Source organism: Williamsia limnetica, assembly GCF_003217475.1.
Classification (GTDB): domain Bacteria; phylum Actinomycetota; class Actinomycetes; order Mycobacteriales; family Mycobacteriaceae; genus Williamsia; species Williamsia limnetica.
In genome coordinates this window covers 115,344-170,557 of record NZ_QJSP01000005.1, presented here as the reverse complement: position 1 = coordinate 170,557, position 55,214 = coordinate 115,344, and the positions used below count along the sequence as shown (strand labels likewise).

Below are 55,214 nucleotides of genomic sequence, written 5' to 3'. Positions count from 1 at the left end.
CCTCTCGGCGGCCCGTCGGCGCGTGCGCCTCGTCCCGGGGGCACTCGGCGAGACGATCTGCGGTGTCCGGGCGTCAGACATCTGCTGTGCGTCGTCGAGATGCCTCGATCGTCGACCGGTGCCCACCTGTTCTCCGCCAGGCTCGGGATCGGACACCGGGTTGGGTTCGGACGCGGGTTGCCGGCGCGGCGAGGGCGCTGTGGACTCCCGGGCGGTTGCGACCGATCCACCTCTGCCGGACCCGTTGCGACTGACGGTGGTCTCCGGTTCGTACCGGGTTCCGAACGTGAGTGTGGACGAGGTGGGTACGAACCTGTGGGGTCCGCCGTGGTCGGCGAAGAGCGCACATGCGGAGTCGGCGCCGTCCGTACCGGGGCAGGGGGACAGCTCGATCAGGCGGTGGCCCGACACCTCGTCGACCCACTGCAGCCACGCCCGACGCCCGGTCACCGGCTTCGCACCGGCATCACTGCCATGGAGCCCGCGGTGACCCGACTCCAGCCGGCATCGCTGTACCCAGCCGTTGTCGGGCGCGTCGCCGAACGCTGCGTGGGTATCGGCGGCAGCAATCACCGTCGACCAACACGCATCGAATTCACCTGGCACGGGTACATCTTGTCCTGGCAGGGCTCCGGTGGCGAGTCGACACACGAGTGAGGAGTACTGATGATCGGTTTCGTGAATGCAATTGCACTTGACGGTCCGAATCCGGAGGAGTTGGCCCGTTTCTACCAGCAACTGCTCGGTGGAGAACTCGACACCAGTCAATCCGATTGGGTCGAGCTCGACTGCGGTCTGGGCAAGGCGAAACTGACGTTCCAACCCTCCACCAGTTACGTGCCACCGACGTTCCCGGATCCGCATGGCAGCCAGCAATTCCATCTCGATGTCCAGGTCTCCGATTTCGAGACCGCCGAACCCCAGGTGCTCGAGCTCGGCGCGACGAAGGTCGAAGGGCAGGAGCACGAGGAATTCCGCGTCTACCTCGATCCCGTCGGTCATCCCTTCTGCCTCGTCCTGAGCTGACCGCCCTGTCCTGACTGCGGCCCCCTGTCTGACTGCTGTCACCCCTAGCCAGGACGGGTAAGATGGTCGGCATGGTTGCAGTACTCGACGACAAGTTGGCTGATCTCGACCGCTGGGTCCCCGGCGATCGGTGTTCGATCGTGCGCGCACTCGACGTCGTGGGCACCAAGACGGCGATGCTGATCATGCGCGAGGCGATGTACGGCACCACGCGTTTCGACGGCTTTGCACGACGGGTCGGCGTCAGCGACGCCGTCGCCGCCGCAAGGCTCAAGGCCCTCGTCGCCGAGGGCTTGCTCGAGAAGTCGCCCTACCAGGAGCCCGGCCAGCGGACCCGCTTCGAGTATCGACTCACCGAGAAGGGTGCCGACCTGGTCCCGGTCCTGTTCGGGCTGATGCAGTGGGGTGACAAGTACTGCCAGCCCACGGGCAAGCCACTCGCCATGGTGTCCGACAAGACCGGCGCACCGGTCCAGGTGACGATGTCCACCCCCGACGGCGTCGAGGTGCCGCTCGACGAGCTACGGATATCACTGGTCAAACGCTGACCGATAGACTTTCCACCCATGGTTGCCGACGCCGCGCTGCGTGCTGATCTCGTGGTGGTCGGCGCCGGTGTCGCCGGACTCACCGCGGCGGTGAGGGCAGCCGAGGCCGGTATGTCCGTCGTCGTCCTCAACAAGGGACGCGGTTGGCGTCCGGACGACCTGGACCCTGGAACCGCGACGTACTTCGCCCAGGGCGGTATCGCGGTGGTCGAGCCCGACAACGACGAGGATTCGGTGGCGCTGCACACCCGCGACACCGTGGTCGCCGGCGCCGGACTGACCGACGAGGTGGCGACCGCCTCGATTCTCGGGGACGGTTTCGCAGCGGTCTCGACCCTCATCGACTGGGGTGCCCGGTTCGACCGCGGCTCCGATGGCCGGTTCCTGCGCACCCGAGAAGGCGGACACAGCGTCCGGCGGGTCATCCATGCAGGCGGAGATGCCACCGGCGCGCAAGTGCAACGCTCACTCGCCACCCGCGCACTCTCACACGCGCGGATCCGGGTGATCGACGAGTCCCATGCGCAGCAGGTGTTACTGTCCGCCGACGGCACCGCGGTGGGTGTACGCATCGGTTCCGGCGACGGTCACACCTCCGACATTCTCGCGCCGACGACCGTTCTCGCCACGGGCGGCGCCGGCCACATGTATCGGGCCACCACCAACCCCCTGGGGTCCACCGGGGACGGCATCGCGCTCGCTTACTCAGCCGGAGCGGCTGTGGCGGACATGGAATTCATCCAGTTCCATCCCACGATGCTCTACCGGTCAGGGGTTCGCGGGCGGCGCACCCTGATCACCGAGGCGCTGCGCGGCGAAGGGGCGATCCTCGTCGACGTCGACGGTCATTCGGTCACCGACGGCGTCCATCCGCTCGGCGACCTCGCTCCCCGTGACGTGGTCGCACACGCGGTGACCACCGCGATGGCCAGGACGGGCGCCGAGCATGTGTACCTCGACGCGCGGCACATCAGCGACTTCGCCCGCCGGTTCCCCACTGTCACCGCAGGTGTCGCCGTGATCGGTGTCGATCCGTCGACCGACCTCATCCCCGTGGTCCCCGGCGCCCACTATCTATGTGGCGGAATCGTCACCGATGCCGCGGGCGCCACGTCGATACCGGGTCTCTATGCCGCGGGTGAGGTGGCCCGCACCGGTCTGCACGGCGCGAATCGCCTGGCGTCCAACAGTTTGCTCGAGGGGTTGGTCATGGGCCGCCGCGTCGCCGACGCGGCGATCGGCCGGAAGGGCGGTGCGGCCCCCTCCAACGGACCCGTGGCAGCCACCGAACTGCCCATCGCGCCGCGTGGTGACCTGCAGAATCAGATGTCCGACCACGCCGCGCTCAGTCGCGACCACATCGGGTTGAGCAGCCTGGCCGAGTACCTGCAGTCGGCACCACGGCGTCGACCCCGCACGGCCACCGATCACGAAGACGCCGCACTCACCGTCACAGCACTGCTGGTGGTGCATGCGGCGTTGGCCCGCAAAGAATCTCGCGGCTGCCATCACCGGACGGATGAGCCGGGAGCCTAGACCGAGACCACGCGCACCTCGGTGCGGGTGTTCCGCTCGAACGCTGGTGCTGCAGTGTCGGAACGCATCTGGCAGACCGATGGGTTCATCTTCATCCGCCCGGCCAACATCGCCAGGCTCCGTGACGCCACGGTGCCCCACGCCAGCAGCAGCAGTACGTACAAGGACCCTGCGGTGACCTGCAACAGTCCGGAATCGGTCGCGAATGCAAGGGCTGCAGATCCGGTGACGCAGGTTCCCACCGGGAAGGTGAAGCTCCACCAGGCGGCGGTGAAACCCATTCCACGCCGGGCATTGTGCACAGTGATCGACACCGCCAGCAGGAAGACGAAGACGGCAAAACCCGACATCACGAGTCCGTAGCCGATCCCGAGAATGTGCAGTCCAGCGGCGATCGGCGCCTCCCGGCCCTCGAACACGAGCGCCGCATTGTTACCCAACAGCACTGCAGCGGTGATGGATTGGCCGATCATCCCGAGCATTATCCATACGGTCGGAGCCACGTTCACCGACGGCAGCCCCTGGTGAACCAGGCGTGAGTACACCATCCCGATGGTCAAGAACCCGACGATGAGGCTCAGACCGAACATGCCGTAACAGGTAGCCAGGACCCCGAGGCGCAGTTGCCCCGCCGAGATGTGTCCGATCAGGAGTGACCCGGTGGCCGCCGAGACCATTGGCGGGACCACCGGCATCAGCCAACTGGGCATCGCACCCGACTCCGCGCTCTGGGAGCCGGTGATCATGCGGAAGGGAATCCATACGGCGGTGAAGAGACCGACCGCGGTGCCGGCCAGCCAGAGCAGCCCGCCGACCCACACCGCGATGTGATCACCGAGGAACTGGGGACCGAGCTCGATGGTGCCGGCGCCGACTGTCAACAGCGCCATCGCAGGCGCCCCATAGAAGTGGGCCATTGTCGGGTCGCCTGCGTGCTCGGTGGGGCCTGCGCGCAGGAACAGGATCGTCGTGATCACCAATCCCACCGACGCGAGTAGCCAGAATCCGGTGGTGACAACCGACAGTCCCGGAAGGTCCGAGTGCAGGGCGACCCCGGAGGTGGCAACGATGCCCGTACCCATGATTGCGGCAAACCAGTTCGGCGTCATGAGATCCATCGTGCGGGCGACGACGTCCCGCCGGTAGACGACTTGTCCTTGTCATGTCACAAGCGCTACTTGTACCCTGCGCTGATGGTGTTGCCCGCACGCGTTCCCGACCTGTCCGCCCTCGACGTGGTGGTGTCGGTGGCCCGCAGCGGGAGTATGAGCGCCGCGGCCCGGGAGCAGAATCTGAGCCAGCAGGCGATCAGCTCCCGCGTCCACGCCACCGAACGCGAGCTCGGCGTCGTGCTCTTCCGCCGCTCACCCTCGGGTACAGAACTGACCACCGAGGGTGTCGCCGTGCTGGAGTGGGCCGCGGGCCTGCTCGATGCCGCCGAAAAATTCTCGGCCGGAATCGAGTCCCTACTCGGCAACAAACGGGCTTCACTCACCGTCGCGGCGTCCATGACGATCGCCGAGTACCTGATCCCGTCGTGGGCGCTGAACTTGCGCCGGCTGTATCCCGAGGCCCGGATCAGTGTGCGACCTATGAACTCCGCAGACGTGGCGCGCGAGGTCCTGGCCCGGACCGTCGACCTCGGTTTCATCGAGGGTCCCCACGTGGAGCCGCGGCTCGACAGCCTGACCATCGGCGGCGACGAGCTCGTGGTGGTCACCCGGCCCGAGCATCCCTGGGCCACCGGCACACGCGCCATCAGCGGCGACGAACTGGCGCGCACCCCGCTGGTGCAACGCGAACCGGGCTCGGGTACCCGGATCACGTTCGAAGACGCCTTCGGTGAGGTCGCCGATCCTCTCCTCGAATTGACCTCGGTCGCTGCGGTCAAGGCCGCCGTCCTCGGTTCCGACGCACCGGCGGTCCTGTCGAGCCTGTCCGTGATGCCCGAACTGGCGGACGGCAGGCTGGTGCGGATCTCGGTGACCGGCGTCCGGATGCCCCGCAGACTCCGCGCAGTGTGGGATCGCAGCGGTGGTCTACACGGTCCGGCAAGAGATCTGGTGCAGCTGGCCACCCAGGACGGACAGCAGCGATGAGCGGTGCGATTCGCCACTCGACCGTGCGCGGCGCCCGGCTCGCGTGGACCGAGTCCGGGTCGGGACCACCCGTCGTCTGGGCCCACGGCCTCACCGCCTGCGCGACCGGACGACAGCCTCCGGGTCCGTTCGACTGGTCCGCGCTCGACGTCGATCACCGCATCCTGCGCTATGACGCACGCGCACACGGCAATTCGACCGGGGATGCCGCACCCGAGCAGTACACCTGGCCCGAACTCGCCCTCGACCTGCTCGCACTCCTCGACGACATGACCGGCACTGAGCAGGTCTCCGGCATCGGGGCGTCCATGGGAACCGCGACCCTGCTGTACGCCGCGATCGCTCAACCGGACCGATTCCGGCGGCTGGTGCTCGCGACCCCGCCGACTGCAGGCCAGACGCGCGCCCGGCACGGCGCCGCCTATCAGGACGGAGCTGCACTGATCGAGCGCGAGGGCATGGCCGCGTTCGAGGCCACGGCCGGACCGCTGCCGTCGGTGTTGACGGGAATCGTGCAGTCGCCGTCTCCTCCGGCCGTCTCCGAGTCCCTGTTGCCGTCGGTGTTGCGCGGCGCGGCGCGCTCTGACCTGCCTTCTGCTGATGCCCTCGCCGCCATCGATGTGCCGGTGTTGGTGCTCGCGTGGTCCGGCGACCCCGGCCATCCGCTGTCGACGGCCAGGTCACTGGCGACAACCATTCCTGGTGCCCGACTCGAGACCGCAGACACACCTTCACAGTTGCGGCGCTGGCCCGAGGTCGTCGCCGCGTTTCTACGTGATTGATCCGTGTGTCTGAACTTGAAAGTTCGGGTAGCCGAACTCTAAGATGAGCAAATGCGAACAGCAGTTGTACGCAGCGGCGCGATCGTGCTGGTCGCTGTATGTGTACTGACGTTGAGCGCCTGCGTCGGCAAACGCGATCGCAACGACTCCCGACTGACCGTCCTTACCACCTTCACAGTGCTGCAAAACATCGTCGCCGCTGTCGCAGGCGACAAGGTCAGGGTCGAATCGGTGACGAAGGCCGGCGCGGAAATCCACGGATACGAGCCGACCCCCGGCGACCTTCGCCGCGCCGCCGACGCAGACCTCATCATCGACAACGGACTCAACCTCGAAGCATGGTTCAAACAGTTCGTCGATCGCCTCGACGCGGAGCACATCGTTGCCAGCGAAGGCGTCACCCCGATCCCGATCAGCGACGACGCCGGGGCGGGCAAGCCCAACCCCCACGCCTGGATGTCGCCTCTCAACGTTCAGATCTACGTCGACAACATCGAGGCCGCACTCAGTGAGCTCGATCCCGAACACGACCGGGAATACAGGAAGAACGCCGACACCTACAAGGCCGAGCTCCAGCAGGTGCACGATCGGATGGTCGCCGAACTCGCAGCCATCCCGCAGCAGCGGCGGGCGCTGGTCACCTGCGAGGGCGCGTTCTCCTATCTCACCCGCGACACCGGGATGAGCGAGAAGTTCATCTGGCCGGTGAACGCCGAGCAGCAAGGCACCTCGAGGCAACTGCAATCGACCATCGATTTCGTGCGCGCCAACAACATCCGGGCGGTGTTCTGCGAATCGACGGTCAGCGACGCCGTGATGAGGCAGGTCGAACGCGCGACCGACGCCGTGTTCGGCGGCACGTTGTACGTCGATTCACTCTCGGAGTCCGACGGACCCGTACCCACCTACCTCGACCTGATCCGGCACGATTCCGACACGATCGTCAAGGCGCTCACCGAAGGCGGAACCCAATGATCCTCACCGGAGGTGGACACCGATGAAGCCGTTGTCCAGCGCGTCGTCCGACCTGTCTCCACCGGCCATCTCGGTCAAGGACGTCAGCGTCTACTACGGCGACGTGCACGCCCTCGAACACGTGGACCTCGACATCGCGCCGGGCCGGATCTGCGGACTCATCGGCATGAACGGTTCGGGCAAATCCACGCTGTTCAAATCGATCATGGGCCTGGTCAAGCCGGACGCCGGCACGGTGTCCATCTCCGGCGGCACCCCCGCGCAGGCACGCAGCAACGGCCTCATCTCGTATGTCCCCCAATCCGAGGACGTCGACTGGACGTTCCCGATCTCGGTGCGCGAGGTCGCGATGACCGGCCGATACGGCCACCAGAACTTCATGCGACGGCCCCGCAAGGCGGACAAGGAAGCCGTCGCACACGCGCTCGAACAGGTCGAGCTGACCGATCTCGCGGACCGGCAGATCGGCAGGCTATCCGGCGGTCAGCGCAAACGGGCATTCGTCGCGCGAGGTATAGCCCAGGACGCGGACGTGCTGCTGCTCGACGAACCGTTCGCCGGCGTGGACAAGAAGTCGGAGGCGACCATCATCCGACTGCTGATTTCACTGGCGGCAGAAGGCAAGACCATCTTGATCTCCACCCACGATCTCGGTTCCCTCGGAACCTTCTGCGACGAGGCGGTCCTGCTGATGCGAACGGTTCTCATGCACGATCTCCCCGGAGAGGTGCTGCGTCCCCGAGTCCTCGCCCGAGCCTTCGGGATGGACGTGCTCGACGGACAGGTGGTCCCGTGATCCTCGACCGACAGGGCGTCTCATGATCCTCGACTGGTGGCTCGACCCTCTTGCCGAGGATTTCATGGTCAACATGCTCCTCGCGACGACCATTGCCGCGGCGGTCTGCGCGATGATCAGTTGCTGGATCGTGCTGATCGGCTGGTCGCTGATGGGCGACGCCGTCTCACATGCAGTGCTGCCGGGCGTCGTCCTCGCCTACATCTTCGGAGCGCCGTTCGCAGTGGGTGCGTTGATATTCGGGCTCGGTGCGGTGCTGCTGATCGGCGTTGTCCGCGACACCAGCCGCGTGAAAGAGGATGCCGCGATCGGGATCGTCTTCAGCACGCTGTTCGCCTTCGGTCTGGTGCTGATCTCGATCACGCCCAGCCAGACCGACCTCAACCACATCCTGTTCGGCAACGTCCTCGGCGTGTCCGAAGCCGACCTGTGGCAGATCATCATCCTGGCCGTGGTGGCAGTTGTCGTGCTGACCCTCAAACGTCGCGACCTGACCCTGTTCGCGTTCGACCCCACACATGCTCACGCGATCGGGTTGTCACCGCGCCGCCTCGGAGCCCTCCTGCTCGGTCTACTCGCACTGACTTGCGTTGTGGCGCTGCAGATCGTCGGTGTCGTACTCGTTGTCGCAATGCTGATCATCCCGGGCGCATCGGCGTACCTGCTCACCGATCGCTTCAACCGCATGCTCGTCATCGCGCCGATCCTGGCCTGTTCCTGCGCCGTCCTCGGCATCTACTATGCGTACTACCTGGACGTTGCGCCCGGCGCGATGGTGGTGCTCGCCCAGGGACTGGCCTTCGCGGTCATCTATTTGTTCGCGCCGCGCCAGGGTGTGTTGATCAAAGCGGTCAACCGGGCACAGCGACGACGCTCCACGGCCCTCGCTGCGTCGTAGAGTGCAGATGTCGCGAGAGGTGGCAGACGATGGTGTCGTACACGGAGGCTTTCAACCGCAGCGTCGATGATCCCGACGCCTTCTGGATGGAGGCTGCGGACGCCGTCGACTGGTATGTACCACCGACGATCGCGCTGGGTATCGGTGATGGTGGCTACCAGTGGTTTCCCGACGCCGAGCTCAACACCAGCCACAACGCTCTCGACCGCCACGTGCAGGCCGGGCACGGCGATCGGCCGGCGCTGATCTGGGATTCGGCGATGGTCGGAACCACCCGGACGTATACCTACTCCGAACTTCTCGGCGAGGTCGCCCGCTTTGCCGGTGTGCTGCGAGATCGCGGGATCGCGGCCGGAGACCGGGTCATCGTCTACATGCCGATGATCCCGGAGGCGGCCATCGCGATGCTTGCGTGCGCCCGGATAGGCGCCGTGCACTCGGTGGTGTTCGGCGGATTCGCCGGTCGCGAGCTGGCCACCCGTATCGACGATGCACAGCCCGTCGCCCTCGTGACCGCTTCGGGCGGACTGGAACCAGGTCGCACCGTGGAATATCTGCCGATGGTCGCGAAGGCACTGGAACTCTCCACCCACCCGCCGGCGACGGTCATCGTGAAGAACCGCGCCGAGGTCGCGGGCAGTTCCGCCGACCACGACGGCTGGTTCGACTGGGACGACCTGGCGACCGATGTCGTTGCCGCAGATCCCGTTCCGGTGGCCGCCACCGATCCGCTCTACATCCTCTACACATCGGGGACCACCGGTAAGCCGAAGGGGGTCGTCCGCGACAACGGCGGACACGCGGTCGCGCTGACGTGGTCGATGCGCAATCTGTACAACATCTCCGCGGGCGATGTCTGGTGGACCGCATCCGACGTCGGATGGGTCGTCGGGCATTCCTACATCGTTTATGGTCCCCTGCTCGCCGGCGCCACGACCGTGCTCTACGAAGGCAAACCGGTCGGCACACCGGACGCCGGGGCATTCTGGCGCGTGATCGCCGAACACCGGGTCCGGGCACTGTTCACCGCCCCCACCGCGATTCGGGCGATCCGCAAGAAGGACCCCGACGCCACGCTTCTCGCCGAGCACGACATCTCGTCGCTGCAGACCCTGTTCGCCGCCGGTGAGCGACTCGACCCCGATACGTACTCGTGGGCGACGAAGGTCCTCGGTGTGCCCGTGGTCGACCACTGGTGGCAGACCGAGACCGGCTGGGCGATCGCCGCCAATCTCCTGGGTCTCGAACCGATGCCACTCAAGCCCGGTTCCGCAACGGTTCCGGTTCCCGGCTTCCGGGTGCAGATCGTCGACGCTGCGGGCGAGCAGGTCGCGACAGGCGCCGAAGGCAACATCGTCATCAAGTTGCCCTTGCCACCCGGCACGCTCATCGGGCTCTGGAACGACGACGAGCGCTTCAAGGCCTCGTACCTGAAGACCTTTCCCGGCTACTACCTGACCGGCGACTCCGGCTACATCGACGATGACGGCTACGTGTTCGTGCTCGGCCGCTCCGACGATGTGATCAACGTTGCCGGTCATCGGCTTTCGACCGGCAGCATCGAGGCCGTGGTCGCGGCGCATCCCGCTGTCGCCGAATGTGCCGTGATCGGGATCCACGACGAGCTCAAGGGACAGCGACCGAGTGGGTATGTGGTCCTGAAGGAGGGCGTCGACATCGACCCGGACACGCTGCGGTCCGAGCTGGTGACCATGGTTCGCGACGAGATCGGCGCGGTGGCGACCTTCCGCGACGTCACTGTGGTCAACGGTCTGCCCAAGACCCGGTCGGGCAAGATCCTGCGTAAGACCATGCGGCAGATCGCCGACCACGAGGACTACACGGTGCCGTCGACGATCGAGGATGTTGCCGTTCTCGATGCCTTGAAGTCGCAGCTCGGCTGACCGATCTTGGTGGGTTCTGGCGAGAATAACCGCAGGTCGGGCCCGCCAGAACCCACCACTTCCGGAATTTGCAGGGGTGCAAGTTTGCATGACTGCAACTTTGCTATGGTGGGTGAGTGAAGGCACCTCCGGCAAAGTCCTCCCTGCGCGAGCGCAAGCGTGCCGCCACGTGGGCAGCGATCCACGAAGCGGCAGCCGCTGCCGCGCTGGAACACGACGACCTCTCCGGGGTGACGATCGAGGACATCGCCGAGCAAGCCGACATCTCGCCGCGTACCTTTTTCAACTACTTCCCCTCGAAAGAGGACGCGATCCTCGGCCTGCGGCCACCGTCGATCGACGATGACACCGCCTCGGGTTTCACGATCGGCACGGGCGACAACCTGATCGAGAAGGTTGCCCTGTTGCTGTTCGAGGTCTTCGACAAGACCGCTGGTGGGTCCGGGTCTCGCGAGCTCCGGATGACGTTGATGCATCGCCATCCCGAGCTGGCACGAATCCGTCTGGCCCACACAGAAAAACTCCACCACCTGGCGCGGGCGCTCATCGAGGCCCGCCTCACCGACACCGATCGTTGGCGCGGCCGTACCCACACCGTCGACATCCGCGCGTCAGCCCAGATACTCGTCGCCGCAGGGCAATCGGTCGTGCGCATCGCCGTCGACTGGATGCTCGCCGAACCCGAGGGCAGCCACCCACTCGACGAACTGGTGCATCGCGCCGCACAATCGTTCACCACCGTCCTGGATGAGGCCTGAATTGGCGATCGACACCCGCGCAATCGACGCGCCCGCGCCGCCCGCCCGCCGCGGCGTCCTCCTACTGTTCGCCGGCCTGCTGGTCGCCATGCTGCTGGCATCGCTGAACATGACGGTGATGAGTGCCGCGCTGCCGACCATCGTCGGTGAACTCGACGGCAACGACCAGATGTACTGGGTCATCACGTCGTACATTCTCGCCTCGACCATCGGGATGCCGATCTACGGGAAGCTGGGCGATCTCTTCGGCAGGAAGATGCTGCTGATCATCGCGATCTGCATCTTCACCGTCGGATCGGTACTCGGCGCGCTGTCGCCGAACATGTTGTGCCTCATCATTGCCCGGGTCATGCAGGGATTGGGCGCCGGCGGACTGATCATCCTGTCGCAGGCCACGATCGCCGACGTCGTGCCGGCTCGCGAACGCGGCCGATATGCCGGCATCATGGGCGCCGTCTTCGCCGTCTCGTCGGTCGCCGGTCCGCTGCTCGGCGGTTGGCTCACAGAGGGCCCCGGATGGCGCTGGGTATTCTGGATGAATCTCCCGCTCGGGGTGCTCGCCGTCGTCGCCGCCGTCGCATTCCTGCACCCGCCCAAGAAGATCCGCCTCCGACGCAAGATCGACATCCTCGGAATGATCGTCCTGGGGTTCGCCACCACAGGAATCGTCCTGATCGCCAGCTGGGGCGGTTCACAGTACGCATGGACTTCGCCCACCATCATCGGGATCGCGATCGGCACCGTCGTGGCCTGGTCGGTCTTCATCGCGGTCGAACGGCGCGCAGCCGAACCCGTGATGCCCATGTCGCTGTTTCGGCAGCGCAACTTCAATCTGACCACCGCCGGTGGGTTGTTCGCGAGCATCGGCATGTTCGGCGCCATCTCGTACATGCCGACGTATCTGCAGATGGCCCTCGGGGTCACGTCGAGCCACGCCGGCCTGCTGATGGTGCCGATGATGGGCACGATGCTCGTCTGCTCCATCACCGTCGGACGGCTCGTCTCCAGGACCGGACACTACAAGGCGATGCCGATCGTCGGGTCGCTCCTGCTCGCCCTGAGCCTGTTCCTGCTGTCTACGATCTCGCTCACCACCGCGACCTGGCTGATCTGTGTGTACCTCGGGATTCTCGGCGCCGGGCTGGGTATCTCCATCCAGATCTTGATCCTGATCGTGCAGAACACCTTTCCGTACAGCCTGGTGGGCACCGCGACAGCGGCGAACAACTACTTCCGGCAGATCGGCGCCTCCCTGGGTGCCGCTGCGGTCGGCAGCCTCTTCGCATCCCGTCTGGCCGACTTACTCGTCGGAAAAGTTCCCGGCGACACGGCAGACTCGACGAATGGTGCCAAGTCGCTGACGCCGGAGTTGGTTCGCGAATTCCCCGACCCGGTCCGGGATCCCATCATCGAGTCGTACAACGACGCCCTGATGCCGGTCTTCCTGTTCGTCAGCCCACTCGCCCTCCTCGGGGCGATCTTGCTGTGCTTCGTGATCGAAAAGCCGCTGGCGACAACGGTCGAACACGACGAGCCGCTGGAGAAGACCACCGAGGTCTTGCCCTAGCGGACACAAACCCAGGCACCTCAGGCAAACCCACGTGTTGCATCACGTGGGTTTGCCTGCACCGCCTGGGTTTACGAAGCGGGCGGTAGGGCTACTCCAGCAATTCGAAGCTCACCAGACCCATCCGCAGACCATTGACCTGCACCGCGAGTTCATGACCTCCGGGGTAGTACCGCCGCGTCGTGATCGGCGCGAAGGAATGCGTCTTCGCGATGTCGACGCGCTCACCCGGGCCGACCGTCTTCGCAGCCAGCTTGAACACCTTGTGGGCGACGGTGCCGTTCGCCTTACGAAATCCCACGCTGTAGTCGACCACCACCTTGACCGGCTCGTCCGAGGAATTGAGCAGGGTCGCCGAGATCCCGAGTTTCTCGCCGACGGAGACAGTGTCGTCAACCCGCAACTCGACAACGCTGACGCCGGTCGGTGCGGCGAAACCCAGCAGCGCCAACGCATTCGCGTCGCCCCGTTTGATCAACGTCCGCAACGCGTGCCGGACCAGCCTGTCGGTGTTGGCATCGGGCTCGGCCAGCCACCGGGTTGCGGTGTCCACCACGAGGTCCGGATGTTGGCGGCTCAGGTCATTGAGATGGTTGGCCACCGATCGCCGGACATAGTCGCTGGGGTCGCGGTACAGCGCGTCGATGATCGGCAGCGTGGCATCGGGCCGGGTGAGCAACCCCGGGACCCGCCGGGCCCAGGGCAGGTAGTGCCGCGTCCCCTCACTGGCGAGTCGCCGCACGTGCTCGTCCTTTGCGGTGGTCCACCGCCTGGCGGCAGCCAGGGTGCGATCCAGATCGGCGAGGAGCATCGTCCGCAACGCGAACTCCGCGGTGAGTCTGGGGGTCAGTTTCCTCAGCAGCCCGAGCCCGGTGTCGAACGCCTTGGCCGATCCGGCGCCGGCAGCGCGCGCCGCGACCGCCTCAGTGATCGGCCACACCATCCAGCCCGAACATTCCGGTTGCGTCACAAGCGCGTTGATGGCGGCAACGAACTCGCCGTACTCGTCCGGCAGATCCTCGAGCAAGGCGTCGCGCACCAGATCCGATCGTTCTTTCAGGGCCATCCCGTCGAAGACCTTCGCCGACCTCTTGGTGGCGGTGCATCGCTGTCCGGCAACGGTCAGGCAGGCAGCAAGCGCTTTGACCGCTGGGGCACCAAGGAGCTCGTCGGCGAATGGCATCCTGGCAGCCTACGCAGCGATCTGACTTGCCCATGCCGTAGTCAGCCCCTACTGTCTGACTATGCTCACTGCAAGCCAGCCGGCCGTAGCGCCCGATCACACCGACAGGTCGCGATGGATAGCGCTCGCCGCAGTCTGCTTCGGGATGATGCTCACCTTCCTCAACATCACCGCGACCATTTCGTCTGTCCCCTCGATCCAGTCCGATCTCGACGCGGACAGCGCGACGATGGTCTGGATCCCGAGCGTCTTCGCCCTGGTGGTGGCCAGCCTCGTGCTCTCCGCCGGAACACTCGGGGACGTGATCGGACGACGGACGGCGTTTGTCATCGGATCCGCGATCATGTCGGCAGGCAGCCTCACGTCCTTCCTCTCGCACACCAGTGGGTGGCTGCTGGCGGCTCAGGCCATCACAGGAGTCGGCGCGGCACTGGTGCTGCCGAACAGCCTGTCCATCATCAGCAACAGCTTCCGCGACCCCAAGGAACGCACCGAGGCGATCAGCATCTGGGCGGCCTGCTCGGGGCTGGGTCTGGCGATCGGCCCCCTCTCCGCCGGAGCCGTCCTGGGTGCCTTCTCCTGGAACGCCGTCTTCGGCGTGAACGCAATCGCCGCACTCGCCGTCACCCTCATCGCGCCGTTCGTGGTCCCGGCCAGCAAGGTGCCCGGCGCCAGGCTGGACCTGCCGGGTCTGCTGAGCGCGACCACCGTGATCGCCGCACTCACCTTCTGGGTCATAGATGGCTCACACAGCGGATTCGGTTCTGCCCGAGCGATAATGGCGATCGTCGTGTTCGTCGGCGCCCTGGCGGTCTTCATCGCGTTCGAGCGGGCAATCGATGCCCCGATGCTCGACATACGCCTGTTCCGGTCGCCCTCGTTCTCCACGGTCATGGTGGTCAGCGCGACGGTGCTGTTCGGTTTCACCGGCTTGGCGTTCATCTCCGTTCTCTTCTTCGAGAGAGTCGGACAACTCGACGCCTGGACGACCGGACTGCATATGCTGGCCCTGATGGGCACCTATGTCGTCGTCAGTGGCATCGCACCACGCCTGCTGCCCCGCATCGGTTTCAAGGTGATGCTGACGACGGGTCTGCTGATCACGGCAGTCGGCGCCCTGCTCCTGCTCCGGGTCCACCCGGAGCAGGGCTGGACCGATATGACTGTCGCACTGGTGGTCTTGGGCGTCGGATTCGGGTCGTTGATCGCCCCGGCCACCGCTGCGGCGATGAGCAGTGTCGAGCCCGCACGCGCCGGAATGGCCAGCGGCACAGTCAACATGTTCCGTCAGCTCGGCGGCGTACTCGGGACGAGTGTCCTCGGGTCCATCCTGACCTCGCAGATCGCTGCCGCCGCGCTCACCGAGTCGCCCGCAAAGGCCTTCGAGTCGGCCTTCCACCTCTGCGCCGTGGTCGCAGCCGTCGTATTCGCCGTCGTGGCCATTCCCACCGCACTCTTTGTCCACAGTCGACCCGCACACTGAAGGATCACGATGACGAGTATTGATCAAGCGCAGCCCGTATCAGGCGATGCCGTGGACACCGCCACCGCAGGTATCGATTGGGGCGAAGCCCGGCACCGCACCGTGACCTGGCACGACCCGGCGATACCCGCTCAAGTCGCCACCAAGCTGTCCGGCATCGACTACATGCACGCGCTCGCCGACGGACGGATCCCGGCACCGCCGATCGTCGGACTGATGGACGCACGCCTGACCTCGGTGACACCGGGCGCGGCCGAGTTCACATTGACGCCCAATGAATCCCATTTCAACCCGATCGGCGCCGTCCACGGAGGCATCATCTGCACGCTGCTCGACTCCGCAGCCGGGTGCGCGGTCCACACGACTCTTCCTCAGGGCGTCGGCTACACCTCCGTGGAGATCAAGGTCAACTTCATGCGAGGGACCACACTTGATTCCGGCGATCTGATCGCCAGGGGCTGGGTGAAGAAGTCGGGCAGACGGGTGGCGTTCGCCGAAGCGGAGATCACCGACTCACTCGGCAAGACCGTGGCCACCGCCTCCACCTCACTCCTGGTGTTCGAGGTGCCGGCGCCGGCCAAGGGCTGACCTCGACGGCGAAGCCGTCCGCGACACAAATCAGCGAACGCAAAACCTTGATGAACCTGCAGGTCAACGGGCTGACAGCTGCCCGGGCACCGAACCGGGGATGCGCCCCATCGGCCTGCCTGTTATTTTGCTGTTATCTTTTCTCGGGGCCACAGGTGGCCCCGAGGACTTCCCGGCTCGTTTCGGGCCATCTGAACACTGCATATGAAGGAAACTGATGCGCGCAAAGTTTGCCTGGCGGAAATTGGTCGCCGGCGCCGCTGCCGTGGTTGCGGGTGTGACCCTGTCGGTCGCTGCCGTACCTGCCACCGCCTCCGCTGAACCCCAGACCGTCCGCGTCTACTCGGCCTCGATGGGCAAGAGCATCCCGGTCAAGGTGCTCCCCTCCGCAGGCGGTGGCTCGGGCAACGCCACCCTGTATCTGCTCGACGGCCTGCGCGCCCCGAACAACAACAGCGGCTGGTTGCTCGAGACCGATGTGCAGCGCTTCTTCGCCGGCAAGAACGTCAACGTCGCCATCCCGTTCGGCGGCGGCGGCAGCTTCTACACCGACTGGCAGCAAGACGACCCCACTCTGGGTCGGCAGAAGTGGGAAACCTTCCTGACCCGCGAACTGCCCGCCTACATGAAAGCCAACTTCGGCAGCGACAACCGCCGCAACGCGATCGCCGGCCTGTCGATGAGCGGCACGTCCGCGCTCAACCTGGCGTCCAAGCACCCGAACTTCTACCAGGGCGTCGCCTCGTACAGCGGCTACCCGACCGTCAGCTCCCCCGGCTTCGCGCAGGGCATCGCAGCCTCGGTCCTGGAAATGGGCGGTAACCCCGTCAACATGTGGGGCGTCTGGCCCGCCGGTGCGTGGCTCGAGAACGACCCGTCGCTGCACACCGCAAACCTGCGTGGCAAGCGCGTCTACGTCTCGTCGGGTGCCGGATCTCCGAGCACCAATCCGGCCTTCAACCCGGCCAGCGCGTCGTTCGATCCGGTGAAGTTCTCGCAGATGGTTCCGCTCGAAGCAGCTGCGGGCATCAGCAGCCAGCTCTACGTCACCAGCTTGCGGGCCGCTGGCATCAACCCGCAGACCCACATCACGCCTGAAGGTGTGCACTGGTGGTCGTTCTGGCAGGACCGCCTGAAGGAATCCTGGTACGGAACCCTGGCGCCCGCTCTCGGGGTCTAGTCAGACCAGCAGTAACCACGCGTAATCACAGGCGGCCGCGATCCGAGCACTTCGGATCGCGGCCGTCTGTTTGCTCCCGGAGGCCTCAGGCCTCGAGATACTGGGTGTTCGCAGTCGGCCTGTACTTGCTGACGACGTAGCGGACGAATTGGGCAGTGAACATGTTGCGCACACCCACCACGAGGTTCCGAGAGAGTTTGAGGTTGTTCTCCAGAGCGGGTCGATCGAGTACCCGCTGCAGACTGGCCTCGAGCTCAGGGTTGTCCACGTCGCTCGCGCGCAGGTCCTCGAGATTCTCCACGAGGAACGGCCGCGCACTGGGCGGGAAGTGCAGGCGCTCGATCGACTTCGGCGACACCACGTGCGGCAGCGTTGCGCAGCGTTCCAGCCCACCGGCGAGATAGAGATTGAGCATGGTGCGCACGCACTTCTCACACTCCCCGCAGTTGTACTCGTTGCTGCCGTTCCACCAGCACACTCGGAGATTTCGCATGGCGGCATCGTTGTCGACGAACAACCTGATCTTCACCGGCCGACTGGCCTCGACCCCATCGTGGACGAAGCGGACGTCCGAACCCGACCAGTGTTGGTCGAGATCGGGATGGGTGCCCCACGGGTGTAGATCGTCGACGGTGAAACTCGAAGGCACATAGATCTTTCCCACCACCGTCGACAAGGCGTGCCCGACATGGGCAAGCAACGCGCCGTGGCTCTGGTAGCCCCACTGTAGGCCGTGGGAGTCCAGCCACCCCCGGAGGTCGGTGCGCACCTCGATCAATGTCTTGCCCAGGTCCGCCGCAGATTTGCGCAGTGCTGCCCTGGTCTGCTCCGCGAGATCCTCGTTGGTGAGGTCGATGTCGAAACCGTGGATGAAGATCAGGTGAGTGATCTCGTCCAGATGTTTGAGAGCCGTGTAGTACGAATCGACACCACCGGAGAAGAAGGCACCGACCCCGCGCGGGGCCACATCGCTGCTCGTGGTCGACATCGGCGCGTCGACCGCGACTTCACGCAGTTGATCAGGAAACCACTCGTGCAGTACCGATCTCGCCTGAGCAGCGGCCGCTACGGCCTCACTGTCGACGGAACCGTACACCACCACGTCACGGGCGAGGCGCATCCCGGCGAGCGTCGCCGGCGCGAGCCAGGCGGTCGAATCGAGCGCCAGCGGAACGTTCGCCGTGGTCGCCAGGCGGACGGTTCGATCACCAACGGTCGCAAGCGCACTGATCCTCCGTGCATCCGCGCTGTCGGGTGAGGGAACGACAGTCAGCGGGGCGTGGGTCTGGCCGGTCATCGACTTCCTTTCAGGTGTTCGTTCGCGGGTGGGCGGATCCGGCTGAACCAGAACCGAAAGAACTGTGGGGTGGCGATGTTCCGCAACCCTGTCGGGATCGTCCGAGCAGCATTGAGTTGGTTGCGGAACTCGGAACGATCGAGCGCCCGCTGCAGCGCTGCCTCCAACTCGGGGTCTTCGACCTCCGCCGCCTTCAGCTCTGCCAAGTTCTCCGCCACAAAGGTCTTCGCGGACTTGTTGAGATACAGATTGTCGATGGCCTGCACCGGGATCCGGTCCGGCAGCGTCGTGCAGCGCTCGAGTCCGCCGGCGATATAGAGATTGAGCATTGTCCGCACACACTTCTCACACGCACCACAGTTGTAGTCGTTCTTCCCGTTCCACCAGCACACGCGCAAGTGCCGCATCGCCGCATCACTGTCGACGAAGAGTTTGACCTTTGCCGCGCGTGTCGCCTCGAGGCCGTCGTGCACGAATGAGACGGCATCGCTCGACCAGCGCGGGTCCAGATCGGGATGGCTCCCGTTGGGCTTCTGGTCGGCTGAGGTATTGCTCGCCGGAATGTAGATTTTGGCGACAACATTCGACAACGCCAACCCCACATGCGCAAGAAGTGGGCCGAAACCCTCGGGCCCCCAATCGACACCGTTACCGTCGAGCCACACGCGAACATCGGTTCGTACTTCGATGAGTGGTCTGCCCAGATCGGCCGCCGACTTCCGCATCGCGACAAGGGTCCGCTCGGCGAGGTCCTCGTTCCACAGGTCGATGTCGAAGCCGTGGATGAAGATCAGATGTGTGATCTCGTCCAGGTGCTTGAGGGTCGTGTAATACGAATCGACACCACCGGAAAAGAACGCCCCGACCCCGCGTCCACCGGTATCGGTAGACGGTACGGACATCGGTGCTGTGATGTCGACGTCCACCATGCGCTCCGGGTACCAGCTTCTCAACAACGACATCGCACCGCTGCAGCCGTCCACCGCGTGTTCACTGACGTCGCCGTACACCACCGCATCCCGTCCGGTCCGCATCCCGACCAGCGCCGCCGGGGGCACCCACGGGGTGGAATCCTGTGCCAGCGGAACATTCGCGGTGGTCGCCAACCGCACCGTCTGGTCCCCCACGGACGCGATTGCGCTCAGACGTCGCGGATCTGCAGTGTCCGGTGAGGGAGCGATCGTGAGCGGAGCTCGCATCTCGATCCTTTCGGGTCGGTTCAGAGGCAATGCTGCCAGCCGGCGCTTGCCGGGACCAACCATCCCCACGTTCGGCGAAAGTTCATCCGATCAAGGGACCATCCGGCCGAACCGCACGTCGATCCCGCGCCCTCTACTGTGATTCCCCGTCCTCTGCCGCGGGTTCCCCGTCCTCTACCGTGCGATTGCCCGTCCTCTACCGTGGATCCATGGACAAGTTCTCAGCGTTGATGGCCCGGCAGGATGACGATCGAATCGTGACGGCGGTCGAAAGTCTCGACCCGGCACAGCTTCCTGACGGCGACGTGACCATCCGGGTTCTGTATTCGAGCGTGAATTTCAAAGATGCGCTGGCTCTGACGCCGAAGGGCGGGGTGGTACGCGATTATCCGATCGTCCCCGGCATCGATCTGACCGGCGAGGTGGTGGAGTCGCAGTCACCTGACTTCGCGGTCGGCGATCTGGTGCTGGCCCATGGCTACGAGATCGGCACCGGACGCCACGGCGGTTACGCCGAATACGCGCGGGTACCGGCCGGATGGGTGGTCGCACTCGGGGCCATCTCCCCGCACGATGGAGCTGCCATCGGCACCGCAGGGTTCACTGCCGCCATGAGCGTGCAGGCGCTGATCGAACGCGGCCTCACTCCCGGCGACGGGCCTGTCCTGGTGACGGGCGCGACCGGCGGCGTCGGTTCTGTCGCCATCGACCTGTTGGCGGGTGCAGGCTACGAGGTCGTCGCGTCCAGCGGAAAAGCTGAAGCCGTCGACCGTCTGCGCGCTCTGGGGGCTGCCGAGGTGATCGGGCGGCTACCGGAAGACCCCGATGCCAAGCCCCGACCTCTGGGCAAGACGCGATGGGCCGGGGCCGTCGACTGCGTCGGAGGCGCGACACTGGCGGACGTCCTCAGCTCGGTCAGGTACGGCGGAGCGGTGGCGGCCAGTGGGTTGACCGGCGGTCCGGGACTGTCGACGACGGTCTTGCCCTTCATCCTGCGTGGGGTGGCCCTCCTCGGGATGGACTCGGTGCAGATGCCCATCGAACCGCGGCGAGCGTTGTGGGAGAAGCTCGGGACCTCGCTCGTACCCCGCCACCTCGCCGATGTCACCACAGAGGTCGATGTGAAAGACGTCGTCGGGATCATCGACCAGGTGCGGGCAGGCAAGTTCTCCGGTCGCGCCGTCGTGAAGGTCGCAGGCGGCTTCTGATCAAGAAATGGTGATGACGACCTTGCTCGGATAGAACGCCAGGTGCCCGGCGATGTCCGAGACGGCGTCGTAGGGCTCTGCATACGTCCACGCTGCGTCCTCGATCACCCCGTCGGGTGTGATCAGGTCGTAGTAGGAGGCATTGCCCTTGTACGGACAGTAGGTTTCGGTGTCGCTGGGGCGGAGCAGCGCGGGATCTATCGCCGCCAGCGGGACATATGCCACCGGCGGGTAGGTCGATTCCTGCAGGACAAGCGACTTCGCGGTGTCGACGACGATGGTCTCGCCGGCCCGCACCCGGACCTGACCGGTGCTCGCTTCTACGGTGATCGGATGCGTGTCGTCGGGAATCAATCGGGCCTGTGCCATGTGATCCGCCTCTCTCGTGTCATCGACATAACCTCTGTCCCACCGCGGTCATTCCCTCTTCTCACGGCAAAAGTCGACGCAGATACTCCGCGGTCTTGTCGTCGGCCGGATAAAAACTCTCGACGCTGAGTTCGTCCACCGTCACATCCAGGGGCGTCCCGAAGGTGGTGACGGTGCTGAGGAACGACAACTCCTGGTCATCAGCGCGAAGCCGCATGTACACGGCAACATCACCCGACATCTGAGCGTCCTCTTCGTCCGTATCCGGCGCCGGGAACGCCTTGAGTTCGGCAAGCAGCGACGTCAACTGTGGATCCCCCGTCACCCGGATCTGCCGGTCGAGACGCTCGAACAGGTGCGTCCGCCACTGCCCGAGGTTGATGATCCGGCCGCCGAGACCTCGCGGATCGAGGCTGAACTTCAGGACGTTGAACGGCGACACCAGCAGGTCCTCAGGCGCATCTCGAGTGAACGCCGCAACCGCGGCGTTGGCGTCCACCAGATTCCAGTGCCGATCGACCGCGAGTGCCGGATACGGCTCGGTTGCGGCGAGGACCTGACGTAATGCACTCCTTACCATCGTCATCCGCTCACCCTCCAGCGATGATTCGCCGTATGTAGGTGCGAAACCCGCTGCCAGCAAGAGTTGGTTGCGTTCACGCAACGGCACGTCGAGATGGTCGGCGAGCTTGAGCACCATGGTGCGACTCGGCGCCGATCGACCCGTCTCCAAGAAACTGAGATGGCGCGCCGAGACGTCGGCCGCCGAGGCCAGTTCGAGCTGGGGCACCCGCCTCGACATCCGCCACTGACGCAGCAGATCACCGAAGAGATAGCGCTGTCGGTCGGTCATCGTTGTTCCCTCTCGCTCCTACCGGCATTATGTCCGCACGAGTTCCCCTGGCGCCTATGATCGGCCCCGAACCATCGAACGCCGGATCATCAACGCTGAGGAGCTGGACATGAGTGTGCTCGACCGTTTTCGGATCGACGACAAGGTGGTGATCGTCACCGGCGCCTCGTCCGGACTGGGCGTCGCCTTCGCCAAGGGTTTCGCCGAGGCAGGCGCCCGCGTCGTGCTGGCAGCACGCCGCCCCGACCGGCTCGAGCAGACCGCGTCCCTTGTCGAATCGGTCGGCGGCACTGCGCTTTCGGTGGTCACCGACATCTCCCAACCCGATCAGGCGACCGCACTCGTCGAAGCCGCGATGGCCGAGTTCGGGCAGGTGGACGTGCTCATCAACAACGCGGGCGTGGGCACCGCGGTTCCGGCGACCCGGGAAACACCGGACGAGTTCCGCGCGGTTGTCGACATCAACCTGAACGGCTCGTACTGGGCCGCACAGGCCGCCGGCCGGGTGATGCAACCGGGAAGCTCGATCATCAACATCTCGAGCATCCTCGGCATCACCACCGCGGGTCTCCCCCAGGCCGCCTACTCGGCCAGCAAGGCCGCCATCTCGGGCCTCACCCGCGATCTTGCCCAGCAGTGGGGTAGCCGTAAAGGCATCCGTGTCAACGCCATCGCTCCCGGGTTCTTCAAATCCGAGATGACAGACACCTACCCCGACGGCTACCTCCAGGCCATGGGTCCGCGGCTGGTGCTGAGCCGGACCGGCGACCCCGAGGAGCTCGCCGCCACCGCCATCTGGCTGGCTTCGCCGGCATCCGGATACGTCACCGGCCAGACGATCGTGGTCGATGGCGGCGTCAGCATCACCTAGCGCTTCGTCTCAGCCCGGCATCTTGTCGATGAACCCGTAGACGGCGGTGATCTTCTCGTCGTCGTCCACGACGGCGACGTCGAATCCGACCACCAACGGGTCGGCGCCCACCTCTGCCACCAGCTCCCAGGTGAACCTGGCGATGTTGTGGTGGGCGTCGAGTACGTCGCCGCGGACGAACAACAGACCGGCAAATTGCTTCTGCGCGCCTGCGATCACCTGATCGATGGCGTCTGCCCCGGTGACCGATGCCAACGGATCGGTGTAGACCCCGTCGGCTGCCCACAGGGCGCCGACCAACTCACGACGAACCTGTGGGTCTGTCTCGTTCCACGCGGTGAGGTACCTCTCGACCAGCGTGTCCACGGTGCTGAGTTCCGCTTGTGTCATCGTCATCTCCTGTTGTCTCGGTTGGTCAACCAATCGTGCTCGCCGGAGGCCCCCCGCGGCGATGACGTCAGAGGTAAGAGTTTGTAGCGAGGCGTGGACTGCGAGGGGCACGAGCGTCCGACTAGGATTGTCGACAAAATCCCCACCGGCGTCAGTGCCCTGACAGAGAGGACGAGATCGGCGTGGCCTTGGCTAGAGGATCGCTCGACGAACAGGGACTTCCGGTCAGCCTGGTCGACGTCGCCGGCCGCCGCGTGCGTGATGCGATTCTGTCGGGCTCGTTGAAACCCGGCGACAAGATCGTCGAAGAGCAGCTCTGCGCGAGTCTGGGCATCAGCCGGGCACCGCTGCGTGAGGCGCTGCGGCTCCTCGGCCAACAAGGCCTTGTCGAACACATACCCCGGCGCGGTTCCCGCGTCACCGAATGGTCACCGCAGGACATTCTGCAACTGTTCGAATTGCGCAGCATCCTCGAGCGGCACGCCATCGAGTCGGCTCTCCCGCTCGCCGACGTCGAGACCGCTCTCGATCCGGTCCGCCAGGCGCTCGATGACATGCGCACCGCGAGTGAGCGCGACGACGACCTGGAAAAGGACGACGCGCATCGTCGATTCCACGCGGCGGTCGTCGGTCTGGCCGGGAATCGTCAGCTGGACATCGCCATGGAGCCCGTGCTGCTCAAGTTGCAGCTGCCGATGGCGATCAATCTGCGCAACGAAGCCCGGGTCCATGACCCGAGCGACGGTATCCGCCGGCACCAGCGGATTCTCGAAGCACTGGAAACCAACGATTCGCGAATTGCGGTCGCTGCAGCCAAAAACCACGGACAACTGGCTTATCTCGGGCTGGAGAGCAACAGCTAACACAAACGACACACAGCCGTTCCGCGGTTGGCACGATTCTGTCGACAATCGACACTATGACTTTCGATGCAACGGCACCGGGCCCTCGATCGGCCCCTCGGTGGCGGAGATCCTGCAGTCCCATGCGAGCGGCAGCGGCTCCCCGACCAAGACTGCGGCTCGGGTGGCCGATGCAATCGCCGCGAGGGGCGACGACGGGACCTGGCTGTCAACGGTGCCGCGGGAGCAACTCCTCGCCGCGGCCGAGGCGATCGAACAACGACCGGGCGCCCGCACCCTCCCGCTCTACGGCATCCCCTTCGGAGTCAAGGACAGCATCGATGTCGCGGGCGTCCCGACCACGCTTTCCTGCCCCGACTACGCCTACATCCCTGAGGCGACTGCACCGGTGGTGCAGCGACTACTCGACGCCGGTGCCCTGTACGTCGGCAAGACCAACCTCGACCAATTCGCTACCGGTCTCAACGGGACCCGAACCCCGTACACGGTGCCGAGGAGCGTGTACGGCAACGAGATGATCTCTGGCGGTTCGAGTTCGGGCTCCGCACTGACCGTGGCCCTGGGACAGGTGCCCTTCGCTGTCGCCACCGACACCGCGGGTTCCGGCCGAGTTCCCGCCGCTCTCAACGGTGTCGTGGGTTTCAAACCTTCCCGCGGGCTGATCAGCACCGTCGGACTCGTCCCGGCGTGCAAATCACTCGATTGCATCACCGTGATGGCCGGGTCCATCGACGACACCGACCGGGTACTCGACGTGGTGGTCGCCCGCGACACCCGCGACTCCTGGTCCCGCGACCGTGGCCCCCGCCACGACGGCCGAACCATCCGGGTGGGCTTGCCCGCTTCCGATGAACTCGACTTCTTCGGCGACGACGAGATGCGAGCCGCCCATCTGGGTTTCCGCGATCGCATCCACCGCACGGAGACGATCGTCGATGCGCCGCTGGCTCCGTTCCTGGCCGCAGGCGCACTGCTCTACTCGGGACCGTGGGTCGCCGAGCGTCTCGTCGAGTTCGCCGACTTCCTTGCAGCAGAGCCTGATTCGATTTTTCCGGTGGTCCGCGACATCCTCCGCAGCGGCGAGGAGTACACCGCCGTCGACGCCTTTGCCGCACAGCAGAAGCTCCAGGACCTCAAGGCCGAGGTGACCCGGCTCTGGGAGGACATGGACGTGCTGGTGGTCCCGACGATAGGTACCACGTTCACCGTCGACGAGGTGCTCGCGCGGCCCATCGACTGCAACACGATGCTGGGGCATTACACGCACTTCGGAAACCTCCTCGACCTCACCGGGGTCGCAGTTCCGGTCGGTCATGCGGCCGACGGCCGACCGCTGAGCGTGATGATCCTCGGGCCGGCGCTGTCCGACGACACGGTGCTCACGCTCGCCGCGAGATTCCTCGACGAACCCCGCAATCCATCCCCGCTGCCCGCCGATGCGCAGCACCACCATCCGGCGTCAACCAACCTCACCCAGGAGCATTCATGACCGAATCCCCCACCGCACCATCCCCTGTCGAGGCAACACCTGGACCGTTCCCGCTGATCGCGGGCAAGACAGCACTCATCGTCATCGACATGCAGCGCGACTTCATCCTGCCGGGCGGTTTCGGTGAAAGCCTCGGCAACGACGTGAACATGCTCCTGAAGGTGGTACCTCCACTGACCGACCTCATCGCCGCCGCCCGCGCGGCCGGGATGCCGGTGATCCACACCAGGGAAGGCCACGTACCCGATCTATCCGACTGTCCACCAGCAAAACTCAGACGCGGCGCGCCATCCAAGCGGATCGGCGACCCGGGTGAATACGGCCGCATCCTGATCCGCGGCGAGTACGGCCACGACATCATCGACGAACTCGCACCCATCGACGGAGAGGTCGTCATCGACAAACCCGGGAAGGGGGCGTTCTACGCCACCGACCTGCAGCAGATCCTCACCGAGGCGGGCATCACGCAGCTGCTCGTCACCGGGGTCACAACGGAGGTGTGCGTGCACACCACCACCCGGGAGGCGAACGACCGCGGATACGAGTGCCTTGTGGTATCCGACTGTGTCGGTTCGTACTTCCCGGAGTTTCAGCGCATCGGCCTGGAAATGATCAGTGCGCAAGGTGGAATTTTCGGCTGGGTCGCCGATTCCGCGGCGGTCATCCCCGCCATTGCCGCTTTACCCGTCGACCCAGTCCCCGCCTCCCAGAGCTGACAGGAACACCTCCATGAGTACCGAAGTCAACGAAAAAGTCCCACTCCCGACACCCGAGCCCGTGAAGATCCCGTGGTGGACCCGCGGTGATACCAACGCTTTCTTCGGCCTGGGATTCAACATCCTGGTGAACGTCTTGACCCTCACCGGGTTGATGATCGGTGTGGTCAGCGTGTCTCCCGGCGACGTGCTGGGAACGGTGCTCCCCGCACTCGGTGTCGCATTGATTCTCGGCAATCTCTATTACACCTGGCTGGCACGACGCCTGGGGCAGAAAGAGAACCGGACCGACGTCACCGCACTGCCGTACGGCCCCAGCGTCCCGCACATGTTCATCGTGGTGTTCGTGGTGATGCTGCCGGTCTACCTGAACACCGACGACGCGATCGCCGCCTGGCAGGCGGGTCTTGCGTGGGCGTTCATGATCGGCGTCATCGTCATGATCGGCGCGTTCGTCGGACCGTACATCCGTAAGATCACCCCTCGCGCAGCAATGCTCGGCACCCTGGCCGGCATCTCGATCACGTTCATCTCGATGCGGCCCGCAGCCCAGATGTACGAGGCCGCCTGGATCGGCCTGCCGGTTCTCGCCATCATCTTGGTCGGCTTCTTCACCAATGTGCGCCTGCCGGGCAACATTCCCGTTGGATTGGCCGCCCTGCTCGTCGGCACGGCCATCGGCTGGGCCGGCGGCTTCATGGATGCCCCGGCTGTCGGCGACGCCGTCAGTGACATCGCGGTCGGCGTCCCGGATCAGCGCTTCGACATGCTGTTCGACGGATTGAAGGACCTCGCACCACTTCTCGGCACCGCGATCCCGCTGGGCGTCTACAACTTCACAGAAGCGATGAGCAACGTCGAGAGCGCCGCCGCGGCCGGCGACAACTACAACCTGCGCAGCGTGCTGCTGGCCGACGGTGCCGGCGCAATCGTCGGTGCCGGTTTCGGTTCGCCGTTCCCGCCTGCGGTGTACATCGGCCATCCCGGCTGGAAAGACGCCGGAGGCCGCGCGAGCTACTCACTCGCCAGCGGTGTCGCCATCGGACTGCTCTGCTTCTTAGGGCTTTTCGGTGTTCTCGACTCGATACTTCCGGTACCGGCGATCGTGCCGATCCTGCTGTACATAGGCCTGCTGATCGGTGCGCAGGCTTTTCAGGCGGTGCCACGGATCCACGCCATCGCGGTGGTCGCGGCGATCTTGCCGAACCTCGCGCAGTGGGCACACGGGCTCATCGACAACGCCCTCGCGGCCGCAGGTACCACTGCAAACGACGTCGGGATGGAGTCGCTCAACGGGGCCGGCGTCGTATACGAGGGTCTCAAGGTGTTCGGCGAGGGAGCGGTTCTGGTCGGACTCGTTCTCGGCACGATGGTCACCTTCATCATCGACAAGAAGTTCCTCTACGCAGCCATCGCGTCGGCCGTCGGGGCGGTGCTCTCGTTCATCGGTCTCATCCACGCGCCTGAGGTCGCGTGGAATGCGGCGCCCGAAGTGGCGCTGGGCTACCTGTTCTTCGGCATTGTCTGCCTGGGCTACTACTTTCTGCCCGGAGGGAAAGAGAGTGTCACGCACGATGATTCGGACGTGATGGCCGAGTAGGCCTCCATGTCGTACCAGGAGTGACAGTGCCCCGACCACGCGGTCGGGGCACTGTTGCTGGTCGCCGAACGATCAGTCAGAGCGCGCTCCCGGCGGTCCAGGTCTCCCAGGGCACGCCCCAGTCGCCGTTCTGCCACAGCTCCAGCGCGGGCCCGCCGGTGTTGCGGACTTCGACGACGTCGCCGGTGACCGCGAGGTCGTAGAACCACTTGGCGTTCTCGGGGTTCAGATTGAGGCATCCGGACGACATGTTGGTGTTGCCCTGCTGAGGAATGGTGTCTTCCAACTGATGTAGGTAGATACCGTCGTTGCTGATGCGGGTGGCCCAGTTGATGGTCTCGCGGTAACCCAGACGTGAGTTGACCGGCAGACCGTACGTGGAGGAATCCATGATCACCGGGTTGGCTTTGTCGAGCACGGTGTAGGTACCCGACTGGGTCCAGAAGTGGATGGTCTTCCCGTTGACCGTCTCGGTCCCGCCCCGGCCCATCGAGGTCGGCATCGTGCGCACCAATTCTCCATTGATGTAGACACCCACCTGCTTGGTGGTGTCGTCGGCGATGGAGACATGCGAATCGCCGATGGTGAACGAGCACATGGCGTCGTCCTGTCCGTAGAGGCCATCACCGAGATCGATGGCGTAGACCATCGCGCGCGCGGTGACCTTGGTGCCCGGTGTGAAGTACTCCCTCGGGCGCCAGTGCACATTCTGGTCGTCGACCCAGTTCCATTGACCTTCGACGGCAGGTTCGGTCTCCACCGACAGTGCTTTCTGTGCGGCCACGCGATCGGTGATCGGCTCGTCGAAGTGGACCACGGTGACCATCCCGACCCCGTAGGTCGCACCATCCCGCATCGCTCCCCCGCCGGTGGTGACGAACGAGGGCATCGTCAGGTTGTTCGGTTCGACGGTGCTGAACGTGCTCGTCACCGAGCGGGTACGACCGGCAGCGTCGCGCGTGGTCGCCTGCAACTGATAGGTCTTGGCGTAGCCCAGGGGGGTATCGGGCTTCCACGCCAATGTGTCGGGAGTCATCACACCGGGGATCACCCGACCCTCGTCGTTGGTCATGACCACGTCGACGAGCGTGCCGTCGACGACACTGACCAACACCGCCCCCACCGGGTCAAAACCGACGGTGGCGGCCGGTGGTTCGAAAGTCACCCGCGCCTCGGGCACCGGCGGCGGTGTCGACGACTTCTGCGTCGTGGACCCTCCGCTTGCGCACGCGGCCAGCGCTGCCGCCAGCGCGCCACCGCCTGCGATGAGCAACCCCCGCCGACTGATCTGACCATCTGAACTCCGATGGCGTTCGGACACCGGGCACGCTCCTCATTCACGACAACCAAGACGCTTTGTAGTTTACGGAAGGTTGACCGGTATGCCGGTTTCCGTGAGACCCGCCTACGGACCGGATAATGTCCGTAGTAACCTTTCCGTGTCCTCGCTGATACCAAAACGTTGCCTCTGACAAAAGGACCTACTTGTGGCTCGACACCGCCTGACAGCACCCGCCCCCTACCTTCAGGCGCCCGTCGCGGCCCCTGCGTCATCGAGCCGCCAGGTCATACCAGGCCTCACGCGCGCCCAGTTGGCCCCGTGGGAGCGTGGCATCTGTCTGACGGAGTCCGTCGCGGAACCAGGCAGCGCTCAACGCAGAGTACTGGTCCAGACCCCATCCGCAAGTCGTGGCGCACAGCATCGCGCCGCACGAACCGGCGTGGTCCCGACGACGGCCAAAGCGGGCGCTGTGGCCGCTGTCGCCGGAGTGATCGGATTGTCTGTGGGCGGGGCCGCGCAGGCTTCCGCCGACACCCCTGCCGCCCCTGTCAACGCCGGGATCCCGGGGCTGCCCGCTCTACCGGCACTTCCTCCGCTGCCCGCGCTGCCGCCGGAACTGACCCTGCCGTCCGACCTGACGCTGCCGGCCCCCCTCGACGACCTGGTGCAGGATCTGCTCCCGCCGGATCTGTCGACCCCCGGCGCACCCACCACGGCAGCTCCGACATCGGGCACGCTGACCTCGGGCTACGGCGCCCGCTGGGGCACCACCCACTACGGGCTGGACATCGCCAACGAGATCGGTACGCCGGTCTACGCGGTCACCGACGGAACAGTCCTCGAATCCGGGCCGGCCAGCGGCTTCGGGACGTGGGTCCGGGTCCTGCAGGACGACGGCACCATCGGCGTCTTCGGCCATGTCGACCAGAGCTTCGTGACCGCCGGACAGCAGGTCAAGGCCGGCGAGCAGATCGCCACCGTCGGTAACGAAGGCGAGTCGACCGGACCCCACCTGCATTACGAGGTGTGGGACACCGACGGCTCCAAGATCGATCCCCAGATCTGGCTGAACAACCGCGGCGTGACCGTTTAGTTTGGCGACGGTCCCGTCCGGGCACGCTGCACCAATGACCTTCCCGCATGAGAACGAAGAGCCCGTCGGCGAGACCGCTGAGAAAGACGAGGAGAAGGACGTCTACGAAGCGGCCCAGGAAGGTGCGGGCGGCGAACGCGATCACGCCGTCGGTGGCAGCGAAGGCACCACCGACGGACAGTGAACGTGCGTGGGCAGATTCAGCTCGGGCGCGGTGATTCACCCGTGACCAGTGGTAGCTCGGGATCAGCCGCCCAGGCGGTCATCGAACCGTCATAGACTGCGACGTCGTCGCGGCCGACGAGCGAGAGCGCCTGAGCCACACCGGTCGCCGCGATTCCCCCGCCGCAGTAGGTGACAATGGTCTTCTCGGTGTCGAGGAGGCCTGCGGCCTCGAACGTTTCGCGGAGTTCTGCGACAGACTTGAAACCACCTTTCTCCGCGTTGAGTACACCCGCAACCGGCACGTTGATGCTGCCGGGAATGTGACCGTTGCGTGCGTAGGTGGTGGTTTCGCCGCGGTAGGTCGGTTCGTCCAGAACGTTGACGAGGATGGTCGAGTCGTCGTCGAGGGCGGCGCGGATCTGCTCGGTCGACCGCAGCAGTTCCGGACGGCGTGCGGCTATGAACTCCCGCGGCGTCGCGGTCGACGGCGTATCGGTGACCGGTAGATCTGCCGCTTTCCATGCTGCGATCCCACCGTCGAGCACCGCGACTTCGTCAAAACCTTCGAGCCGCAGGTGCCACCACAGCCTGGTCGCCCAGAAGCCTGCGGACTGGTCGTAAACGACTACTTTCGCTCCCGGTCCGATACCCAGGGCGCCGGCCGCGTCAGCGAACCGCTCTGAGTTCGGTACAGTCCAGGCCTGCTCTGCGTCGGGGTCGGCGAAATCGGTCAGCAACTCCGCGAAGAGCGCCCCGGGGATGTGTTCGGCTTCGTACGTGGCACGTCCGGATTCGGGAACGTACGGGCCGTCCTTCGGGATCGGCAGGTGGGTGGTGGCGTCGACGACCACCACGTCGGCGTCGTCGAGATGGGACTGCAGCCAGGCGACATCGACCAGTGCGGGCAGAGACTTGTTACTCATGGGGCCTTCCGTGACGATTCGAGATTCGGACATTCCCCCCGCTCGCACGGTAGCGGCCGCCTCGCACTCCACAGGTGAGGGGGACACGGTGGACCCGATTCGACCCGGTTTGTGGCGTGGATTCCCGCGGATACTGCGGGTCCTACGCTTGTTGCTGAGTCGCCAGTCGATCTGTGGCGACCTGTTTCATCGCCGCGAAGGTCGGGCGATCCAGGTCCACGACGGCATCGTCGTCGAGGATCCCGCTGAGCCGGCGGAAGTACTCTCGTTCGCCGATGCCGAACTCGACGAGGATGTCTTCGGCGGTCCCGCCGCCGTACGGGTACCAGCGTCGGGCGAAGTCGAGAATCTCGGCATGCCCGGCCGGTAGGTCATTGCCTGTGATGGTCATACCTCAATTATCCAGCTGTCCAGAGAACTTCGCATCATTGATAGCCGTTTTCTGGTCACAGCGATCAAGCAGGTGAATGGGTGGTGAACTCCGGACTAACGTGATGTGAGCCGAAGCGTGGAGCGGCCACCGGTACTGTCATGTCCAGTTCGGTGAGCGCCGAACACCAGGGATCGCCAAGACGATGACGACACCCGGTCGCCAGAGACGAGGACGTGAGATGAGTACCGACACACGCGCGGTGATCGTGGGTATCGACGGGTCGGAGGCGGCGCTCGGCGCAGCACGCTGGGCCGCGGACTTCGCCGCCAAGAGCGGCTCACCCCTTGAGTTGCTGCACGCCATCCCTCGCCTCGAGTGGTACTTCGCCAATGCGATGGTGTTCAGTCCGGAGGCGCTTGCCGATGAGCTCGCCACGGACGGCGACAAGAAACTCGACGCCGCCGAAGCCGAGATCCGCGCGTCCCATCCCGATCTGCCGATGACGAGACGGATCGTCAACGAGGCGGCGGCCAAAGCGTTCGCGGTGGCATCGGACACCGCCCGGCTCATCGTCATCGGTTCTCATTGGTCAAGTGCAGCAAGTGATCTCATCCTCGGCGGTCACGTCATCCGCATCGTCAACCAGGCCACGTGCCCGGTACTCGTCTGGCGAGAGTCCGAAGCGACGCGTACGGGCAAGCCTCTCCCGGTCGTGGTGGGTGTCGATGAATCCGACAACTCCTTGCGCGCTTTGCGGGCCGCGTTCGCGACGGCCGAAGTTCTCGGAGCGCCACTGACCGTCGCACACATGTGGGAGACCGGCCCCGCCGTCGGCCTCGGTTACGGCGAAGGTCCTGTCGACTGGAATCTGCTGCACCTGCTGCAATCGACGCAGGAAGAGAAGCTGGACGAGATCGTCGCTCCGCTACGCAAGGAGTTCCCCGGCGCCCACGTCCACAAGGTCTACACCGACGTCGGGCCGGCCAAGGGCCTCAAGGATTTGTCGAAAGAAGCCCAGTTGGTGGTGGTCGGCAGCAAAGGCCACGGCAAACTCTCCGGCGCTATCCTCGGCTCGGTCAGCCAGAGCCTCATCCATCATGCGGAGTGCTCGGTCCTGGTGACCCCCTGACGTGAACGGTGTGGTCGACCGGCTCGAACGACACCAGGTAGCGGTCTATCTGATCTCCATCGTCGCCGGCGCCGCAGTAGGTTTGGCCGTCGCAGATTGGGCCGTCGCAGATTGGGCCGCAGTAGGCTGGGCGGCAGCTGATCTCGGCTCCGTCCTCGAGTACGCGATCAATCCGCTTCTCGGGGCGCTGTTGTACGTCACCTTTCTCCAGGTGCCGGTTGCCGACCTCGGCAAAGCACTGCGGGACACCAGATTTCTTTCAGCGCTGCTCGTGATCAATTTCGTGGCCGTGCCCTTGGTGGTGGCGGTGATGTTCGCACTGTTGCCTGCGCAGCAAGCCATTCAGGTCGGTGTGCTGCTGGTATTGCTGTCCCCGTGCGTTGATTACGTCATCGTGTTCTCGGGATTGGCCGGCGGTAGCAGCACCCGCTTGATCGCGGCCACCCCACTGTTGCTCGTTGCCCAGATGGCGTTGCTCCCAATGTTCCTGTGGCTTTTCCTCGGTGCAGAGCTGGCCGACGTCGTCGAGGTGCGGCCGTTCGTGGTGGCGTTCGTGGTTTTGATCGTGGTCCCGCTGGCATTGGCCTGGGCCACCCAATGGTGGGCGGCGCGCACACGGGCCGGCTCCCGCTTCACCGAGGCCGCGAACACCACGATGGTCCCCTTGATGGCAGCGGTGTTGTTCGTGGTCGTGGCCTCGCAGATCCCCGCACTCGACGGCAATCTCTCCGATGTCGCGTCCGTGGTGCCCTTTTACGTTGCGTTCCTGGTGGTGATGGCGCTGCTCGGATCCGCTCTGGCGACTGCCTTCCGTCTCGACACCGGAGGCCGGAGGGCGCTTGTCTTCAGCGGTGCCACCCGTAACTCACTGGTCGTGTTGCCGCTGGCGTTGGCCCTGCCTGCCGGTTTCGAGATCGCCGCAGTCGTCGTGGTCACCCAGACGCTCGTCGAGGTGATCGGCATGGTCGTCTATGTCCGCCTCATCCCACGATTGATCACCTGAGCACGGAAGTTCTACCCACGCAGCGCCTCCTGACCGGCGCCTGATTGAGGTAGCGCACTACGCGTGTGCCGGCACCCGTGCGACGGGCAGGGTTTGCTGCATGGACCTCACGCCCAGACGCCGCGCCAAGTTCAAAGAATGGATCCGCAGATACCTTCCTTGTGAAATTGCCGGAACAGTGGGCGAATTCGGCGGTGCCGCATTGGCGTACTGGACCACCGGTTCGCTGGCTGCCGCTGCAGTTGCCGGGACGGTCGGGGCATCGATCGGCTACTACGCCATCGCATTCGGTACGGCCACCCGGTGTTACCACCGGGCGGATTCCACCCGTCGGGGGGCAGCCCGCGGGCTGGTCTCAGTTGTGCTCGCCATGCGCAGTCTGCTGGTCGAGTTCGGCCCTGCGGAGGCGGTCGACTCACTCGCCGTCCGGCCGTTCGCCTTCTACGTCGGTCCGATAGTACTGGGCAGCACCATGGCCGGCTGGATTGCCGCAAAGTTCGTCGCCGACATCGTGTTCTACCTCTGCACCATCTTCAGTTACGAGCGATTCGGTGCGCTCATCGCCAGAAAACAGACCGACCCCGAGGAGGCACCCGATCGATCCGCTGTTTCGATCACGGTTGCGTGAGGACCTGGCGTCGCCGCGCGAGCTGCCGCGCAGTCAGCGTTCCGGGCTAGGGCAAGCACACGCTGCCAAAGCAATTCTGCTCTGGCGAATTGCGGCAATTGCTGAGAGATGGTCTATCTCCGAGTCGTGGTGCTCGACGAGGACCCGAGACGGGGCACCGAGCACCATCGTCGAGATCGTTACTGCGACAGCAGCTCAGAGTCCGGCCGCGACTGACCACGGAGGGCTGCGACGCGGGGAATGCCGCGCGCAGGCCGCGTGTGGGGTAGCGGCTTGGATGACGCAGGTGTCGCTGCAGCCGATGATGCCTGCCCACACGTTGGTCAGGGCCAGCGTGGTCGCCGGCGGTGTCTGCGCTTGGGAGATGGCGGTGCTGTCGCCGACCACCAGCAGCGCGCGATCGTCAGTGGTCAGCGCCGATAGCCAGGCCGCCGGGTGGGCGTCGTGGAATCCCCAGTGCACTAGTGAGGCTTCGTGGTCATCTTTGTGCGCGAGGTAGGTCAGCGTGATCGCGGACTCGTCGCTGAGGTCGAGAGCGAGGTGACTGGCGGTGGGCAACGGCGCGGCATCGTCGCTCCACCTGCTCACACACGCCAAACCCAGTCCGGCGGGATCAAACGGTCTGATCATGCGGTGATCGATGACCAGCGCTGCGGACGGCACCAGCGCTCCCGGTGCCCGGATCCACTGGCGACTGAAACTGAGTGCCCGATCGCGGCGAGATCCCACATTGTCGCCGGAGGGGCGGCGGGGGCTCGGGCTCATTGCTGCATCTTAGAGCGAGCGCAGCAACTTGCAGTAGCACCAGCGAGTCGCTGCCGGACGGGTGGTGGTCAGTCCATCCTGTGAGTCGGGCACATGAGCAGGGTCGGTAGACGTACGGTGGAGTCCAGAAGCACTCACCACCTGCGAGGACTGATGACTTTTCCTTTCGAAGATGCGGAACCGATCGGTGAGACCGAGGAACTCCGAAAGCAGCTCGCCGTGTACGAGGCGGGTGAGCACGGACACGAGATCAACCGCGGTCACGCACTCGGTGGAACCGAGGGTTCCACAGACGGACAGTAGTCGTTCGTGACCGGCAACTCATCGACAGGCAACCGTCCCGCGTCCCGACGAACCGATGGCCGCACCCTGGTCTTCGCCGAAGAGTTCGACGGCCCCGAGCTCGACCCGGGTATCTGGCTACCCCACTACCTGCCGGCCTGGAGTTCCCGCTCCGAGACCGCGGCGACGTACTCGATCAGCGATTCCTGTCTGCGCCTCAGCATCCCTGTGCACCAACGGAGATGGCTCGCCGACAGTCATGCGCCCCTGCGGGTCTCGGGTGTGCAGTCGGGCAACGGTTCCGGCCCTGTCGGCGGCACCGCGGGGCAGCAACCTCCGTACGAGGGCGCAGTCGTCCATGAGGCGCAGCCGGAGTTCGCGGGCTGGACCCCGTCGGGCGGCTACCTCGAGATGAGGATGCGCGCGACCATCTCCCCGAGGTCGATGTTCGCCTGGTGGATGGTCGGATTGGAAGACATCCCAGCCCGCAGCGGCGAGATCTGCGTCGCCGAAATCTTCGGGGACACGGTCACTTCGCAGCCATCGGCAGCGGTCGGTACAGGTCTGCATCCGTTTCGCGACCCGGACCTGCTCGACGACTTCGTCGCACAACCGCTTCCCATCGACGTGACCCAGTTCCATACGTATGCGGTCGACTGGACTCCGGAGTCCGTGAGCTTCTTCGTCGACGACGAGTTCATCCGACGCTGCCCCGACCCACCGACCTATCCGATGCAGATGATGCTCGCCGTGTTCGACTTCCCGGACCGGAGCAACGGGCAGGACGACCATCTCGTCCCCGAGTTGATCGTCGACCATCTCCGCGGCTACGTCTGACGATTCGGCCGCAGCAGCGCCAGCGACCGTACCGCGACACCGCCCACGATCAGTGTCGCCGCCGAGAAGAGCAGCCAAATCCAGGCGACCTCGCCCGGAGGGTGCGTCAGCGCCAGCCAGTGGATTCCGTACGTCGCGGCCGCAGCGGCCGTGAACGTGAACGACCAGAACCCCAGGGAGAAGGGAACTCTGCGGTACCGCGGCAGCAGCATCAACTGACTGCCGATGAGCAGCACCGCGATGCCCAGGAGCGCGATCTGAACCCTGTCGTCCGGGCTGTCCGGCGCCGTGATCGCAAACCATGCGTTGCCCCCGACCACGGGTGGGGCCGCGAAGATCGCCATCGTAGGTATCAGCGCATCGGGCAGGGGCGCGAAGAAGGCGTGCCTGGCCACGAGGGTTGCACCGACGAAGAACCAGGCCAGGACCGCTGCACCGAAGACCCCGATCGCCGTGTTCGGCGCTCCGATGGTCGCCAGCGACTGCGCGCCGACGAATCCGGCCGCGACGATCGGCAGGAGATGACCCGAGTGCAACTCTTCGATCGAACCCATTCCGAGCAGCACGTTGTGGATGAAGCCGAGCGCCAACACCACCGCCACGATGAAGCCCGCGATCACCACACCTCGCCCCACCCCCGGCAACTCCGCATACAGCCGGTCTCCCAACAACATTGCTGTGGCCGGCGCCAAGGAGACGAACGGCCCGGTGATCGGGTGCCGAAAATGTTCGACGTAGCGGACAGGGTTACCCGCGCGGACGCAGAACCTGACGAGGTTGACGACGAAGACGATCGTCGCGAGGATCCACAACGCGTCGGCCGCACCCACGGGCAACCCGGTGTGCGCGGCGGTGATCGTCCACGTGCCGGACAGCCCTGCCAGCCCGAAGCCGACCCCGAAGATGCCGGGAGACAATCCCTTCGGATGCGACACGGTAGCTGTCTCACTCATCGACGGATGCGGCTGCTCAGTGCCTCGACAATCGCGGCGGCGGCACCGGGCCGAGCCTCGCCGAAGGCGGTACCCGCCCAGTGGTTGGTCGCGTGGGGATCGCCCGCCTTCACCGCGGCTCGGCGCAACGGACCGGTGAGGTAGTGGATCTGGGGGTACGCCAGCGGCGCCGTCTTCTCGTGGTTCTCCATGAACCGATTCTTGAGCCCTCTGGCGTAGCGACCCGAGAACGACTTGGTGACAGCGGTTTCTGTGAACTGCTTATCCTGCAGCGCTGCTCGCGACACCGGGTTGGTGCCGGCCTCGTCGCTCAGCAGCAGTGCCGTTCCCACCTGCGCGGCCACCGCACCGAGACCCACGACCCGTTCGACGTCTTCGGGGGTGCCGATCCCACCTGCCGCGATCACCACGTCGGAGCGCTCGAGGACCGCCGCGAGCAGGACCTCGAGAGAGTCTGTCGCAGGTTCGGCCAGCGGGTCGAACGTGCCGCGATGACCTCCGGCGCCCGGCCCCTGAGCGACGAACGCGTCGACTCCGCGGGCCTTGGCCATCTCGGTTTCGTCCACAGTCGTGACCGTTGCCACCGTGGTGATCCCTGCGGCCCGCAACCGGCCGATGTCGTCGGCACTCGCGCAGCCGAAGGTGAAGGAGACGACATCGGGTCGGAGGTCGAGCAGCACGTCGATCTTCGCCGGGTAGTCGTCGTCGGTGTAGCGGGGCTCGCCGAGTTCTACCGCGAACTGGGAGGCCAACTCCGCGAGTTCTTCGGCATAGCCGGCGATCTCCTCTGGTCGCCCGGTGTCGAACTGCGGCACAAAGAGATTCACACCGATCGGGCCTGATGTGAGGTTCCTCGCGGTGGCAATGTCCGCGGCGAGTTTGTCCGCCCCCAGCAAGGCGCCGGCCAGGAACCCGAGCCCGCCCGCTCCACTGACCGCGGCGGCGAGCGCCGGTGTACTGGGACCGCCTGCCATCGGTGCGCCGACGATCGGGGCGTCGAGCTCGCGTAGGTCGAACATGGTCACCACGGCCTCCTTCATCTTGTCCTGAGGCGACGGTAGCCTTCTCGCCATGGCGGACGACAACGATGTGACCATTCCGGTCGAGATCTCGACGGACGGCGCATGCCTCGGCAATCCCGGACCCGGTGGCTGGGGCGCAGTTCTGCGGTACAAGAACCACGAGAAGCGGATCTCCGGACCCGAACCCGCGACCACCAACAACCGGATGGAACTGACGGCCGCGATCAAGGGACTGGAGGCCGTCACCAAGCGGTCGACGGTGATCCTCTACACCGACAGCACCTATGTCCGGAACGGCATCATGAAGTGGGCTGCGGGCTGGCAGGCCAACGGTTGGCAGACGAAGGACAAGAAGCCCGTCAAGAACAGTGAGTTGTGGCGTGAGCTGATCGCCCAGTGCGAGCGGCACGACGTCGAGTGGCGGTGGGTCAAGGGCCATGCCGGCGACAAGTACAACGAGATCGCCGATGAACTGGCGACCTCTGCCGCCCGCACCTTGAAGGAGCCTGTATGACTGCCGGCACGACATCCGGCGGACCGATACCGGTTGCCCTGCTCCCGGACAACGACCCGTACATCTCCGAAGCGGTTCTCACTGCCGGGGGCGAGTTGACGGACCTCGACGGCGCACGGGTGCTGGTGTGGACGGGGGACGTCGCCGGCTTTCCGGAGCCACTGCCCGATCACATCGAGTGGGTGCAATTGCGCCTGGCCGGGATCGAATCGTTCCTTGACGCCGGCTTGCTCGACGAGAAGAGGATCTGGACCAACGCGTCGGGCTTCTATGCGGAGAACGTCGCCGAACACGCACTCGCGCTCCTGTTGACCGGCCTTCGCCAGATCAACACCGCTGTGCTGCGGCACTGGGACAAAGAATCCATCGATACATCGGTGCGCTCCCTGCACGGATCGACGGTCGCCATCATCGGCGCGGGCGGCATCGCCCGTTCCTTGATCCCGAGGCTGGCCGCCTGCGGTGCCGCGGTGATCGCAGTGAACCGTTCCGGGAGGGACGTCGACGGCGCGATGGAGACGTTGTCGTTCGATCGGCTCGACGAGGTCTGGTCGCGGTGCGACCACGTCGTACTCGCGGCTCCGTCGACCGACGAGACCCGGCACCTGATCAACGCGCAGACGCTCGCGGCCATGCGCTCACACGCGTGGTTGATCAACGTCGCCCGCGGGCCACTCGTCGATGAAGACGCCCTGCGTCGGGCACTGATCGACGGCGAGATCGCGGGCGCCGCACTCGACGTCACCGACCCCGAACCGCCCGCCGCCGACAACCCGCTGTGGGATCTGCCCAACGTGATCATCACCCCGCACGTGGCGAATCCGTCGTCGGGACTGACCCGGACGCTGGCACCGTGGGTCGGGGAAAATCTGCGCCGCTTCGCTGCGGGTGGCGATGACATGCTCGCCCGGGTCGACCCGAACGCCAGCTACTGACGTTCGTTCGTCACCCCACAAACCCAGGCTGATCAGGCAGAACCAGTAGCTGCAGCAGCTGGGTTTGCCTGCATTGACTGGGTTTGCACGGGGTCAGTCCGACTCGTCGTCGTCGAGTTGCTCGAGTCGGGCTTCTTCGAGGTCGAGCAGATTCTGCGCGTGGGTCAACGACTGCGAGCTGTAGACACCGAGCTTTCTGGCTTTGAGCAGCGCCTCGCGTTCGGCGGCCAACACCAGCAGCCGCAGTGCGAAGTACTGCGCGCGGCCTCGCATGTTGTCGTCGGCGGCCTTCTCATCCGCGGCTTCGCGACTCGATCTGACCCGGCCGACGATGCTGTCGGCGCGCACCAGATCGATCACCACGTCCGGGATCGACTCACCCACCCCACCGAGCACCGCTGGGTCGGCCAGCGCCTGCGATGCGGCGTCCTGCAATTCGGTGACCAGCTGCGAGTACTCGTCGCGCAGCCGCTCCGGATCGTCCGGGGCCACCTTCGCCATCCTGATCACGCTCGGCAGAGTGAATCCCTGCAGCAGCAGGGTGGTCGCCGCGACGACAAAGGCGATCAGGATCAGCTGAGGCCGGTGTGGGGTGTCCTGGGGCAGGGTCTGCGCGGCTGCGACGGTGATCGCGCCCCGCATCCCGGCCCACCCGAGCACCACGCCGCCGCGCCATCCGAGCGTCTCGTTGAGGTGGAACGCCAGATCGGCGGAGACCCGGGCCATCCGCGTCTCCATGTAGTCGAGCCTGCGCTGGGTGAACCGCTCGTCGGGCTCTCGGGCGTCGAGGCGAGCCTGGATGTCGTCGAGCCGCGACACCGCGTCGGATGCACGCCTGGTGTCGCGGCGGAGCAATCCGACCAGGGGGCCGACAAAGGCGATGCGGAGCGCGATCACGATGGCGGAGGCGACGAGGCCGATCGCCACCGCGGTCCAGGTGCTGAACTCGCTCTCCTGCACTTGTTCGACGGCCTTCTTGAGTTCCATCCCCATGAACAGGAACACCGCGCCCTCGAGCAAGAACGCCAGCGTTCGCCAGTTGGTCGTCTCTGCGAGCCGGTCTTGCGCTCGCAGGTATCGCGATCCCAGGTGCCCGGTGATCAGGCCCGCGACCACAACCGCGAGTACACCCGAGGCGCCGACCTCCTCGGCGGGTATGTAGGCGATGAACGGTACGACCAACGAGATGGCGGTGGTCAGCACCGAGTCGTTCAGCAGACCACGGATTCGCACGTTCACGTAGCCGACGATCGCACCGACGACCACCGCCGCCAGGACCGCGAAGACGAAGTCGCCCGCGACCCCCCAGAGGGTGACCGTGCCACCCAGAGCGGCGACCGCCGAGCGGAGCAACACCAGCGCCGAGGCGTCGTTGACCAGGCCCTCACCCTCGAGCACCGCCACCACCCGGGAGGGCAGGCCGAGCTTCTTGCCGACCGACGTTGCAGCCACCGCGTCGGTAGGGCTGATCACCGCACCGAGCGCCAGGGCGGCCGGCCAGCCGATATCGGGGATGAGGGCGTGAAAGAACCAGCCGGTCCCGACGGTCGTGACCAGGACGAGAACGACAGCCAGTGCGCTGATCGGTTTGAAGTTGCGGCGAAAGTCCTGGGCGGGCATGTTCACCGCCGCCGAATAGAGCAGCGGGGGCAGCACCCCGGCGAGGATCAACTCGGGCTGGACCTCCAGGTCCGGGACCCCGGGGACGAAACTGAGGCCGACGCCGACGATCACCAGCAGCAGCGGGGCGGCCACACCGAGACGCCCGGCGAAGACCGCCACGGCGACGATCGCGATGATCGCGACCACTCCGACGAGCGTCAACTCCACGAGGCCATCTCCACCACTGGCGATTCTCCTCTTCTGCGAGACCGGTCCGCTATCGCTCCCCATCGTCCTGCATCGAATCCACCGGTGAGATGTGAACCCACCGTCAATTCGCTGTGAGAGGTGCCTTGCGCGGTTCGCGTACCGTTTCGGTGACGGTCGGAAACGGACATCCCCTACCTAAGGCGGCCATGCGAAACAAAACCGGACTGCTCATGTCGATAGCCGGAGCGACCCTCATAGCCGGGTGCGGCAGCGACTCCGGAAGCAGCCCGGTGACAACGTCTGGGACCCCGTACCCGCCGGGTTACTCGTCGTCCGCTGCCCCACCGGCGGTGCAGCGCGACGCGGTTCCCGAAGATCTCGTCACGGGACTCGACGCACCCTGGTCGATCGTCTTCGCCGATGACACTGCTCTGATCAGCGAACGAGACTCCGGCGACATCCTCGAGGTGACCGGCAACTCGACCCGTGTCGTCGGGGCGGTCGCAGACGTCGCCCCCGCCGGTGAGGGCGGTCTTCTCGGGCTGGCGGTGCAGGGCAGGGAGCTCTATGTGTACTTCACCAGCGCAGACGGTGACAATCGGGTTGTACGCTACGTCTTGACCGGATCTGCGGGCAGCCTCGGCCTCGGCGCACCCAAGGAGGTGATCGCGAGCATCCCCGGCGGCCGCACGCACAACGGGGGACGCATCGCCTTCGGCCCCGACGACAAGCTCTACATCACCACCGGCGACGCCCAGGACCGGCCGAGCGCACAGAATCTGAACAGTCTGTCCGGAAAGATCCTGCGGCTGAACCCGGACGGTTCGGTTCCGGCCGACAACCCTTTTACGAACAACCCCGTCTGGTCGTCGGGCCACCGCAACGTGCAAGGCCTGGCGTGGGCGGCAGACGGCACGATGTTCTCGTCCGAGTACGGCCAGGACACGTGGGACGAGTTGAACGTGATCACCCGCGGCGGAAATTACGGTTGGCCGGAGGTGGAGGGGATGAACGGAGACGTCAGCGGAGACAACATCTTCATCGACCCGGTCCAGCAGTGGAGTCCCGACGACGCCAGCCCGAGCGGGATGACGATCGCCGGGGAGACTATCTATATCGCCAACCTCAAGGGTGAACGCCTACGCGCAGTCCCGGTCAGCGACCCTGCTATCGGCGATGACCTCTATGCGGGCGAGTTCGGCCGGCTGCGCGACGTCGCCGTCGCGCCCGACGGGTCGTTGTGGTTCCTCACCAACAACACCGACGGGCGCGGCGATCCGACAGACGGCGACGACAGGATCAAGCGGGTCGAGCTCACGCGGCCGTAAGTAGCCTCGCGCACGGCTTGGCGCGTCGCGCACCGGATTGAACCGATGCGCGGCGCACCGGACGATGCGTGAGAGGTCGAAACTACTTCCAGGCAGCCAGGACGTCGTTTGCGCGCTCGGCGAGCACCAGCTGGAACAGCGGGCCGAAACTGACGCGCGCGACCCCGAGCGCAGCCAGGGCCGACTTCTCGTTGCTCACCGGGTGCCCGATGGCGTTGACGGGTAGGGGCAGCTCGTCGGTGAGTCGCTTCTGGACCTCATCAGTGTGGAAACCCACCGGGTAGAGGACGTCGGCGCCGGCCGCAGCAGCCAACTTCAGGCGCTCGATGGCCCGCTCGACGCGATCGGATTCGTCACCGATCTGCTTGACGAACAGATCGGTCCGGGCGTTGATGACCACGTGGACATCGGTCCCATCCGATGCCGCGCGCAGGGCACCGACGAAATCGGCGTGCTCCTGGGCCTCGCGGAGGCGGCCACCTTCACTGTGGACGGTGTCCTCGATGTTGAGGCCGACGGCGCCCGCGGTGATCAGGCCCTCGATGAGGCGCTTGGGGTCTTCGCCGTATCCCGCCTCGATGTCGACCGAGATCGGAACGTCGACAGCGTCGGTGATCTGCTTGATGCGGGTCGTCAGTTCGTCGAAGGTGATGCCTTCGTTGTCCGGCTTTCCGATCGAGTCGGACACCGGATGGCTGCCGACGGTCAGCGCAGTGAAGCCCGCGGAGACGGCGAGGTTTGCCGACCAGGCGTCCCACACCGTCGGCAGGATCACCGGGTTGCCTGGCTGATGGAGTTCGAGCAGCGTCTTTGCCTTGCTTGAGAGATCAGTCATGTCTCACACAACTACGCCGGATGGTCCGGACATTCCATGGTTTCGAACATCGCCCCGTGAATTCTTGTACTCGACTCAGGAACGGGATATGCGCGAGGGCGGTTCGCCGAACCGCCGACGATACGCCGCGGCGAACCGGCTCGGGCTCGAAAAACCCCATCGCGCAGAAACTTCCGCCACCGTTGTCGCACCACCTCGCATGGTGAGGTCGGCGTGTGCCCGGCTGAGCCGGATGTCTCGCAGCGTCGCGGTGGGGCTGGCCCCGACGTGTTCGGCGAATCCTTCTTGCAGTCGCCGCACGCTCGACCCACCCAACTCGGCCATGTCGGCCAGCGTCCATTCCCTGGCCGGATCGTCATGAAGCGCATCGAGAACTCTCTTGACCATTCGCGGCCGAAGGCCGGTTCCTGGTGTGTCGGGGGAGACCGCCACGATGAATGCCGTCGTGACTGCGCTGGCCAACTGCGGTCCCACCAGAGGATTCGCCAACAGGTCGGCGGGTTCGCGCAGCTGCGCTGTGAGCGCGCGGACAAGCGCAAACCAACTGCGTTCGTCGGGTCCGGTCAGATCCAGCTGATCGGGGAGCACCAATCGGGACCGCAGCGCCGTCGCCTGCACCCGGTCGGCTTCACGCTCGAGGTAATCGGCTTCGAACTTCACCCCGACCACCTGGCAATCCGCCGACCACCTGGTGATGGTCGACGGCCGCCCGGCGGTGAAGACGGTCGCCTGTCCCGGTTCGGACACTGTGCTCGCCGATCCTGACTGCGAGTCGAGGTGACCGGTGAGGGGGATGTTGATCTCGTACGCCCCCGGGTAGTCGCACGCGATCGAGACGTCGGTGCCCCAGTTCAGGCGTCCGATCGTCACCGGCCCGAGGTCGACGGTCCGCAAGTTCAGGGCCAACAGGTCGGGCGATGACAACGCCTCCAGTTCATGGGGGAAGTACACCTGTTCGACCGCCAGGTGCGCGGCTTCCCAATCACTGATGTGGGTGCTGCTCTGTCGGGACATCTGGGCTCTCGGTTCCATTCGTGCGTACCGGGGCTACGGCTGCATCTCCGATTGAACCCGCGATTCACAGCCCGTGCCAGCAGATGTGCGATGGAGATCACATTCGTCGCGCAATTTGTACCGACCTCGCGTATCGGGTGTCGCCCCGGCGGCTGTGCGGCCCCTACCGTCTCGTCACACCAGCTCCACCGAGCACCCTCCACATCAGCCAAGGAGACAGCGATGACCAGCACTTTGTCCTGGATAGACGACATCACGATGACCGAACTAGAGCGCAATCCCTACCCGGTCTACGAGCGGCTGCGCAGTGAGGCGCCATTGGCCTATCTGCCCGTCCTCGGGTCGTACGTGGCAACCACTGCGGAGATCTGCCGGTCGATAGCGACGAGCCCGGACTTCGAAGCCGTCATCACCAAGGCCGGTGGACGCACGTTCGGCCATCCCGCGGTCATCGGGGTGAACGGCCCGATCCACGACGATCTCCGGTCGATGGTCGATCCGGCCCTGCAGCCGCAGGAGGTGGACCGCTGGATCGACGACCTCGTCCGACCCATCGCTCGCCGGTACCTAGCCGGGATCGAGGACAACGGCCGTGCAGAGCTGGTGGCGGACTATTGCGAGCCGGTCAGCGTCCGCGCTCTCGGTGATCTCCTCGGGCTTCAGACGGTGAGCTCCGACAAACTCCGCGAGTGGTTCCACAAACTGTCGAACTCGTTCACCAACGCCGGTGTCGACGAGGACGGCGAGTTCACCAATCCAGAGGGGTTCGCTGAAGCCGACGATGCCAAACGCGAGATCCGGTCCATCGTCGACCCGCTGATCGACAACTGGATCGACAGCCCCGACGACAGCGCCATCTCTCACTGGCTCCACGACGGGATGCCGGCCGGCCAGACCCGCGACCGCGACTACATCTACCCGACGCTCTACGTCTACCTCCTCGGCGCGATGCAGGAACCCGGGCATGCGATGTCATCGACACTGGTCGGTTTGTTCACCAGGCCGGATCAACTCGAGCAGGTGGTCGACGAGCCAGGACTGATCCCACGGGCCATCGCTGAAGGAATGCGCTGGACCTCACCGATCTGGTCAGCAACCGCGCGTATCAGCACGCGCGACGTCGAGGTGGCCGGCATCGATCTTCCGGAAGGTTCGGTGGTCTTGATGTCCTACGGATCCGCCAATCACGACGCCACCGTCTACGATGCGCCTTCGGACTACGACCTCACCCGCCCGCCGTTGCCGCACTTGGCATTCGGGGCAGGCAACCACGCCTGTGCCGGCATCTACTTCGCGAATCACGTGTGCCGGATCGGTCTGGAGGAGCTGTTCGAGTCCATCCCCAATCTCGAACGAGACACCGACAGCGACGTCGAGTTCTGGGGCTGGGGTTTTCGCGGCCCGACGTCGCTGCACACCACCTGGGAGGTGTGAGATGTCGGAACGGCCATTTCGGATCGACGCCGGTGACACCTCTGTCGAGTGCGACCCCGACCAGAAGATGCTGGACGCCTTCCTGAGGGCCGGGGTGTGGATCCCCAACTCCTGCAACCAGGGCACCTGTGGAACCTGCAAGGTGCGGATCAGCACCGGTACGGTCGACACACCACCGCCGCTCGACACCGTGCTCTCGCATACCGAGCAGGAACAAGGATTTGTCCTCTCCTGCCAGTCGGTGCCGACCTCGAATCTGGAGATCGATTCTGTGACGGTCGATTCCAGCGCACGGCACCACGTGCTGCGCGACATCTCCGGGACTGTCGGTTCTATTCGTCAGGTGGCCGACGACACCCTCACGGTCACGGTCATGCTCGATGAGCCACTCGAGTTCACCGCGGGCCAGTACGTCGAGTTGTCGATTCCGGGTACCGGCGCCACCCGTCCGTACTCGATGGCGAACCCGCCCGGCCAGGACGGTGAACTGGAGTTCCACATCCGTCGGCAGCCCGGCGGGGCGGCCACGGACGGCTGGATCTTCGACGGCATGACCGTGGGCGAACCGGTGGCGATGACCGGGCCGTGGGGCGACTTCTGCTTCACCCCGGACGATCCGGACCTGGGATTGATTCTCTTGGCCGGCGGCACCGGACTGGCGCCACTCAAATCCATCGCCACCGCGGCGCTGGAACTCGATCCCGAGCGTGAGATCCACGTCTACCACGGGGTCCGGTTCGAGTCGGACCTCTACGACGTCGAGCACTGGCAGACCCTCGCAGCCAACCATCCGGGTGTGAACTACACACCCTGCCTCAGTCGCGGTCAGTGGTCCGGCCGCACCGGTTATGTCGGCGACGCCGTCATTGCCGACCTTCCCTCGTGCAAGGGCTTCTCGGCGTATCTGTGCGGCCCACCGGCGATGGTCGAAGCAGGCGTCAAAGCGCTCAAACGCCGGCGGATGTCACCACGTCGCATTCACCGGGAAAAGTACACACCCGCAATTCAGCTGAGCCCTGTCTGACGAGAGGTCGCCGCGGCTGGAGTCGAGCGACCGTCGATGCCGGTACCTCGGCCTATCGTCGTCGCATGACCGATGCCGCCACACCATCCGCGCCCAGCTCGACGATGACGATCGGTGCCGTCAATTTCGCGGCGGCCGATCCGGCGGCGCTTTCCGAGTTCTGGATCGCCGTGCTCGGCGGCGAGGCGGTGAGTGGCGACGGACACGACTACGTCTACGTCTCGGCAGCTCCGGGCGGGGTTCCGCTGTTCTTTCACCGACGCGACGATAACCCGTCCGCGCCGGGGCGCATCCATCTCGACCTGAGCACGGAACCCGGACGCCGTGAAGAGCAGGTCGGGCGGATGCTCGAGCTGGGCGCCACCCGGGAGTGGGACGTCCTCGACGAGGTCCCGTGGGTGGAGTGGACGACGATGGCCGATCCGGAGGGCAACCTGTTCTGTGTCAGCTGCCCCCGCACCTGACACCATGAACCAGTGACCGAGACCCCAGCCGCGCATGCTCTGTGGCGCTCGGGCATAGGTCTGTCATTGTGGTTCACCGGCGCCGACGGTGAACCGTGCGCCGGCCAGGTTCCCGACGGTCTGCCCGCACCCATCGCGGCAGCGGTCGGCACACGGGCGCTGCGCCGCACGATCGCGGTGGCCGGCCCCGGCTCCCTCCGTCGCGACATCGCCTCACTCACTCTCGGCCCCGCGGCCACCGTCGAACTGCTCCAGTCGATCGATGCGCCGGATGAGGTCGGCGGCGAACTGCGGTACTACCGATTCCTGGTCGATTCCACCGAACGCTTCGTGCGCTCTGGGGCCGTCGCGCCTTCGGTCAACTGGGTGGCCGGAGAGTGGTCGGTGCGCTGGGCCCCGTTGACCACCGCGAGCTGGCGCAATTGGCTGTCCACAGCCGTCGCGGCGGCGCCCCCGGTGATCCTCGACAACGGGGAATCGACCGCGATCATGGATTTCTGCGGAGCGATCACAGACCAGTTGTGCCGCAACAGCTGCACCGACGTCCGGCCGACGTCCGTGCGTTCGTCCTTCGTTCGCGCCCTGCTCCCCGATACCGATGCACCGGCGATGTCGGCGGACAAGGCCGCGTCGGCAGCATCGGCGTGGGCGCAGTGGGCCGACGGACTCCGGCAGGGTGAATCGTCGCTGGTCCTGCGACTGAACGAGCCGGGTGGAGAGGACGGGGAGGACGAGGAGCAGTTCGAGTACGACGACACGCGCTGGCGATTGCAGGTGTGCAGGCGCACCCTCGACCGGCCCGACGAACCCGTCGAACTCCGCCGTCTCGACACCCACGAGATCGACCAGATCACCACCGACGTCGCCCGCGCGGTACGCGCGTTCCCCGATCTGAAATCTGCACTGCACGATGATCATTCGTTGGACTTCCTGCTCACCACCGACGTCGTGCTGAGCCTGTTCGACACCGGCGTCGCGGCCCTGGCCGAGGCCGGCTTCGAGGTTCTCCTTCCCCGCTCGATCGCGCATGTACGCCCCACGCTCGCACTACGCGGAAAACCGGAAGGCGGTTCGCGGCAGCGCAACGTCATGGTCGGTCTCGGCGAGATACGGGACTTCCAGTGGCAACTGGCCCTCGGCGAGGACGTGCTGGACGCGTCCGAGCTCGATGCGCTGGCGCGGCAGAAGGGTGACCTGGTCAAGGTCCGGGGTAAGTGGATCCGTGCCGACAACTCCGCGCTCTCTCGGTCCGCGTCATTCATCCAGGCTCAACGCGCCCTTGCCGAATCGGGGCAGCCCGCGGACATGGGCGAGCTGTTCAACCTGGTCACCGACGGTGATGACCGGCTGCCGCTGCCGGTGACCCGGGTCGACGGATTGTCCTGGCTCGACGAGATCAAACGTCTCGGCCGAATGGCACCACCTGCCCTCGATCCCCCGACATCGCTGAAGGCCGAACTCCGCCCGTACCAGCAGCGCGGAATGGAGTGGCTGCACCATCTGAGCTCCCTCGGCATCGGAGCGGTCCTCGCCGACGACATGGGTCTGGGCAAGACGATCCAGGTGCTGGCACTGATGCGGACCGAAGCGGAAGCCGCCGATCCCGCCGACGCATCGGGCACCACGCTCTTGATCTGCCCGATGTCCGTGGTGGGCAACTGGGAACGGGAGATCGCCCGGTTCGCACCCGACACCTCCGTGCTGATCCACCACGGACCGGCCCGGTTACGTCACCCCCATTTCGGCCCGGCCGCGGCCAGAGCCGATGTCGTCATCACCACCTTCGCCATCGCCTCTCGGGATCGAAAGATGCTCAGCGCCATGACGTGGGATCGCCTGGTCGTCGACGAGGCGCAACACATCAAGAATGTCGCCACCGCACAGTCCAAGGCAGTGCGCGCGCTCACCGCCCGACACCGGGTCGCACTCACCGGCACGCCCGTCGAGAACCGGCTCGAGGATCTTCGGTCGGTCATCGACCTGGTCAATCCGGGGTTGCTCGGCACCGCGTCGACGTTCAAGTCGCGCTACGCCGAACCGATCGAGCGCGAGCGCGACAAAGCCGCGGTGCGTCGACTGAACGCTGTGACCTCGCCGTTCATCCTGCGCCGAGTCAAGACCGATCCCGCCGTCATCTCCGACCTTCCCGAAAAGACGGAGCTGACCGTGCGAGCGAACCTGACGGTCGAACAGGCTGCGCTCTACCGTGCGGTGATCGACGACCTGATGAACGCCCTGGGCAAGGGTGAGGACCCGCAGGGCGGGAGTGAGCGGCGCAGAACCGTGTTCGCGGCATTGACGCGCCTGAAGCAGATCTGCAATCACCCGGCGCACTACCTCGGGGACGGTTCGCCCATCATGCGCCGCAACGAGCACCGCTCAGGCAAGGTCGAGCTGCTGGCCGACATGCTCGAGAACATCGTCGCCGACGGCGAACGCGCTCTGGTCTTCACCCAGTTCACTGCCTTCGGTGACATGATGCAACCGTGGCTTGCCGATCGCATCGGCGCGGGAGTCTCATTCCTGCACGGAAGCCTCAGCCGGTCGGCGCGCGATCGGTTGGTGACCGAGTTCAGCGAGGCCGACGGCCCACCGGTCATGCTGGCCTCACTCAAGGCCGGCGGCACCGGCCTCAACCTCACCGCGGCCAATCATGTTGTGCATCTGGATCGTTGGTGGAACCCCGCCGTGGAGAACCAGGCCACCGACCGGGTGTACCGGATCGGGCAGCAGCGCCGGGTCGAGGTACGCAAGTTCGTCTGCGTCGGAACGCTGGAGGAACGGATCGACCAGCTCATCCGCGACAAGCGCGAGTTGTCCGACCTCACCGTGGCCACCGGCGAGAGCTGGCTCGCGGCATCGGACAACGACGAGTTGTACGAACTCATGCGCCTGGCCGACGAGGCGGTGAGCGAGTGAGCGCGAAGAAGAAGCCCGCACCCCGGGGCTACGGCCTGACGCCGTGGTCGAAGGGCTTTCTGCTGGCCGTCGAGGGCCCCGCGGAGTTACGCAAGATCACCAAGGCCCGTACGTACTTTCGTGACCGTAACGTCATCGACCTGGTCGTCAGGTCGGGCCGGGTGACGGGCCTGGTGCAAGGCAGTCAGCTGGACCCCTTCGAGGTCGAGATCGAAGCCGACCCAGCCGATCCGGCAACGGTGGTCGCCATGCTCCGCGAGCGGGGCAAAGCCGATGAACTCGTTTCGGTGACGCGCGGCAAGCAACCAGAGACGTTGGGGTCGCTGGTGATTCCTGCGGACTCGACGGACATACGCACCGAATGCACTTGCCCCGTCGACGATGACCGGTGCATTCACGTCCTGGCCGTCAGCTACGAATTGGCCGCGACCATCGACAAGGAGCCGGCGACCCTGTTGACCATCATGGGGGCGGACCTGCCGTTGTTGCTGGCGCACCTTCGGGACAACGCCGACCGTCTTGATGAGCGGACCACCGACTCGCCCGCACCAACAGAGGTCGATTTCTACGGCGACGGCCGCCAGTTACCCGGCCTGCCACACCCACCGCCCCTGGACGTGCTGTCCGAACTCGACACCACTGCACTGTCGGCGGCACTGCGACGATCAGGTGCCGCGGCGATGGATGTGGCTCAGGCCGTCGACGAACTGGCCGAGCTCTACGCGCGGATCACGCGATAGCGGTCTTGATGATGTCGGCCACCGGGGTCGACGGTCGACCGATCAACGTCTGCAGATCACCCGAATCGGTGTCGAGTTCGCCGCGCGAAATACCGGCATCCGCTCCGGCGAGCATCGTTGCGACCGGCTGGGGCAGCCCCGCTCCGGCCAACGCCGCGGCATAGTCGTTCTCGGGGAGGTCGGCGTAGGCGACGTCTTTGCCTGCGACCTCACCGATGAGCTTCGCGAACTCGGCGTAGGTCAGCCGTTCGTCGCCGCCGAGTTCGTAGGTCTTGCCACCCTGGTCGTCGAGTGTCAGGACTGCCGCTGCTGCCGCCGCGAAATCTGCGCGTGACGCGGCTGCCAGCCGGCCGTCGCCCGCCGCACCGTACAGCGTGCCCGATTCGATGGCCTGAGGCAGCGCGGAGGCGTAGTTCTCCCAGTACCAACCGTTGCGCAGCAGGACCGATGGGATCGTGGACGCCGCCAGGCGCTCCTCGGTGGCGAGGTGCTCGGGTGCCAGAGAGATTCCGCTCGTGTCCGCTTTGAGCACGCTCGTGTACGCGATGAGCGAGACCCCGGCAGCTTCAGCAGCGTCGATGACATTGGTGTGCTGTGCGACCCGCTGTCCTACCTCGGAACTCGAGATCAGCAGCAACTTGTCGACGCCGTCGAGGGCGGACCTCAATGCAGCCGGATCGCTGTAATCGGCGACTCGTACGGTGATCCCCCGCTCGTCAAGGGATGCAGCTTTGGCGCTGTCACGGACGATCGCGACGATCTCGCCGGGGGCGACGCCCCGCTCGAGGAGGTCGGTGATCACTAGGCTGCCGAGCTGTCCGGTGGCTCCGGTTATCGCTGTGGTCATTGAGAGTGCTCCATTTCGGTTGTCTGCAGACTTCGCAGTTCGTTGCGCTTCCACAACAGTATGCACTTACTTTTAGTAAGTGCAAGTCATCCGGTAACCACACAGGTCATGGCTGGGTTATGGTGGATGAATGACCGAGGACACCAGCAGCTCACTCGAGGCGGACGTCTTCGCCCGAGACTGCTCCTCGCGCGAAACCCTCCAGGGCATCACCGGTCGGTGGGGCATTCTTGTGCTCGCCGCCCTCGGCGAGGGCAGTTACCGCTTCAGCGCGCTGCGACGCCGGGTGGATGGCGTCAGCGAACGAATGCTCTCGCAGACCCTGCAGAGCCTCGAGCGCGACGGCATGATCACGCGCACGGTTCTCGAGGCCATTCCGCCCAAGGTGGAGTACGACCTCACGCCACTCGGACGCGAAGTGGCTGATCGGCTCGTGGGGTTGATCGAGGTGGTGCAGTCGAACATGGGCGACGTCTATGCCTCACGGGATCGGTACGACAGCCGCTGACCGGTCACGGTTAGGGGTCGAATCCGCGAATCCGTGGCGCGGGGATTCGGGCTCAGGCTAATTTGCAGGCGGTAGTAATCAGTTCCGGGTACATCGGCGGGAGCAGGATGCGGCAGGCGCGAGCGGTCGGGGCGGTGATCGCTTCGCTGCTTTTGTGTGTCGGAACCGTCCTCGGCACCGGGCCCGCATCCGCCAAAGATCCGCTCCCCGTGACCTACAACTTCTTTGCCGGTATCCCGAACGAACTCGCGACCCCGGGTGGCTCGCTGCCCGGCGCAAACGACTGGAATTGCAAACCCTCGCCAGAGCACCCGGAGCCGGTGGTCCTGGTGCACGGCACCGGCGGCGGCGCCCAGACCAACTGGGGCACCTACGTCCCACTGCTCGCCAACAACGGCTACTGCGTCTACGCCCTCAACTACGGAACGATTCCCGGCGCCCCGTGGCCGATCAGCGCGATCGGCGGCTTCGGCCCCATCGAGAAGAGCGCCGCAGAACTGTCTGCGTTCGTGGATCGGGTCCGGAAGGCCACTGGCGCCAAAAAGGTGAACATCGTCGGCCACTCGCAGGGCACCCTGATGCCGACGTACTGGATCAAGTTCCTCGGCGGCGCCGACAAGGTCGACAAGTACGTCTCGCTGGCGCCGCTGTGGAACGGCACCAACGTCGCGGCAGCCGGTGAACTGACCACCTACGCGCAAGCCCTCGGTATCGAACAATTTCAGCAGGACACCATCGGACTTCTCTGTGGAGCCTGCCTCCAGATGTCCAAAGGGTCCGACATGATGAAGAGGCTGCAGGCCGGGGGCATTCTCGATCCCGACATCACCTACACCAACATCATGACCCGCTTCGACGAGCTCATCGTTCCGTACACCAGCGGATCCCTGCGGGCCGCGAACTCCACCAACATCGTGGTGCAGGACGGTTGTTCGCAGGACTACTCCGAACACGCAGGCATCGCCGGATCACGGCGAGCCGCCACGTTCGTGCTCAACGCTCTCGACCCCGAACATCCCCGCGCGGTGCCGTGCGAACTGGCCCTGCCCTTCACCGGTTGAGCTTTTCAGTAGAGCGTCCCGAGGTAGTCGCGACGCCGATGAGTTTTCTCGCGGTCGCTGGTCTCCATTGACAACACCATCGACAAAGGAGCGATCATGACCACCGCCGCCAACCACGAAGCAACCGCCGCACCGACTTCAGCCCCTGCGATCAGCCGTCGGGCACACCTGGCCGGATGGATCGTCACCGGAATCATCAGTGCGCTACTTCTCGTCGACGCCGTCTCACACATCCTCATGCCGCAAGGCGTCAAAGATGCGTCCTACGACCTCGGCTTCACCGATGGCGACATCCTCGCCATGGGACTGGTACTCCTGGGATGCCTTGCCCTGTATTTGTTTCCGCGTACCGCGATCCTCGGCGCTGTGCTGCTGACCGGCTACTTCGGAGGAGCGGTGACCGCTCTCATGGTCTCAGAGGAGTCTTTCGCCGCAGGCGTATTCATGCCGATCCTCGCCGGCGCCATCGTCTGGGCCGGACTGTGGCTGCGCAGTGCGACTGTCCGTTCGATCCTCCCCCTCCACCACAGCTGAAAGGCGCGTGCGCTCACATCACGGGCGGGCCGACGTACCGGGCACTGGGCCGGATGATCTTCCGGTCCTCGGCCTGCTCCAGGATGTTCGCGCACCAACCGACCACTCGGCTGACCGCGAACGTCGGGGTGAACATCGTCCGCGGCACCCCACAGCGATCCATCACAACACCTGCATAGAACTCGACGTTGGCGTACAGATTGCGATCCGGGTAGGCCTCGGCCAGTACGGCGACCACGTCTTTCTCCACTTGCACCGCGAACTCGACCAATGGTCCACCCAAACCGATGGCGATGTCGCGCAACATGTCCGACCGAGGATCAGTGGTTCGGTACACAGCATGTCCGAAGCCCATGATTCGGCTTCGCTGCGACAGTTGATTCTTGGCCCAGATTGCGGCATCACCGACCCCGGAGATCTCGTCGAGGGCATCGAGCGCCCGATCCGGAGCCCCACCGTGCAACGGACCGGAGAACGCCCCGAGCGCACCACAGACAGCCGAAACCACGTCGGCACCAGTCGAGGCGATTACCCTGCCGGTGAAGGTAGAGGCGTTGAAGCCGTGGTCGATCGTCGCGATCATGTACTGCTCGATGGCTCGCGCAGCCCGGG

At 65.4% G+C, this 55,214-nt stretch carries 57 protein-coding genes (2 of these 57 cut by a window edge); 38 read left to right on the top strand and 19 right to left on the bottom strand.

From position 1 onward, the window contains the following. Nucleotides 1-606, bottom strand: partial view of a hypothetical protein gene (locus DFR67_RS10080; protein ID WP_146240415.1) — the 5' portion only. 108 nt of this gene lie to the left of the window's left edge; only the first 606 of its 714 coding nucleotides appear in the window; its start codon is at nt 604-606; its stop codon lies beyond the left edge, outside the window. Nucleotides 607-666: 60 nt separating this feature from the next. Here DFR67_RS10080 and DFR67_RS10075 point away from each other — a divergent pair, with 60 nt between their 5' ends. The 3 genes from DFR67_RS10075 (at nt 667) to nadB (ending at nt 3,110) form a co-directional block, all read left to right on the top strand. Continuing rightward, nucleotides 667-1,026, top strand: a complete 360-nt coding sequence (locus tag DFR67_RS10075; RefSeq protein WP_110469392.1) for a VOC family protein — start codon at nt 667-669, stop codon at nt 1,024-1,026. A 62-nt stretch (nt 1,027-1,088) separates the two neighbouring features. Then, entirely contained in the window at nt 1,089-1,574 is a 486-nt protein-coding gene (locus DFR67_RS10070; protein ID WP_110469391.1) for a winged helix-turn-helix transcriptional regulator, read from the top strand. A gap of 18 nt (nt 1,575-1,592) precedes the next feature. Continuing rightward, complete coding sequence (nadB, locus tag DFR67_RS10065; RefSeq protein WP_110469390.1) at nt 1,593-3,110, top strand: L-aspartate oxidase; 1,518 nt, start codon at nt 1,593-1,595, stop codon at nt 3,108-3,110. Here nadB and DFR67_RS10060 read toward each other — a convergent pair. Continuing rightward, nucleotides 3,107-4,219 (bottom strand): TDT family transporter, encoded by a 1,113-nt coding sequence (locus tag DFR67_RS10060; protein WP_110469549.1) that lies wholly within the window; start codon nt 4,217-4,219, stop codon nt 3,107-3,109. The genes nadB and DFR67_RS10060 overlap by 4 nt on opposite strands. 84 nt (nt 4,220-4,303) lie before the next feature. Between DFR67_RS10060 and DFR67_RS10055 the strand changes: the two genes are divergently transcribed. From DFR67_RS10055 to DFR67_RS10020, 8 genes are all read left to right on the top strand, one after another. After that, a complete protein-coding gene (locus tag DFR67_RS10055; protein ID WP_110469389.1) occupies nt 4,304-5,209 on the top strand; it encodes a LysR family transcriptional regulator in 906 nt (301 codons plus the stop codon). Continuing rightward, the gene (locus tag DFR67_RS10050; protein WP_110469388.1) at nt 5,206-5,991 is read left to right on the top strand and encodes an alpha/beta fold hydrolase; all 786 of its coding nucleotides are present in this window, start codon (nt 5,206-5,208) and stop codon (nt 5,989-5,991) included. Before DFR67_RS10055 ends, DFR67_RS10050 begins: the two co-directional genes overlap by 4 nt. 51 nt (nt 5,992-6,042) lie before the next feature. Beyond that, nucleotides 6,043-6,966 carry a metal ABC transporter substrate-binding protein gene (locus tag DFR67_RS10045; protein ID WP_110469387.1) on the top strand — a complete coding sequence of 308 codons (924 nt, stop codon included), beginning with the start codon at nt 6,043-6,045 and terminating at the stop codon, nt 6,964-6,966. 22 nt (nt 6,967-6,988) lie between these two features. Then, nucleotides 6,989-7,762: a metal ABC transporter ATP-binding protein gene (locus DFR67_RS10040; RefSeq protein WP_110469386.1), complete on the top strand. Its 774-nt coding sequence runs from the start codon at nt 6,989-6,991 to the stop codon at nt 7,760-7,762. A 22-nt stretch (nt 7,763-7,784) separates the two neighbouring features. Continuing rightward, nucleotides 7,785-8,660 (top strand): metal ABC transporter permease, encoded by an 876-nt coding sequence (locus DFR67_RS10035; protein WP_110469385.1) that lies wholly within the window; start codon nt 7,785-7,787, stop codon nt 8,658-8,660. A gap of 29 nt (nt 8,661-8,689) precedes the next feature. Beyond that, on the top strand, nt 8,690-10,564 hold the full coding sequence (locus DFR67_RS10030; RefSeq protein WP_110469384.1) for a propionyl-CoA synthetase: 1,875 nt from the start codon (nt 8,690-8,692) through the stop codon (nt 10,562-10,564). Nucleotides 10,565-10,680: 116 nt separating this feature from the next. Further along, nucleotides 10,681-11,322: a TetR/AcrR family transcriptional regulator gene (locus DFR67_RS10025; RefSeq protein ID WP_110469383.1), complete on the top strand. Its 642-nt coding sequence runs from the start codon at nt 10,681-10,683 to the stop codon at nt 11,320-11,322. Then, nucleotides 11,312-12,889: an MDR family MFS transporter gene (locus DFR67_RS10020; RefSeq protein WP_110469382.1), complete on the top strand. Its 1,578-nt coding sequence runs from the start codon at nt 11,312-11,314 to the stop codon at nt 12,887-12,889. Before DFR67_RS10025 ends, DFR67_RS10020 begins: the two co-directional genes overlap by 11 nt. A 91-nt stretch (nt 12,890-12,980) precedes the next feature. Here the strand turns inward: DFR67_RS10020 and DFR67_RS10015 are convergent, their stop codons facing one another. Further along, on the bottom strand, nt 12,981-14,072 hold the full coding sequence (locus DFR67_RS10015; protein WP_110469381.1) for a DNA alkylation repair protein: 1,092 nt from the start codon (nt 14,070-14,072) through the stop codon (nt 12,981-12,983). 61 nt (nt 14,073-14,133) lie between these two features. On the opposite strand from DFR67_RS10015, the gene DFR67_RS10010 reads away from it, so the two are divergent. The 3 genes from DFR67_RS10010 (at nt 14,134) to DFR67_RS10000 (ending at nt 17,323) form a co-directional block, all read left to right on the top strand. Continuing rightward, nucleotides 14,134-15,555, top strand: a complete 1,422-nt coding sequence (locus tag DFR67_RS10010) for an MFS transporter (protein ID WP_110469380.1) — start codon at nt 14,134-14,136, stop codon at nt 15,553-15,555. A gap of 9 nt (nt 15,556-15,564) precedes the next feature. Next, the gene (locus tag DFR67_RS10005) at nt 15,565-16,143 is read left to right on the top strand and encodes a PaaI family thioesterase (protein ID WP_110469379.1); all 579 of its coding nucleotides are present in this window, start codon (nt 15,565-15,567) and stop codon (nt 16,141-16,143) included. Between the two features lie 217 nt (nt 16,144-16,360). Next, the gene (locus DFR67_RS10000) at nt 16,361-17,323 is read left to right on the top strand and encodes an alpha/beta hydrolase (RefSeq protein ID WP_110469378.1); all 963 of its coding nucleotides are present in this window, start codon (nt 16,361-16,363) and stop codon (nt 17,321-17,323) included. A gap of 85 nt (nt 17,324-17,408) precedes the next feature. Here DFR67_RS10000 and DFR67_RS30480 read toward each other — a convergent pair whose 3' ends face one another. Next, a complete protein-coding gene (locus tag DFR67_RS30480) occupies nt 17,409-18,620 on the bottom strand; it encodes an adenine nucleotide alpha hydrolase family protein (RefSeq protein WP_158539938.1) in 1,212 nt (403 codons plus the stop codon). Continuing rightward, the gene (locus DFR67_RS09980) at nt 18,617-19,819 is read right to left on the bottom strand and encodes an adenine nucleotide alpha hydrolase family protein (protein ID WP_146240414.1); all 1,203 of its coding nucleotides are present in this window, start codon (nt 19,817-19,819) and stop codon (nt 18,617-18,619) included. The genes DFR67_RS30480 and DFR67_RS09980 overlap by 4 nt, the downstream gene beginning before the upstream one ends. A 209-nt stretch (nt 19,820-20,028) precedes the next feature. On the opposite strand from DFR67_RS09980, the gene DFR67_RS09975 reads away from it, so the two are divergent. After that, nucleotides 20,029-21,027, top strand: coding sequence for an oxidoreductase (locus DFR67_RS09975; RefSeq protein WP_110469373.1), 999 nt, complete (start codon nt 20,029-20,031; stop codon nt 21,025-21,027). On the opposite strand, the gene DFR67_RS09970 is transcribed toward DFR67_RS09975, so the two are convergent. Beyond that, nucleotides 21,028-21,396, bottom strand: coding sequence for a DUF427 domain-containing protein (locus DFR67_RS09970; protein WP_110469372.1), 369 nt, complete (start codon nt 21,394-21,396; stop codon nt 21,028-21,030). It abuts the gene before it with no gap. Between the two features lie 61 nt (nt 21,397-21,457). Next, the gene (locus DFR67_RS09965; protein ID WP_110469371.1) at nt 21,458-22,249 is read right to left on the bottom strand and encodes a helix-turn-helix domain-containing protein; all 792 of its coding nucleotides are present in this window, start codon (nt 22,247-22,249) and stop codon (nt 21,458-21,460) included. A gap of 109 nt (nt 22,250-22,358) precedes the next feature. On the opposite strand from DFR67_RS09965, the gene DFR67_RS09960 reads away from it, so the two are divergent. Beyond that, nucleotides 22,359-23,120 carry an SDR family NAD(P)-dependent oxidoreductase gene (locus DFR67_RS09960; RefSeq protein ID WP_110469370.1) on the top strand — a complete coding sequence of 254 codons (762 nt, stop codon included), beginning with the start codon at nt 22,359-22,361 and terminating at the stop codon, nt 23,118-23,120. A gap of 9 nt (nt 23,121-23,129) precedes the next feature. Here DFR67_RS09960 and DFR67_RS09955 read toward each other — a convergent pair whose 3' ends face one another. Then, entirely contained in the window at nt 23,130-23,510 is a 381-nt protein-coding gene (locus DFR67_RS09955; protein ID WP_110469548.1) for a nuclear transport factor 2 family protein, read from the bottom strand. Between the two features lie 182 nt (nt 23,511-23,692). Here DFR67_RS09955 and DFR67_RS09950 point away from each other — a divergent pair, with 182 nt between their 5' ends. From DFR67_RS09950 to DFR67_RS09935, 4 genes are all read left to right on the top strand, one after another. Beyond that, a complete protein-coding gene (locus DFR67_RS09950) occupies nt 23,693-24,373 on the top strand; it encodes a GntR family transcriptional regulator (protein ID WP_110469369.1) in 681 nt (226 codons plus the stop codon). A 100-nt stretch (nt 24,374-24,473) separates the two neighbouring features. Continuing rightward, complete coding sequence (locus tag DFR67_RS09945; protein WP_211324991.1) at nt 24,474-25,862, top strand: allophanate hydrolase; 1,389 nt, start codon at nt 24,474-24,476, stop codon at nt 25,860-25,862. Then, nucleotides 25,859-26,578, top strand: coding sequence for a cysteine hydrolase family protein (locus tag DFR67_RS09940; protein WP_110469368.1), 720 nt, complete (start codon nt 25,859-25,861; stop codon nt 26,576-26,578). The genes DFR67_RS09945 and DFR67_RS09940 overlap by 4 nt, the downstream gene beginning before the upstream one ends. A 13-nt stretch (nt 26,579-26,591) precedes the next feature. Continuing rightward, the gene (locus DFR67_RS09935) at nt 26,592-28,178 is read left to right on the top strand and encodes a SulP family inorganic anion transporter (RefSeq protein WP_110469367.1); all 1,587 of its coding nucleotides are present in this window, start codon (nt 26,592-26,594) and stop codon (nt 28,176-28,178) included. 76 nt (nt 28,179-28,254) lie between these two features. Here DFR67_RS09935 and DFR67_RS09930 read toward each other — a convergent pair whose 3' ends face one another. Then, entirely contained in the window at nt 28,255-29,499 is a 1,245-nt protein-coding gene (locus DFR67_RS09930; RefSeq protein WP_425451265.1) for a L,D-transpeptidase, read from the bottom strand. 400 nt (nt 29,500-29,899) lie between these two features. Between DFR67_RS09930 and DFR67_RS09925 the strand changes: the two genes are divergently transcribed. Beyond that, a complete protein-coding gene (locus DFR67_RS09925; RefSeq protein ID WP_245937856.1) occupies nt 29,900-30,553 on the top strand; it encodes a M23 family metallopeptidase in 654 nt (217 codons plus the stop codon). Between the two features lie 34 nt (nt 30,554-30,587). Further along, on the top strand, nt 30,588-30,737 hold the full coding sequence (locus DFR67_RS30770; RefSeq protein ID WP_168176696.1) for a hypothetical protein: 150 nt from the start codon (nt 30,588-30,590) through the stop codon (nt 30,735-30,737). 16 nt (nt 30,738-30,753) lie between these two features. On the opposite strand, the gene DFR67_RS09920 is transcribed toward DFR67_RS30770, so the two are convergent. Next, a complete protein-coding gene (locus tag DFR67_RS09920) occupies nt 30,754-31,641 on the bottom strand; it encodes a sulfurtransferase (protein WP_110469366.1) in 888 nt (295 codons plus the stop codon). Nucleotides 31,642-31,783: 142 nt separating this feature from the next. Further along, complete coding sequence (locus DFR67_RS09915) at nt 31,784-32,032, bottom strand: DUF3263 domain-containing protein (protein WP_110469365.1); 249 nt, start codon at nt 32,030-32,032, stop codon at nt 31,784-31,786. A 220-nt stretch (nt 32,033-32,252) separates the two neighbouring features. Here DFR67_RS09915 and DFR67_RS09910 point away from each other — a divergent pair, with 220 nt between their 5' ends. The 3 genes from DFR67_RS09910 (at nt 32,253) to DFR67_RS09900 (ending at nt 34,774) form a co-directional block, all read left to right on the top strand. After that, nucleotides 32,253-33,143, top strand: a complete 891-nt coding sequence (locus tag DFR67_RS09910; RefSeq protein ID WP_110469364.1) for a universal stress protein — start codon at nt 32,253-32,255, stop codon at nt 33,141-33,143. A gap of 1 nt (nt 33,144) precedes the next feature. Continuing rightward, complete coding sequence (locus DFR67_RS09905; protein ID WP_110469363.1) at nt 33,145-34,146, top strand: arsenic resistance protein; 1,002 nt, start codon at nt 33,145-33,147, stop codon at nt 34,144-34,146. A gap of 100 nt (nt 34,147-34,246) precedes the next feature. Beyond that, nucleotides 34,247-34,774, top strand: a complete 528-nt coding sequence (locus DFR67_RS09900) for a hypothetical protein (RefSeq protein ID WP_110469362.1) — start codon at nt 34,247-34,249, stop codon at nt 34,772-34,774. Nucleotides 34,775-34,969: 195 nt separating this feature from the next. Here DFR67_RS09900 and DFR67_RS09895 read toward each other — a convergent pair whose 3' ends face one another. Beyond that, on the bottom strand, nt 34,970-35,539 hold the full coding sequence (locus tag DFR67_RS09895) for a hypothetical protein (protein ID WP_146240413.1): 570 nt from the start codon (nt 35,537-35,539) through the stop codon (nt 34,970-34,972). A gap of 153 nt (nt 35,540-35,692) precedes the next feature. On the opposite strand from DFR67_RS09895, the gene DFR67_RS30765 reads away from it, so the two are divergent. Further along, nucleotides 35,693-35,842: a hypothetical protein gene (locus DFR67_RS30765; protein ID WP_170135210.1), complete on the top strand. Its 150-nt coding sequence runs from the start codon at nt 35,693-35,695 to the stop codon at nt 35,840-35,842. A 6-nt stretch (nt 35,843-35,848) separates the two neighbouring features. Further along, nucleotides 35,849-36,658, top strand: a complete 810-nt coding sequence (locus DFR67_RS09890; RefSeq protein WP_211324990.1) for a glycoside hydrolase family 16 protein — start codon at nt 35,849-35,851, stop codon at nt 36,656-36,658. Here the strand turns inward: DFR67_RS09890 and DFR67_RS09885 are convergent. Together DFR67_RS09885 and DFR67_RS09880 are read right to left on the bottom strand one after the other, a co-directional pair. Then, complete coding sequence (locus DFR67_RS09885; protein ID WP_110469360.1) at nt 36,649-37,611, bottom strand: SLAC1 family transporter; 963 nt, start codon at nt 37,609-37,611, stop codon at nt 36,649-36,651. The two genes, DFR67_RS09890 and DFR67_RS09885, sit on opposite strands and share 10 nt — an antisense overlap. Next, nucleotides 37,608-38,630, bottom strand: coding sequence for a nitronate monooxygenase (locus DFR67_RS09880; protein ID WP_425451266.1), 1,023 nt, complete (start codon nt 38,628-38,630; stop codon nt 37,608-37,610). Before DFR67_RS09880 ends, DFR67_RS09885 begins: the two co-directional genes overlap by 4 nt. 52 nt (nt 38,631-38,682) lie before the next feature. Here DFR67_RS09880 and rnhA point away from each other — a divergent pair, with 52 nt between their 5' ends. Next, nucleotides 38,683-39,147, top strand: a complete 465-nt coding sequence (gene rnhA, locus DFR67_RS09875) for a ribonuclease HI (RefSeq protein WP_084893143.1) — start codon at nt 38,683-38,685, stop codon at nt 39,145-39,147. Continuing rightward, nucleotides 39,144-40,082 (top strand): D-isomer specific 2-hydroxyacid dehydrogenase family protein, encoded by a 939-nt coding sequence (locus DFR67_RS09870; RefSeq protein WP_110469359.1) that lies wholly within the window; start codon nt 39,144-39,146, stop codon nt 40,080-40,082. The genes rnhA and DFR67_RS09870 overlap by 4 nt, the downstream gene beginning before the upstream one ends. Nucleotides 40,083-40,175: 93 nt before the next feature. Here DFR67_RS09870 and DFR67_RS09865 read toward each other — a convergent pair whose 3' ends face one another. Beyond that, entirely contained in the window at nt 40,176-41,912 is a 1,737-nt protein-coding gene (locus DFR67_RS09865) for a cation:proton antiporter (RefSeq protein WP_110469358.1), read from the bottom strand. A gap of 188 nt (nt 41,913-42,100) precedes the next feature. Between DFR67_RS09865 and DFR67_RS09860 the strand changes: the two genes are divergently transcribed. Then, on the top strand, nt 42,101-43,222 hold the full coding sequence (locus DFR67_RS09860; protein WP_110469357.1) for a PQQ-dependent sugar dehydrogenase: 1,122 nt from the start codon (nt 42,101-42,103) through the stop codon (nt 43,220-43,222). An 82-nt stretch (nt 43,223-43,304) separates the two neighbouring features. Here DFR67_RS09860 and DFR67_RS09855 read toward each other — a convergent pair whose 3' ends face one another. Both DFR67_RS09855 and DFR67_RS09850 read right to left on the bottom strand, forming a co-directional pair. Further along, nucleotides 43,305-44,057 (bottom strand): isocitrate lyase/PEP mutase family protein, encoded by a 753-nt coding sequence (locus DFR67_RS09855; RefSeq protein WP_110469356.1) that lies wholly within the window; start codon nt 44,055-44,057, stop codon nt 43,305-43,307. 75 nt (nt 44,058-44,132) lie between these two features. Beyond that, on the bottom strand, nt 44,133-45,071 hold the full coding sequence (locus DFR67_RS09850) for an AraC family transcriptional regulator (protein WP_110469542.1): 939 nt from the start codon (nt 45,069-45,071) through the stop codon (nt 44,133-44,135). A 222-nt stretch (nt 45,072-45,293) separates the two neighbouring features. On the opposite strand from DFR67_RS09850, the gene DFR67_RS09845 reads away from it, so the two are divergent. From DFR67_RS09845 to DFR67_RS09825, 5 genes are all read left to right on the top strand, one after another. Next, on the top strand, nt 45,294-46,505 hold the full coding sequence (locus tag DFR67_RS09845) for a cytochrome P450 (RefSeq protein ID WP_084839649.1): 1,212 nt from the start codon (nt 45,294-45,296) through the stop codon (nt 46,503-46,505). Between the two features lies 1 nt (nt 46,506). Continuing rightward, nucleotides 46,507-47,529 (top strand): 2Fe-2S iron-sulfur cluster-binding protein, encoded by a 1,023-nt coding sequence (locus tag DFR67_RS09840; RefSeq protein WP_110469355.1) that lies wholly within the window; start codon nt 46,507-46,509, stop codon nt 47,527-47,529. Between the two features lie 65 nt (nt 47,530-47,594). Then, nucleotides 47,595-47,993 (top strand): VOC family protein, encoded by a 399-nt coding sequence (locus tag DFR67_RS09835; protein WP_110469354.1) that lies wholly within the window; start codon nt 47,595-47,597, stop codon nt 47,991-47,993. A gap of 12 nt (nt 47,994-48,005) precedes the next feature. After that, entirely contained in the window at nt 48,006-50,912 is a 2,907-nt protein-coding gene (locus tag DFR67_RS09830) for a DEAD/DEAH box helicase (RefSeq protein WP_110469353.1), read from the top strand. Next, complete coding sequence (locus tag DFR67_RS09825; protein WP_110469352.1) at nt 50,909-51,652, top strand: SWIM zinc finger family protein; 744 nt, start codon at nt 50,909-50,911, stop codon at nt 51,650-51,652. The genes DFR67_RS09830 and DFR67_RS09825 overlap by 4 nt, the downstream gene beginning before the upstream one ends. Here the strand turns inward: DFR67_RS09825 and DFR67_RS09820 are convergent. Next, nucleotides 51,642-52,499: an SDR family oxidoreductase gene (locus tag DFR67_RS09820; RefSeq protein WP_110469351.1), complete on the bottom strand. Its 858-nt coding sequence runs from the start codon at nt 52,497-52,499 to the stop codon at nt 51,642-51,644. The genes DFR67_RS09825 and DFR67_RS09820 overlap by 11 nt on opposite strands. A 130-nt stretch (nt 52,500-52,629) precedes the next feature. Between DFR67_RS09820 and DFR67_RS09815 the strand changes: the two genes are divergently transcribed. From DFR67_RS09815 to DFR67_RS09805, 3 genes are all read left to right on the top strand, one after another. Continuing rightward, complete coding sequence (locus tag DFR67_RS09815) at nt 52,630-53,007, top strand: winged helix-turn-helix transcriptional regulator (RefSeq protein ID WP_110469350.1); 378 nt, start codon at nt 52,630-52,632, stop codon at nt 53,005-53,007. Nucleotides 53,008-53,114: 107 nt separating this feature from the next. Continuing rightward, the gene (locus DFR67_RS09810; protein ID WP_110469349.1) at nt 53,115-54,068 is read left to right on the top strand and encodes an esterase/lipase family protein; all 954 of its coding nucleotides are present in this window, start codon (nt 53,115-53,117) and stop codon (nt 54,066-54,068) included. A 96-nt stretch (nt 54,069-54,164) separates the two neighbouring features. Then, a complete protein-coding gene (locus DFR67_RS09805; RefSeq protein WP_110469348.1) occupies nt 54,165-54,602 on the top strand; it encodes a DoxX family protein in 438 nt (145 codons plus the stop codon). Between the two features lie 13 nt (nt 54,603-54,615). On the opposite strand, the gene DFR67_RS09800 is transcribed toward DFR67_RS09805, so the two are convergent. After that, nucleotides 54,616-55,214, bottom strand: the 3' portion of a protein-coding gene (locus tag DFR67_RS09800; RefSeq protein WP_245937875.1) for a citrate/2-methylcitrate synthase. Its footprint extends 520 nt past the window's final position; only the last 599 of its 1,119 coding nucleotides appear in the window; the start codon falls outside the window, past its right edge — the gene reads right to left on this strand; the stop codon is at nt 54,616-54,618.

Excerpts from the sequence above, each read along its gene's own strand:
- DFR67_RS10075 (WP_110469392.1), top strand. The coding sequence starts at position 667 with ATGATCGGTTTCGTGAATGCAATTGCACTTGACGGTCCGAATCCGGAG.
- DFR67_RS10070 (WP_110469391.1), top strand. The coding sequence starts at position 1,089 with ATGGTCGGCATGGTTGCAGTACTCGACGACAAGTTGGCTGATCTCGAC.
- nadB (WP_110469390.1), top strand. The coding sequence starts at position 1,593 with ATGGTTGCCGACGCCGCGCTGCGTGCTGATCTCGTGGTGGTCGGCGCC.
- DFR67_RS10060 (WP_110469549.1), bottom strand. The coding sequence starts at position 4,219 with ATGACGCCGAACTGGTTTGCCGCAATCATGGGTACGGGCATCGTTGCC.
- DFR67_RS10055 (WP_110469389.1), top strand. The coding sequence starts at position 4,304 with ATGGTGTTGCCCGCACGCGTTCCCGACCTGTCCGCCCTCGACGTGGTG.
- DFR67_RS10050 (WP_110469388.1), top strand. The coding sequence starts at position 5,206 with ATGAGCGGTGCGATTCGCCACTCGACCGTGCGCGGCGCCCGGCTCGCG.
- DFR67_RS10045 (WP_110469387.1), top strand. The coding sequence starts at position 6,043 with ATGCGAACAGCAGTTGTACGCAGCGGCGCGATCGTGCTGGTCGCTGTA.
- DFR67_RS10040 (WP_110469386.1), top strand. The coding sequence starts at position 6,989 with ATGAAGCCGTTGTCCAGCGCGTCGTCCGACCTGTCTCCACCGGCCATC.
- DFR67_RS10035 (WP_110469385.1), top strand. The coding sequence starts at position 7,785 with ATGATCCTCGACTGGTGGCTCGACCCTCTTGCCGAGGATTTCATGGTC.
- DFR67_RS10030 (WP_110469384.1), top strand. The coding sequence starts at position 8,690 with ATGGTGTCGTACACGGAGGCTTTCAACCGCAGCGTCGATGATCCCGAC.
- DFR67_RS10020 (WP_110469382.1), top strand. The coding sequence starts at position 11,312 with ATGAGGCCTGAATTGGCGATCGACACCCGCGCAATCGACGCGCCCGCG.
- DFR67_RS10015 (WP_110469381.1), bottom strand. The coding sequence starts at position 14,072 with ATGCCATTCGCCGACGAGCTCCTTGGTGCCCCAGCGGTCAAAGCGCTT.
- DFR67_RS10010 (WP_110469380.1), top strand. The coding sequence starts at position 14,134 with ATGCTCACTGCAAGCCAGCCGGCCGTAGCGCCCGATCACACCGACAGG.
- DFR67_RS10005 (WP_110469379.1), top strand. The coding sequence starts at position 15,565 with ATGACGAGTATTGATCAAGCGCAGCCCGTATCAGGCGATGCCGTGGAC.
- DFR67_RS10000 (WP_110469378.1), top strand. The coding sequence starts at position 16,361 with ATGCGCGCAAAGTTTGCCTGGCGGAAATTGGTCGCCGGCGCCGCTGCC.
- DFR67_RS30480 (WP_158539938.1), bottom strand. The coding sequence starts at position 18,620 with ATGACCGGCCAGACCCACGCCCCGCTGACTGTCGTTCCCTCACCCGAC.
- DFR67_RS09980 (WP_146240414.1), bottom strand. The coding sequence starts at position 19,819 with ATGCGAGCTCCGCTCACGATCGCTCCCTCACCGGACACTGCAGATCCG.
- DFR67_RS09975 (WP_110469373.1), top strand. The coding sequence starts at position 20,029 with ATGGACAAGTTCTCAGCGTTGATGGCCCGGCAGGATGACGATCGAATC.
- DFR67_RS09970 (WP_110469372.1), bottom strand. The coding sequence starts at position 21,396 with ATGGCACAGGCCCGATTGATTCCCGACGACACGCATCCGATCACCGTA.
- DFR67_RS09965 (WP_110469371.1), bottom strand. The coding sequence starts at position 22,249 with ATGACCGACCGACAGCGCTATCTCTTCGGTGATCTGCTGCGTCAGTGG.
- DFR67_RS09960 (WP_110469370.1), top strand. The coding sequence starts at position 22,359 with ATGAGTGTGCTCGACCGTTTTCGGATCGACGACAAGGTGGTGATCGTC.
- DFR67_RS09955 (WP_110469548.1), bottom strand. The coding sequence starts at position 23,510 with ATGACACAAGCGGAACTCAGCACCGTGGACACGCTGGTCGAGAGGTAC.
- DFR67_RS09940 (WP_110469368.1), top strand. The coding sequence starts at position 25,859 with ATGACCGAATCCCCCACCGCACCATCCCCTGTCGAGGCAACACCTGGA.
- DFR67_RS09935 (WP_110469367.1), top strand. The coding sequence starts at position 26,592 with ATGAGTACCGAAGTCAACGAAAAAGTCCCACTCCCGACACCCGAGCCC.
- DFR67_RS30770 (WP_168176696.1), top strand. The coding sequence starts at position 30,588 with ATGACCTTCCCGCATGAGAACGAAGAGCCCGTCGGCGAGACCGCTGAG.
- DFR67_RS09920 (WP_110469366.1), bottom strand. The coding sequence starts at position 31,641 with ATGAGTAACAAGTCTCTGCCCGCACTGGTCGATGTCGCCTGGCTGCAG.
- DFR67_RS09915 (WP_110469365.1), bottom strand. The coding sequence starts at position 32,032 with ATGACCATCACAGGCAATGACCTACCGGCCGGGCATGCCGAGATTCTC.
- DFR67_RS09910 (WP_110469364.1), top strand. The coding sequence starts at position 32,253 with ATGAGTACCGACACACGCGCGGTGATCGTGGGTATCGACGGGTCGGAG.
- DFR67_RS09900 (WP_110469362.1), top strand. The coding sequence starts at position 34,247 with ATGGACCTCACGCCCAGACGCCGCGCCAAGTTCAAAGAATGGATCCGC.
- DFR67_RS09895 (WP_146240413.1), bottom strand. The coding sequence starts at position 35,539 with ATGAGCCCGAGCCCCCGCCGCCCCTCCGGCGACAATGTGGGATCTCGC.
- DFR67_RS30765 (WP_170135210.1), top strand. The coding sequence starts at position 35,693 with ATGACTTTTCCTTTCGAAGATGCGGAACCGATCGGTGAGACCGAGGAA.
- DFR67_RS09885 (WP_110469360.1), bottom strand. The coding sequence starts at position 37,611 with ATGAGTGAGACAGCTACCGTGTCGCATCCGAAGGGATTGTCTCCCGGC.
- DFR67_RS09880 (WP_425451266.1), bottom strand. The coding sequence starts at position 38,630 with ATGTTCGACCTACGCGAGCTCGACGCCCCGATCGTCGGCGCACCGATG.
- rnhA (WP_084893143.1), top strand. The coding sequence starts at position 38,683 with ATGGCGGACGACAACGATGTGACCATTCCGGTCGAGATCTCGACGGAC.
- DFR67_RS09870 (WP_110469359.1), top strand. The coding sequence starts at position 39,144 with ATGACTGCCGGCACGACATCCGGCGGACCGATACCGGTTGCCCTGCTC.
- DFR67_RS09860 (WP_110469357.1), top strand. The coding sequence starts at position 42,101 with ATGCGAAACAAAACCGGACTGCTCATGTCGATAGCCGGAGCGACCCTC.
- DFR67_RS09855 (WP_110469356.1), bottom strand. The coding sequence starts at position 44,057 with ATGACTGATCTCTCAAGCAAGGCAAAGACGCTGCTCGAACTCCATCAG.
- DFR67_RS09850 (WP_110469542.1), bottom strand. The coding sequence starts at position 45,071 with ATGTCCCGACAGAGCAGCACCCACATCAGTGATTGGGAAGCCGCGCAC.
- DFR67_RS09845 (WP_084839649.1), top strand. The coding sequence starts at position 45,294 with ATGACCAGCACTTTGTCCTGGATAGACGACATCACGATGACCGAACTA.
- DFR67_RS09840 (WP_110469355.1), top strand. The coding sequence starts at position 46,507 with ATGTCGGAACGGCCATTTCGGATCGACGCCGGTGACACCTCTGTCGAG.
- DFR67_RS09835 (WP_110469354.1), top strand. The coding sequence starts at position 47,595 with ATGACCGATGCCGCCACACCATCCGCGCCCAGCTCGACGATGACGATC.
- DFR67_RS09820 (WP_110469351.1), bottom strand. The coding sequence starts at position 52,499 with ATGACCACAGCGATAACCGGAGCCACCGGACAGCTCGGCAGCCTAGTG.
- DFR67_RS09815 (WP_110469350.1), top strand. The coding sequence starts at position 52,630 with ATGACCGAGGACACCAGCAGCTCACTCGAGGCGGACGTCTTCGCCCGA.
- DFR67_RS09810 (WP_110469349.1), top strand. The coding sequence starts at position 53,115 with ATGCGGCAGGCGCGAGCGGTCGGGGCGGTGATCGCTTCGCTGCTTTTG.
- DFR67_RS09805 (WP_110469348.1), top strand. The coding sequence starts at position 54,165 with ATGACCACCGCCGCCAACCACGAAGCAACCGCCGCACCGACTTCAGCC.